At 48.0% G+C, this 57,671-nt stretch carries 54 protein-coding genes and 3 pseudogenes (2 of these 57 running past the window's edge); 23 read left to right on the top strand and 34 right to left on the bottom strand.

What is annotated here, in order from left to right:
• Together ACFQ0N_RS06820 and ACFQ0N_RS06815 are read right to left on the bottom strand one after the other, a co-directional pair.
• A protein-coding gene (locus ACFQ0N_RS06820; RefSeq protein ID WP_379324128.1) for an alkaline phosphatase family protein crosses the window boundary here: on the bottom strand, nt 1-1,095 show its 5' portion. 60 nt of this gene lie to the left of the window's left edge; only the first 1,095 of its 1,155 coding nucleotides appear in the window; its start codon is at nt 1,093-1,095; the stop codon falls past the left edge of the window.
• Nucleotides 1,092-2,180 carry an ABC transporter ATP-binding protein gene (locus ACFQ0N_RS06815; RefSeq protein WP_379324126.1) on the bottom strand — a complete coding sequence of 363 codons (1,089 nt, stop codon included), beginning with the start codon at nt 2,178-2,180 and terminating at the stop codon, nt 1,092-1,094. Before ACFQ0N_RS06815 ends, ACFQ0N_RS06820 begins: the two co-directional genes overlap by 4 nt.
• Nucleotides 2,181-2,354: 174 nt before the next feature.
• On the opposite strand from ACFQ0N_RS06815, the gene ACFQ0N_RS06810 reads away from it, so the two are divergent.
• The gene (locus tag ACFQ0N_RS06810; RefSeq protein WP_379324124.1) at nt 2,355-2,930 is read left to right on the top strand and encodes a GbsR/MarR family transcriptional regulator; all 576 of its coding nucleotides are present in this window, start codon (nt 2,355-2,357) and stop codon (nt 2,928-2,930) included.
• Nucleotides 2,931-2,945: 15 nt separating this feature from the next.
• Here ACFQ0N_RS06810 and ACFQ0N_RS06805 read toward each other — a convergent pair whose 3' ends face one another.
• A complete protein-coding gene (locus ACFQ0N_RS06805; RefSeq protein ID WP_379324122.1) occupies nt 2,946-3,632 on the bottom strand; it encodes a YqjF family protein in 687 nt (228 codons plus the stop codon).
• Nucleotides 3,633-3,818: 186 nt separating this feature from the next.
• On the opposite strand from ACFQ0N_RS06805, the gene ACFQ0N_RS06800 reads away from it, so the two are divergent.
• Nucleotides 3,819-4,709 (top strand): helix-turn-helix domain-containing protein, encoded by an 891-nt coding sequence (locus ACFQ0N_RS06800; RefSeq protein WP_379324120.1) that lies wholly within the window; start codon nt 3,819-3,821, stop codon nt 4,707-4,709.
• Nucleotides 4,710-4,712: 3 nt separating this feature from the next.
• Here ACFQ0N_RS06800 and argS read toward each other — a convergent pair whose 3' ends face one another.
• Nucleotides 4,713-6,434: an arginine--tRNA ligase gene (gene argS, locus ACFQ0N_RS06795; protein ID WP_379324118.1), complete on the bottom strand. Its 1,722-nt coding sequence runs from the start codon at nt 6,432-6,434 to the stop codon at nt 4,713-4,715.
• A 207-nt stretch (nt 6,435-6,641) separates the two neighbouring features.
• Here argS and ACFQ0N_RS06790 point away from each other — a divergent pair, with 207 nt between their 5' ends.
• Nucleotides 6,642-8,558 carry a glycosyl hydrolase family 18 protein gene (locus ACFQ0N_RS06790; protein WP_379324116.1) on the top strand — a complete coding sequence of 639 codons (1,917 nt, stop codon included), beginning with the start codon at nt 6,642-6,644 and terminating at the stop codon, nt 8,556-8,558.
• Between the two features lie 170 nt (nt 8,559-8,728).
• Here the strand turns inward: ACFQ0N_RS06790 and ACFQ0N_RS06785 are convergent, their stop codons facing one another.
• From ACFQ0N_RS06785 to ACFQ0N_RS06745, 9 genes and pseudogenes are all read right to left on the bottom strand, one after another.
• Entirely contained in the window at nt 8,729-9,346 is a 618-nt protein-coding gene (locus ACFQ0N_RS06785) for a CAP domain-containing protein (protein ID WP_379324114.1), read from the bottom strand.
• 117 nt (nt 9,347-9,463) lie between these two features.
• Nucleotides 9,464-9,718, bottom strand: a complete 255-nt coding sequence (locus tag ACFQ0N_RS06780; protein ID WP_379324112.1) for a YolD-like family protein — start codon at nt 9,716-9,718, stop codon at nt 9,464-9,466.
• Nucleotides 9,719-9,819: 101 nt separating this feature from the next.
• Nucleotides 9,820-10,224, bottom strand: a complete 405-nt coding sequence (locus ACFQ0N_RS06775; RefSeq protein WP_379324110.1) for a CBS domain-containing protein — start codon at nt 10,222-10,224, stop codon at nt 9,820-9,822.
• Nucleotides 10,225-10,485: 261 nt separating this feature from the next.
• Complete coding sequence (locus ACFQ0N_RS06770) at nt 10,486-11,457, bottom strand: Ldh family oxidoreductase (RefSeq protein ID WP_379324108.1); 972 nt, start codon at nt 11,455-11,457, stop codon at nt 10,486-10,488.
• A 984-nt stretch (nt 11,458-12,441) separates the two neighbouring features.
• Nucleotides 12,442-13,251 (bottom strand): Rpn family recombination-promoting nuclease/putative transposase, encoded by an 810-nt coding sequence (locus ACFQ0N_RS06765; protein ID WP_379324106.1) that lies wholly within the window; start codon nt 13,249-13,251, stop codon nt 12,442-12,444.
• Nucleotides 13,206-13,415 carry a hypothetical protein gene (locus tag ACFQ0N_RS06760; protein ID WP_379324103.1) on the bottom strand — a complete coding sequence of 70 codons (210 nt, stop codon included), beginning with the start codon at nt 13,413-13,415 and terminating at the stop codon, nt 13,206-13,208. Before ACFQ0N_RS06760 ends, ACFQ0N_RS06765 begins: the two co-directional genes overlap by 46 nt.
• A 261-nt stretch (nt 13,416-13,676) precedes the next feature.
• Entirely contained in the window at nt 13,677-14,948 is a 1,272-nt protein-coding gene (locus ACFQ0N_RS06755) for an RNA-guided endonuclease InsQ/TnpB family protein (RefSeq protein WP_379324101.1), read from the bottom strand.
• Between the two features lie 17 nt (nt 14,949-14,965).
• Nucleotides 14,966-15,052: pseudogene (locus tag ACFQ0N_RS06750) on the bottom strand (transposase); the annotation flags it as partial.
• A gap of 538 nt (nt 15,053-15,590) precedes the next feature.
• Entirely contained in the window at nt 15,591-15,791 is a 201-nt protein-coding gene (locus ACFQ0N_RS06745; protein WP_379324307.1) for a zinc ribbon domain-containing protein, read from the bottom strand.
• A gap of 748 nt (nt 15,792-16,539) precedes the next feature.
• Between ACFQ0N_RS06745 and ACFQ0N_RS06740 the strand changes: the two are divergent.
• From ACFQ0N_RS06740 to ACFQ0N_RS06725, 4 genes and pseudogenes are all read left to right on the top strand, one after another.
• Nucleotides 16,540-16,952: pseudogene (locus ACFQ0N_RS06740) on the top strand (IS1595 family transposase); the annotation flags it as partial.
• Between the two features lie 2 nt (nt 16,953-16,954).
• Nucleotides 16,955-17,353, top strand: a complete 399-nt coding sequence (locus ACFQ0N_RS06735; RefSeq protein WP_379324099.1) for a VOC family protein — start codon at nt 16,955-16,957, stop codon at nt 17,351-17,353.
• A 121-nt stretch (nt 17,354-17,474) separates the two neighbouring features.
• On the top strand, nt 17,475-17,903 hold the full coding sequence (locus tag ACFQ0N_RS06730; RefSeq protein ID WP_379324097.1) for a GNAT family N-acetyltransferase: 429 nt from the start codon (nt 17,475-17,477) through the stop codon (nt 17,901-17,903).
• A 2-nt stretch (nt 17,904-17,905) separates the two neighbouring features.
• On the top strand, nt 17,906-18,733 hold the full coding sequence (locus ACFQ0N_RS06725; protein WP_379324095.1) for an aminoglycoside adenylyltransferase domain-containing protein: 828 nt from the start codon (nt 17,906-17,908) through the stop codon (nt 18,731-18,733).
• 69 nt (nt 18,734-18,802) lie between these two features.
• Here the strand turns inward: ACFQ0N_RS06725 and ACFQ0N_RS06720 are convergent, their stop codons facing one another.
• Nucleotides 18,803-20,041: a PucR family transcriptional regulator gene (locus ACFQ0N_RS06720; protein ID WP_379324093.1), complete on the bottom strand. Its 1,239-nt coding sequence runs from the start codon at nt 20,039-20,041 to the stop codon at nt 18,803-18,805.
• Between the two features lie 235 nt (nt 20,042-20,276).
• Between ACFQ0N_RS06720 and ACFQ0N_RS06715 the strand changes: the two genes are divergently transcribed.
• The 5 genes from ACFQ0N_RS06715 (at nt 20,277) to ACFQ0N_RS06695 (ending at nt 25,960) form a co-directional block, all read left to right on the top strand.
• Entirely contained in the window at nt 20,277-21,740 is a 1,464-nt protein-coding gene (locus tag ACFQ0N_RS06715) for an amino acid permease (protein ID WP_379324091.1), read from the top strand.
• A gap of 112 nt (nt 21,741-21,852) precedes the next feature.
• Complete coding sequence (locus tag ACFQ0N_RS06710; RefSeq protein ID WP_379324089.1) at nt 21,853-23,424, top strand: spore germination protein; 1,572 nt, start codon at nt 21,853-21,855, stop codon at nt 23,422-23,424.
• 21 nt (nt 23,425-23,445) lie between these two features.
• On the top strand, nt 23,446-24,552 hold the full coding sequence (locus ACFQ0N_RS06705) for a GerAB/ArcD/ProY family transporter (protein ID WP_379324087.1): 1,107 nt from the start codon (nt 23,446-23,448) through the stop codon (nt 24,550-24,552).
• Nucleotides 24,549-25,745: a Ger(x)C family spore germination protein gene (locus ACFQ0N_RS06700; protein ID WP_379324085.1), complete on the top strand. Its 1,197-nt coding sequence runs from the start codon at nt 24,549-24,551 to the stop codon at nt 25,743-25,745. The genes ACFQ0N_RS06705 and ACFQ0N_RS06700 overlap by 4 nt, the downstream gene beginning before the upstream one ends.
• A complete protein-coding gene (locus ACFQ0N_RS06695; RefSeq protein WP_379324083.1) occupies nt 25,742-25,960 on the top strand; it encodes a hypothetical protein in 219 nt (72 codons plus the stop codon). Before ACFQ0N_RS06700 ends, ACFQ0N_RS06695 begins: the two co-directional genes overlap by 4 nt.
• Nucleotides 25,961-25,982: 22 nt before the next feature.
• On the opposite strand, the gene ACFQ0N_RS06690 is transcribed toward ACFQ0N_RS06695, so the two are convergent.
• A complete protein-coding gene (locus tag ACFQ0N_RS06690; protein ID WP_379324081.1) occupies nt 25,983-26,156 on the bottom strand; it encodes a hypothetical protein in 174 nt (57 codons plus the stop codon).
• A 557-nt stretch (nt 26,157-26,713) separates the two neighbouring features.
• Here ACFQ0N_RS06690 and pdxR point away from each other — a divergent pair.
• Nucleotides 26,714-28,144 carry a MocR-like pyridoxine biosynthesis transcription factor PdxR gene (pdxR, locus tag ACFQ0N_RS06685; protein ID WP_379324079.1) on the top strand — a complete coding sequence of 477 codons (1,431 nt, stop codon included), beginning with the start codon at nt 26,714-26,716 and terminating at the stop codon, nt 28,142-28,144.
• 72 nt (nt 28,145-28,216) lie between these two features.
• Here the strand turns inward: pdxR and pdxS are convergent, their stop codons facing one another.
• The 3 genes from pdxS to ACFQ0N_RS06670 form a co-directional block, all read right to left on the bottom strand.
• Nucleotides 28,217-29,098: a pyridoxal 5'-phosphate synthase lyase subunit PdxS gene (gene pdxS / locus ACFQ0N_RS06680; protein WP_379324077.1), complete on the bottom strand. Its 882-nt coding sequence runs from the start codon at nt 29,096-29,098 to the stop codon at nt 28,217-28,219.
• 275 nt (nt 29,099-29,373) lie between these two features.
• Nucleotides 29,374-29,874, bottom strand: a complete 501-nt coding sequence (locus ACFQ0N_RS06675; protein ID WP_379324075.1) for a DUF1854 domain-containing protein — start codon at nt 29,872-29,874, stop codon at nt 29,374-29,376.
• The gene (locus ACFQ0N_RS06670) at nt 29,874-32,066 is read right to left on the bottom strand and encodes an ABC transporter ATP-binding protein (protein WP_379324073.1); all 2,193 of its coding nucleotides are present in this window, start codon (nt 32,064-32,066) and stop codon (nt 29,874-29,876) included. The genes ACFQ0N_RS06675 and ACFQ0N_RS06670 overlap by 1 nt, the downstream gene beginning before the upstream one ends.
• Before the next feature lie 600 nt (nt 32,067-32,666).
• On the opposite strand from ACFQ0N_RS06670, the gene ACFQ0N_RS06665 reads away from it, so the two are divergent.
• Nucleotides 32,667-33,230 carry a PadR family transcriptional regulator gene (locus ACFQ0N_RS06665; RefSeq protein WP_379324071.1) on the top strand — a complete coding sequence of 188 codons (564 nt, stop codon included), beginning with the start codon at nt 32,667-32,669 and terminating at the stop codon, nt 33,228-33,230.
• The gene (locus tag ACFQ0N_RS06660; RefSeq protein ID WP_379324069.1) at nt 33,223-34,092 is read left to right on the top strand and encodes an alpha/beta fold hydrolase; all 870 of its coding nucleotides are present in this window, start codon (nt 33,223-33,225) and stop codon (nt 34,090-34,092) included. Before ACFQ0N_RS06665 ends, ACFQ0N_RS06660 begins: the two co-directional genes overlap by 8 nt.
• 3 nt (nt 34,093-34,095) lie before the next feature.
• Here the strand turns inward: ACFQ0N_RS06660 and ACFQ0N_RS06655 are convergent, their stop codons facing one another.
• The 3 genes from ACFQ0N_RS06655 to ACFQ0N_RS06645 form a co-directional block, all read right to left on the bottom strand.
• On the bottom strand, nt 34,096-34,470 hold the full coding sequence (locus ACFQ0N_RS06655) for a hypothetical protein (protein WP_379324067.1): 375 nt from the start codon (nt 34,468-34,470) through the stop codon (nt 34,096-34,098).
• Nucleotides 34,471-34,569: 99 nt separating this feature from the next.
• The gene (locus ACFQ0N_RS06650) at nt 34,570-35,367 is read right to left on the bottom strand and encodes a TatD family hydrolase (RefSeq protein WP_379324065.1); all 798 of its coding nucleotides are present in this window, start codon (nt 35,365-35,367) and stop codon (nt 34,570-34,572) included.
• A 126-nt stretch (nt 35,368-35,493) separates the two neighbouring features.
• Complete coding sequence (locus ACFQ0N_RS06645) at nt 35,494-36,168, bottom strand: HAD family hydrolase (RefSeq protein WP_379324063.1); 675 nt, start codon at nt 36,166-36,168, stop codon at nt 35,494-35,496.
• Between the two features lie 171 nt (nt 36,169-36,339).
• Here ACFQ0N_RS06645 and ACFQ0N_RS06640 point away from each other — a divergent pair, with 171 nt between their 5' ends.
• A complete protein-coding gene (locus ACFQ0N_RS06640) occupies nt 36,340-37,056 on the top strand; it encodes an AraC family transcriptional regulator (RefSeq protein ID WP_379324061.1) in 717 nt (238 codons plus the stop codon).
• 142 nt (nt 37,057-37,198) lie between these two features.
• The gene (locus ACFQ0N_RS06635) at nt 37,199-38,086 is read left to right on the top strand and encodes a DMT family transporter (RefSeq protein WP_379324059.1); all 888 of its coding nucleotides are present in this window, start codon (nt 37,199-37,201) and stop codon (nt 38,084-38,086) included.
• Here ACFQ0N_RS06635 and ACFQ0N_RS06630 read toward each other — a convergent pair.
• From ACFQ0N_RS06630 to ACFQ0N_RS06600, 7 genes are all read right to left on the bottom strand, one after another.
• Entirely contained in the window at nt 38,069-38,875 is an 807-nt protein-coding gene (locus tag ACFQ0N_RS06630) for a PP2C family serine/threonine-protein phosphatase (RefSeq protein ID WP_379324057.1), read from the bottom strand. The two genes, ACFQ0N_RS06635 and ACFQ0N_RS06630, sit on opposite strands and share 18 nt — an antisense overlap.
• Before the next feature lie 167 nt (nt 38,876-39,042).
• Nucleotides 39,043-42,075 carry an alpha-mannosidase gene (locus ACFQ0N_RS06625; protein WP_379324055.1) on the bottom strand — a complete coding sequence of 1,011 codons (3,033 nt, stop codon included), beginning with the start codon at nt 42,073-42,075 and terminating at the stop codon, nt 39,043-39,045.
• A 503-nt stretch (nt 42,076-42,578) separates the two neighbouring features.
• A complete protein-coding gene (locus tag ACFQ0N_RS06620; protein WP_379324053.1) occupies nt 42,579-44,219 on the bottom strand; it encodes an extracellular solute-binding protein in 1,641 nt (546 codons plus the stop codon).
• A gap of 65 nt (nt 44,220-44,284) precedes the next feature.
• Nucleotides 44,285-45,184, bottom strand: coding sequence for a carbohydrate ABC transporter permease (locus ACFQ0N_RS06615; protein ID WP_379324051.1), 900 nt, complete (start codon nt 45,182-45,184; stop codon nt 44,285-44,287).
• Between the two features lie 6 nt (nt 45,185-45,190).
• A complete protein-coding gene (locus ACFQ0N_RS06610; RefSeq protein ID WP_379324049.1) occupies nt 45,191-46,102 on the bottom strand; it encodes an ABC transporter permease in 912 nt (303 codons plus the stop codon).
• Nucleotides 46,103-46,370: 268 nt separating this feature from the next.
• Nucleotides 46,371-47,555 (bottom strand): GntR family transcriptional regulator, encoded by a 1,185-nt coding sequence (locus tag ACFQ0N_RS06605; RefSeq protein WP_379324047.1) that lies wholly within the window; start codon nt 47,553-47,555, stop codon nt 46,371-46,373.
• A 176-nt stretch (nt 47,556-47,731) separates the two neighbouring features.
• Nucleotides 47,732-48,292, bottom strand: coding sequence for a TetR/AcrR family transcriptional regulator (locus tag ACFQ0N_RS06600; RefSeq protein ID WP_379324045.1), 561 nt, complete (start codon nt 48,290-48,292; stop codon nt 47,732-47,734).
• Between the two features lie 117 nt (nt 48,293-48,409).
• Between ACFQ0N_RS06600 and ACFQ0N_RS06595 the strand changes: the two genes are divergently transcribed.
• From ACFQ0N_RS06595 to ACFQ0N_RS06580, 4 genes and pseudogenes are all read left to right on the top strand, one after another.
• Nucleotides 48,410-49,957, top strand: coding sequence for an MFS transporter (locus tag ACFQ0N_RS06595; protein ID WP_379324043.1), 1,548 nt, complete (start codon nt 48,410-48,412; stop codon nt 49,955-49,957).
• Between the two features lie 27 nt (nt 49,958-49,984).
• Entirely contained in the window at nt 49,985-50,425 is a 441-nt protein-coding gene (locus tag ACFQ0N_RS06590) for a hypothetical protein (RefSeq protein ID WP_379324041.1), read from the top strand.
• A gap of 42 nt (nt 50,426-50,467) precedes the next feature.
• Nucleotides 50,468-50,601, top strand: a pseudogene (locus ACFQ0N_RS06585) (IS1595 family transposase); the annotation flags it as partial.
• Between the two features lie 54 nt (nt 50,602-50,655).
• The gene (locus ACFQ0N_RS06580) at nt 50,656-51,081 is read left to right on the top strand and encodes a hypothetical protein (RefSeq protein WP_379324039.1); all 426 of its coding nucleotides are present in this window, start codon (nt 50,656-50,658) and stop codon (nt 51,079-51,081) included.
• Between the two features lie 176 nt (nt 51,082-51,257).
• Here the strand turns inward: ACFQ0N_RS06580 and ACFQ0N_RS06575 are convergent, their stop codons facing one another.
• Complete coding sequence (locus tag ACFQ0N_RS06575; RefSeq protein WP_379324037.1) at nt 51,258-52,340, bottom strand: DUF3626 domain-containing protein; 1,083 nt, start codon at nt 52,338-52,340, stop codon at nt 51,258-51,260.
• 155 nt (nt 52,341-52,495) lie between these two features.
• On the opposite strand from ACFQ0N_RS06575, the gene ACFQ0N_RS06570 reads away from it, so the two are divergent.
• Nucleotides 52,496-52,954 carry a RidA family protein gene (locus ACFQ0N_RS06570; RefSeq protein WP_379324035.1) on the top strand — a complete coding sequence of 153 codons (459 nt, stop codon included), beginning with the start codon at nt 52,496-52,498 and terminating at the stop codon, nt 52,952-52,954.
• Nucleotides 52,955-53,210: 256 nt separating this feature from the next.
• On the opposite strand, the gene ACFQ0N_RS06565 is transcribed toward ACFQ0N_RS06570, so the two are convergent.
• The 4 genes from ACFQ0N_RS06565 to ACFQ0N_RS06550 all read right to left on the bottom strand — a co-directional run bounded on the left by ACFQ0N_RS06565 (nt 53,211) and on the right by ACFQ0N_RS06550 (nt 56,134).
• Entirely contained in the window at nt 53,211-53,903 is a 693-nt protein-coding gene (locus tag ACFQ0N_RS06565; protein WP_379324033.1) for an HAD family hydrolase, read from the bottom strand.
• Between the two features lie 108 nt (nt 53,904-54,011).
• Nucleotides 54,012-54,476 carry an Imm63 family immunity protein gene (locus ACFQ0N_RS06560; RefSeq protein WP_379324031.1) on the bottom strand — a complete coding sequence of 155 codons (465 nt, stop codon included), beginning with the start codon at nt 54,474-54,476 and terminating at the stop codon, nt 54,012-54,014.
• Between the two features lie 3 nt (nt 54,477-54,479).
• Complete coding sequence (locus ACFQ0N_RS06555) at nt 54,480-55,547, bottom strand: alpha/beta fold hydrolase (RefSeq protein ID WP_379324029.1); 1,068 nt, start codon at nt 55,545-55,547, stop codon at nt 54,480-54,482.
• Nucleotides 55,544-56,134: a TetR/AcrR family transcriptional regulator gene (locus ACFQ0N_RS06550; protein ID WP_379324027.1), complete on the bottom strand. Its 591-nt coding sequence runs from the start codon at nt 56,132-56,134 to the stop codon at nt 55,544-55,546. Before ACFQ0N_RS06550 ends, ACFQ0N_RS06555 begins: the two co-directional genes overlap by 4 nt.
• Before the next feature lie 219 nt (nt 56,135-56,353).
• On the opposite strand from ACFQ0N_RS06550, the gene ACFQ0N_RS06545 reads away from it, so the two are divergent.
• Nucleotides 56,354-57,358, top strand: coding sequence for a YheC/YheD family protein (locus ACFQ0N_RS06545; protein WP_379324025.1), 1,005 nt, complete (start codon nt 56,354-56,356; stop codon nt 57,356-57,358).
• 43 nt (nt 57,359-57,401) lie between these two features.
• Here ACFQ0N_RS06545 and ACFQ0N_RS06540 read toward each other — a convergent pair whose 3' ends face one another.
• A protein-coding gene (locus tag ACFQ0N_RS06540) for an aminoglycoside phosphotransferase family protein (RefSeq protein WP_379324023.1) crosses the window boundary here: on the bottom strand, nt 57,402-57,671 show its end. It continues 705 nt past the right edge of the window; only the last 270 of its 975 coding nucleotides appear in the window; its start codon lies off the right edge, out of view; its stop codon occupies nt 57,402-57,404.

The raw sequence follows: 57,671 nt of genomic DNA, 5'->3' as shown, positions 1-57,671 counted from the left end.
AAACAGTTTTGCTAAAGTAGGCGCAATGTTTTGCAGATGTTCCTGCTCCATTACTTTGCCTGGCTTTATTTGCCGGCCTATCCCTACCATAAATCCATTCATTTCATCCACATTGTCAGGATGGTATCCGTGCAAGCTTTTCATCTCCTCATATTGGGGCTGCTCCGGAGCAAGAATATCTTCGCCGCACACCGTGTGATTCAAATCCAGAATGCCCGCAGGTATAAATTCTGAGGCCGCATCTCCTTCTACTACATAAAAACGATTCACCTCAGCCAAACCATTAAAATAGTCCATAATTTCGGCGTTCTCCCACGGCTCCAACGAACTGTAAAACAAGAGCGCGCCGCTCCCGTCGCCAACAAACCGGATTTGATTGGCTAGTAGATGCTGCCGCCAGCGGCTGCGGGCCAAAACTTCATTCGGGTAAAAAAACGTTCGGACATCGCTTTGGCCGTGGTCTGAGAAGACAATCAAATTATACGCGGCTTGGGACTTCTCCAGCTCGTTATGAATCTTAGCGATATAGCCCAGCAGCGTGTGAAGACAGCGGAGTGCCTCGGGCGACTCCTTCCCGTGTTTGTGCGACAAGGCATCATAACCGACAAACCTTGCAGCGATAAAATCAAACGCGCCGGACGCAATCGCCTGAATCGCCTCCTGCAGCGCCAACTGGTCCATCTTGTCTATTGGCTCAGCATCGGAAATCTTTTTTTTGCTGCTTGATTCTGTCACCAAATGATCAATATAGATATTGCCTGATGTTAACGGCCAATGGATGCAGCAGCTCTTCAGACCCTTGTTCGCCAGCGAATAAAATAGCGTTTGCCGGTGCAGCGCTTCATTGCAAATGAGCTCATGATCACCGTAGAGCAAAACTTTATCCCTTGAACCGGTACGGGACAAAACATTATCAACGACAAGATGTTTGTCAAACTGGTTCCCGGTAATCGCCGTCGCATGTGCATTGAAGGTTACTGAAGGGAACGTCGTGATCAATTTTTTACAATAGAAAAAGCCGTTTTTGATAAAGGTTGAAGCGTAATGTTCAAACAGTTGATAACTTAATCCGTCTAATGATAGCAGTACATTCATTGGCCGCACCTTAAATTTGTTTGCGTTTGTTTGTCAAAAAGATTCACATGGTTAGCTGACATGCCCACCCTCACCTCTTCACCCTTTGTGTAAGTCCGATCAAAGCTTTTCTTTACGATGAAATTGAACGTCTTAAACTGTAAATGCAATAATACATCCGTGCCGATAATTTCCGTAAATAAAATTTTCATAGCTAATGAATGGTTTGGATCTTCTGTGATAAAACAATGCTCCGGTCTAATCCCCGCTATAACTTCGGTGTTGTCAGGAATCCTTTCGGCCGGCAGCTGTGTTTCCATCAGCACGCCCTCTATATCCACATAAATTTGTCCCTGCCGTTTAACCAGCACTGCGTTTAAATAATTGATGGGAGGCGAACTTATGAAATTCGCCACAAACATGTCGACAGGGCGATTCATAATTTCCAGCGGCGTCCCGATTTGTCTGAACTTTCCGTCTGCCATGATCGCGATCCGGTCGCCTAAAGTAACGGCCTCCACTTGATCGTGAGTGACATAAATAAAGGTCGAATTTAAGCGCTCATGCAATTTTTTTATTTCAATTCTCATTTCATTTCTTAATTTGGCATCCAGGTTAGATAGCGGCTCGTCCATCAAAAATACGTTTGGTTCTTTGACAATGGCTCTGCCGATGGCGACCCGCTGCTTTTGGCCGCCCGACAATTGGCTGGGATGACGTTTCAGCAATGGATTGATTTGCAGGATGTCGGCAGCCGCTTTAATTCGTCGTTCCCTTTCGGATTTTTTCACTTTTTTTATTTTCAGACCGTAAGCCATATTCTCATATACGGTCATATGCGGATAGAGGGCATAGTTTTGAAATACCATGGCTACCCCGCGATCTTTCGGTTCCACATCGTTCACACAAACGTCCCCGATATTCACTTCGCCTTGCGAAATGTCCTCAATGCCGGCAATCATTCTGAGCAAAGTGGATTTTCCGCATCCGGACGGGCCGAGCAGTACTAGAAATTCTTTATCTTGAATGTGGAGATTAATATTATCCAATATTTTTACTTCATTGCTGTATTGTTTTGACAGTGACTTTAATGTAATACTTGACATATTGAAACTCCCTTCTTCACATTTCTATACAAATTTTGTTTTACATTTGCTAGAATTATCGTATAAACTGATGATAATCATCATCTGTACAAAAAATATTGTACATTCAATGTAGTCTTCTATTGTTATCTGTACGTCAAACAGAATTGAATTTCTTGTAAAGGAAGTGAAGGAATGCATCAGCTGAATACACCGGCAGAAGTTCAAGAAGCAACGCGCCGCAGCGAATTGCGTGCGCAAATCATCGACGCGATCGCACAAACGATGGACTTATACGGTGCCAATTACTCGTTTGGCAAGCTGTACGGCATTATGTTTTTCGAGGATAAGCCGATGACGCTGGAGGACATGAAGGACTATATGAATATGAGCAAGAGCAATATGAGCTATGCCATCCGGTCATTGCTGGATTCCAGAATGGTCACTAAGCTGGAGGAAAAAAGGGATCGGAAAGATCAATATGTGGCGCAAACGAACTTCTTTCAAGCATTCCAAAACTTTTTTATAACCAAACTGCAGCGGGAAATTGATGTTATGCTCGGTGCGATCAATGAAGTGCTGCCCGAGCTTTCGGAGATTGTCCTTGCGGAAGAAACCAGCGATGGTGAGAGGCAGGAATGCTTGCGCGACTTACATAAACTGCGCCACGGAGTGAGCTACTACGCCTGGCTTCAGCAGTTTGTGAACGGTCTGCAGAACGGGGATTTTATGAAGCATACGAATGACCGGCAGCAAGATAATAAGATATAGATGTTGATCATGCTTTCAGTCACATGACTCTAACAGCCATGCGTGAACGTTGTGCTTTTTGGAAAAATGAAGAAGCGGTTGTATGGCTGGCAATTGCAGTCCAAATGAAGCCGGCAAAGAAAGCATGGAAATGTCGGCTTCCGCCCGTTGAAGAGGCCATGGGCTATGGTCGATCTCGCCTCGATAGATTCGTCCTTTTTCGTCTATGGTGTACAAGCAATATCTCTCGGTCAGCCAATGCTCCAGCGATCCCTTTTTGCTTTGAAAAATATCAGACACTGAACGATAAACAGCCGCGAATTGCCCGGGATTTGTTCTGTGATCTGTGCGAATACTGTGATAATGCACCAGATTATTATCTTTCACAGCATATTGAATATTGGCGCGAAAATAAGGAAGATGCAGGCCCCAACGGGCAATTTCAACAATGATTCGTTGATCTGCATCCAAGCTGAAAAAATAGACACCTGGTTTGCCGTTCAGCGTCACATAAGTCCTTAAATTGATTTCTGGAAATTGGGACAAAAAAGGCAGTGACGGCCCCCAACGCAGCCGCGCCCGATTTGTCCAGAAAGGAACTACACTAATCCAAGCCTGTTTTTCGAATGTATCAATTTGTAAAGAGGAAGGGACGAGAGCTTGAATCTCTTTCAAAGAAATCGGCCAATGGGCAAACAATAAATCGTTCAACGTTTGACTCATCATCCAAGGCTTTTCAGGTACCGGCCAAGGCCGATGATCGCTTTTTTGTATAATAAAGCACCCCCTCTCTTATCATCATTCATTTTTAGTGTTTCCCAAATCTATATCTAAAAATCCAATGGCTTTCCGAAGACCTTTATATTATGATTGACTTGACTACTTACGTTTATATACGGGGGTACAAAGATGGCAAATTGGGGGGACTTGCTGGAAGTACCGATCCGGCTTGAGCATTTGGATGTCGGTTATGGGGAAGGTCCGCATGGGGTAGTTCATAAGAAGACGGTACCGTTCGGCATCATTGCCCAAGCTGTGGAAGGTACTTACATCGTCCATACCCCCGTGGGAACACAAACGGCATCGGACGGACATGTATTCATCACACCGCCCAACATGCCGCTTGAAATTACGCACTTGGCCCGCGAAGGGGATAAAACGATGCGTATACGTTTTGTTCACTTCCGCTTCACATTCATGGGGACGATCGACTTATTCGATCTATACGACCTTCCATCAACTACAGATCTGGAGACAAGCATACTGTACGGGGAGCTTATTCAGCAACTTGTGGACATAAAAACACGGGAGAACGGTCTCTCCTTTACTTATTGGGCGAAAAAAAACGAGCTAGCCTACCGGCTGCTCGATGTTCTTCTGCGCACCTCCGTCCAAAAGGAAACATACGAATCCAGAATTGCCGTGTTACAGGAACTGCAGCCGCTGCTACTCTTTATAAGGGATCATCTGCATGAGCCGCTCGACATCGATAAGCTGCTGCGCGTGTTCCCCTTCTCCCGCTCCTCGATGTTCACCCTGTTCCGTGAGCAGTTCGGTCAAACGCCGATGGAATATGTCAAGACCGTTAGGCTCAACGAAGCGCTTCGCCAAATCTGCTCCACTTCGCTAAACATAGCCGAAATCGCAGATCGAACGGGCTTCGCAAACAGCTTCCACTTCAGCCGGGAATTCAAGGCGCGTTTCGGTATGCCGCCTACTGTAGCACGCAAGGAGCATTTGATATGGGAAAAATGGAGTACGTTAGGGGGCAAAAACTCAGCCCCCACTAACCTGAGTTGACGCTTACAGTCTTTCCGGCGATTGTAAACCAATGAGACGCAGGCCGTTCCGCAGCGTGATTTGTACAGCCTTTACAAGCGAAAGCCTTGCATTTCTCACTGCAGCGTCCTCAACGAGTATAGGGTGATCATGGTAAAACCGGTTGAACGCTTGAGCCAGATCGACCAAATAACGGCTAACAATCGAAGGCTCCAATTTCATCATCGCCAGCTCTATTTTGTCGGTAAAGTGATACAGCTGCCAAATGACCTCCAGCGCTTCCCGCTCCCGCAGCAGAGCAGGCTCAATCGCCATTTCTTGACCGGACCAGGGGACAGCTTGTCCTTGATTGGCTTTCCTAAGTACGCTGCTAGCACGGGCGTGCGTATATTGAACGTATGGCCCGGTCTCGCCTTCGAAATTGAGCGCCGTCTCCCAGGAAAACACCACATCTTTGATGCGGTTGCCGCTTAAATCATTAAAAATAACGGCACCAACGCCTACTTGTCTGGCGATTTCAGCCTTGTTTTCCAAATTGGCATTTTTCTCTTCAATAATAGCCTGGATTTTATCAATTGCCTGCTGAAGCAATTCCTCAAGCTTCACTACATTTCCTTTGCGAGTCGAGAGACTCATGCCTTCCAGGCTGACGCGGCCAAAAGGCACGTGGATAAGTTCAGACGCCCACTCGCAGCCCATCAGTTCGATGATTTTAAACCATTGCTGGAAATGTAAATTTTGCGCATAATCTGTGACGTAAAGCGCTTTTTCGAAATGGAAGGTCTCTTTCCTGTAGATCGCGGCAGCGACATCGCGCGTATGATAAAGCGAGCTGCCATCCTTTTTTATCATTAATGCCGGCGGCATATTGAATTCGTCCAGTTTGACAATCCGGGCGCCATCGTCCTCAACAAGCAGATTTTTATGCTGAAGCTCCTTGATTACCTTGTCCATCTTATCATTATAAAAGCTTTCTCCGGTGAAATAGTCGAACGTAATTCCGAGAAGCTCATAAATGCGCTTGAACTCCCCAAGACTGATGTCAACAAACCACCTCCACAGCGTGAGCGCCTGCTCATCTCCCTGCTCCAGCTTCACAAACCAAGCTCTTGCCTGTTCTTCCAATTCAGGATTCTGTTCAGCTTCTTCATGAAATTTCACATAAAGACGAAGCAACTCATCAATAGCGCCTTGCATGACCTGCTCTTTATCTCCCCAGTTCTGGTACGCTACGATCAGTTTGCCGAACTGTGTTCCCCAATCGCCGAGATGATTGATCCCAATGCACTTATATCCCTGAAAGGAGTGAATTTGGTAGAGTGCATTGCCGATAACCGTCGATCTCAAATGGCCCACATGAAAAGGCTTGGCAATATTGGGTGACGAAAAGTCAATGACGACCGTGCGTCCTTGTCCGATATTTTGTGCGCCGAAGCGTTCGTCAGCCTCTAGCACATGATGTATAACCCCGCTGGCAAACTGCCCTTTATCCAAGAAAATATTAAGATAGCCGGATACTGCCTCCACACGTTCGATGAAAGTGTCGCATGATAGATTTCTTTGCAGGTTCTCGGCAATTGCTTGGGGAGACATTTTCATTTTTTTACTTAACTTGAAGCAGGGCAAAGAAATATCCCCCATCTGCCGGTTCACCGGATATTCGAGCAGCGATAATATTTCCCCTTCTTCCGTTCCTTCGGTCAGCTTATTGATTTGCCGGACGACTAGCAGCTTATAATTTTGCATGTTTCGACCTTCTTTCCCTTGTTTAATCATAGCTCATTTCAACCCTTCCCAAATATACCCATGATTATAGCTCCACTCGCCAATGGAAGCAATACACCCGCCGCTAGGAACGGTAAGTTATGGGAACGGCATTTTTACCGTAACCTCCAGCTCCTTTTATAGTCTAATTAAAGGTACGCTGAAGAAAGAAGAGGTGATTGCACGCACATGAAAGCAAGATGGAGTTTGCTCTTGATACTCGTCCTGGCCTTGCAAGCCGGCGCGGGGACATTCACTGCGGCATCGGCAAATGCCGCCGGCAATGAATATCGCGTTTATCAGTACGACCGTGCATTAAAGGAATTTTCATCGGAGAGCGCAGCGGTCGCCTATGCTAAAGGATTCGCCTACAGCCACGTGGAAAAAACTGCTGGGCGCGTGTGGGTATGGGATAACTTCCCCCGCTACAAAGTTTATCAAGGCGGTTACTCGACGGCTGTTCGGGAATTCAGCTCACTAGCAGATGCCAAAACTTTTGCAGCGAAGCTGGATTTCGCGCAAATTCGCGATTTGCAGCAGCCTGGCTGGATTTATGGCACTTATCCTAAATATCGGCTTTATCAAGGCGATGATACACGCGCTGATTGGGTTTTTGCCACTTTGGCTGAAGCGAAGCAGGCCGCAAAAAACTATACCGGCGTACATATTATTGAGCTAGCCTCCAATCAATGGGTATGGGACAATATGACCGCTGAGCAAAAAACGGCAAAACGGGCCGGCACGCCAATCTATCGTGTACTGGCAGACGGAAAGCCAAGCGGCGAAACGCAATATGCATTCTTGTTGGATGCGATCCGCGCAGCCGCCAAAGTACCGGACAAATCCGGCACCGTAGTGAACACTGTGACTGGAGCTACTGTCTACTCCAATGTCCCTCCGTTTACCGTCAAGCAGGACGGTAAAGTTGTCCGCTCCTTTTACGGCATCGGCAATGCTGTCGTTTGGGCGAAAACGGTTGCCAATGCCACAGTTAATGAAGGCAATGCAGTGTGGTGGACAAATCTGCCCTTTTATATCGTTGCCAAAGGAAACAAGACGACCAGCCGCCATCATACGTTCAAAGAGGCGATCTCGTTGGCTTCCAAAACAAAGGGTTCAGTCGTAACTACAGCCGATGGGCGTAAAATATGGACAGACCGCAGCGACTTCCTCTATCTTGGATGGAACGGAATCTGGCATACAGATACGATACTGTCCCAAGTCGCCCAGACAAACGGACTGGACATCGATTCCCCGACCTGGTTCGAGCTTGCCGCAGCTGACGGAACGCTGACAGACAACTCCGATCCGGCACTCGTTGCATCAATGAAGAAATTGGGGATCCGGCTCACTCCCCTCGTTCATAATCAATTCGATGCCAAAATGACAAGCGCCTTCCTGCGGGATTCTGCTGCGAAGAAGAACTTTATTGCTTCCCTTACGGCACGTCTGGCTGAGCTTGGCGTTGAAGGCATGAATCTTGATTTCGAATTGCTAGCAGGCGGCGACCGCTCGTTATATACAGCTTTCGTACGCGAGCTCACAGATGCCGCTCATCAAAAAGGATTAACTGTCTCGATCGATCTGCCGCGCGGCGAGAAAAGCTGGGATCAGTATACCGCTTACGATCACGCCGCATTGGCGAAAATTGTCGATATGGTCATGCTGATGGCCTACGACCAGCACTGGGAAGGCGGAGATACAATCGGCTCTGTCGGCGAGCTTGGCTGGGTAGAGGAAGGCGTACGCCAATTTCTCGATTATGGCATCTCGCAAGACAAGCTGATGCTAGGCGTTCCATTCTATGTACGGGAATGGAGAATCGGCAGCAATGGGGCGCTAATTGACAGCCGGGCTGTACTGATGAAGGATGTTCCGGGCTTGATTTCAGCCACCGGTGCAAAAGGCAGCTATGATGCTGCTGCCGGACAAATGAAATACAGCTATTATAAAAATGGTTATACGTATATATTTTGGGCAGAAACCGCCGAAACGCTCCAAGCTCGAGTAGCGATTGCGAAAAAGTATAATCTCGCCGGAGTGGCTGCATGGAGACTTGGCTTTGAAGATGCTTCACTATGGCAGATAATGGCGGAGCAAAAGTAAATTTGCAGTTGTCTGCAGCGTAAGCTGGAACGCTTGTTGATGCACATTGGAGGGCGCAAGCCCTCCTTTTGTTGTATAAAAAACCAGCCGCGCGGACCTACGGTTCGGCATTGATATAGATAAAGCCGTTTCCTCTTGCCGGCGGCATGAAAAAACGGCTGCTTTATTGGTTAATCCGTAAAAATTTGAACCCATTCATCATTATAATGAGCGATGCCGATCTGCTTGTAACTGCTGTTCATTATGTTTTTGCTATGACCCGGACTGTTCATCCACTGCCCCATCACTTCGGGAGCGCTCATCTGCCCTTTTGCAATATTTTCAGCGGCCGCATTGTAGGTAATGCCAAGGGAATTCAGCAGATCGAACGGCGAGCCATAGGTCGGAGATTGATGATCGAAGTAGTTGTTATTGTACATATCCTGCGCCTTGGCCATCGCTGCCTGCGAAAGACCGCTATTCAGGCTTAAAGGCTGTAGTCCGGCTTTCGCTCTGGCTTGGTTAACCAGCTGCAGCACCTGCTGCTCATCCCCCGCAGAATGGGCTCTCTGGCCAGTTGAAGCAGCATTGTTATTCCCATTAAAACGGTTTGGTGAGTTTTCTAAAATTTGGTTCATCTTCAATTTGGGCTTAGTCGTTACGGATTTGCCGGTACCGTCAGTAGAAATTGAGGATGCGTGTGTAAAGCCAGTCGGGGCATTGTTCTTTGTCATGTTGTTATGGCCTATCCAGGAACAGCCGGCGGCAAGAAAAAGCGCTACTATTGCAATAATGGATTTAATAACCATTACCTCCTCGACATAAGTGTTCTGACATTACGTCGAGCAAAGTTTTTGCAATATGTGACTGCTTTATGCAAAAAATATGAGACCCCTGGGCAGGCATTACAAATATTTAGTTTCGATCTATTCTCTAGGGTAATCCAGACTCATGATGTCCATAAAAGGAACTTTAACGATCTGCTCATCAGGCTGTCGAACATGAACCTTGCCCGTTCTGGAATCTAAATGCACAATTTGTCCGCGCAACGGTTCCTCCCATCCCCAAATCGTCAGCATGACATTTGATTTCTCATGAAACGCTTCTGTCACCTGATTGCCGAGCTCCTCCATTACAAATTCATCTCGTGTAGGTCGTTTCGGTACTTTAGCTTTTGCCATGATTAATATTACTTCCTCCAAACGAATCCATTCTTTTTTATATGAGCCTTGAAATCCATTATACTCCCGGTACCCTGACAACAGGCTGGCAGCAATCTATATCAATCCGTAATATTGCTGGTGTAGTAGGCGATAATATCCTTTCGGCGGATAAGTCCGATAAAAATTTGATACTCATCTACAACAGGAACGAAATTCTGATCGGCGGCCAAATGAAGCATATCCTCCAAAAACGCATGAACTTCAACGCACTCATGATGGATGCGCCGCTTTATTTCTCGTACCGTAATGGTATTTAGATTGTGGAAGTTCAATCCGTCTGTATTTTTCAGCTTCCATAAAAGATCTCCTTCCGAGAGCGTACCGAAGTATTTCCCCTCCTCATCAATAACAGGAATGGCCGAGTATTGGGTTTGCTCCAGTTTTTCCATCGCCTCCTGCATACTGGCTGCAGCAGAAATGTAGGATACTTTTTCTTTTGGATACAAAAAATCTGAAATTTGCATCGGTCAAAACTCCCTTCTTGTGAACTAAGCGCCTTAAGCGCCCGCCGCGGTTCACCTCCTCTTGATTTGTTCCAGTTGAAGCTATTATACCAAAATATGCACTTTCCCCGTTGCAAGCAGCTTTTCCCAAAACTTCTCTTCTCTTTAAGTTTAATGAAGTCATGCGTGAGAAACAAGTGTTCTGGGTAACATTTCTCCTTTCCAAATATGGAAAATGCTTTATCGCCAGATGAGCTGCGAATTATCGTCCATGATGACGGTCTATTCTTGCTGACAATACGCCTCAAGGGTTGCAACAAGGGAAGATGAAAGCTCTATTTCATCCTTAAAACAACTGCCGCCGGGGATGTGAATCCCTTTGGAGGACAATCGTTCGAGTTGAGAGGCCATTCGGGCCGAGAAATCTGGAGCGAGCAATTCAGGGTTTAGGGCAACCAAGAACAGCCCTACACCAGGCGAACGATTCCCTTGCTCAAAAGATGGAGCATCAAGCGACCAATTGGCGCCCGTCATACCAGCGGCAAGAATTTCAACCATAAGTGCGATATTGGCTCCACGCATACCGCCGAAAGCAAGTAAAGCACCTTTGATCGCTTTCCGTGCATCAATTGTACCTTGCCCTTTCTCATCAATGGCCCAGCCTTCCGGTATCATCTCTCCGCGTTCTGCTGCCTGCCGTAAATTGACAAACGCCGTGGCGCTGGACGCCTGATCGATAACCAAAGGGGCCCTATTGTCGACAGGTGTTGCAAATGCTAGCGGATTGGTGCCATAGACAGCCTCGCTGCTTCGGCCTGCAGCCATTAAGGCAGGTCCATTGGTCGCAGCAAGTGCAACCAATCCCTTATGGGCAAGACGCCTTACATAATAGCCTAATTCTCCGGCTGTATAACTGTTATTTAACGACAATACGGTTACGCCAAATGTACTTGCCCGTTTTTGCAATTCCTCAATTGCGCGATCAAAACCAAGTTGGGCGATACCACCCCTGGCATCAACCTGAATGAGTGCGGGGGCTGGAAAACAAATTTCTGGCTCTTCTTTAGTAGTGATGCGGCCGTATACAAAGCCTTCCAGATAGTCAGGAAGATGAGCGAAGCCAACTGAACTCCTACCGGAACATTCCGCAGCGACAGTGGCTTCGGCTAGAGAGATTGCCGCCGCTTTACTTGCGCCAGCAGCAACGCATACGCGAATAGCCAGCTCTCTTGCGCTCTTAAGATCGTATCGCATGGGCTATTATCCTGAAATTCGGCTGAATTTGTGGCTCTATTATGGCGGGGAATACAGATACCGACTTATTTATGGTTTTCCTGTATCTTCTCAGCATTTCATCACACTCCCGATTGAATTTTATATCATGGAAATAGATTAGCCCAGGCAAGCCACCGCGAGCCAATCTCGTTCGGTCATTTTCATGATACATGGATCAGCCTGCTGCCGCTCGGTCTGCCCATCGGGTAACTAGCGGCTTTTTCTTGGCAAGCTCGTTAACACTAACAAAAAATCCACTTAAAAAAAAGAAACAGCCCCTTAACGAAAGGAACTGCTTTCCTTCACAATCTGCTTCTCAGTTGGTTAAAAGCACACAGGCCCAATCGAGCCTCTTATAGGACGACTAAAGGGATTTTTTGCATTTAGTTTCCCTGTCTTTCAGGAATCACGAGGAACTACATGCATTTTCTCCCTTTAGTTTGCTGCAAAATCACAAATCCCGTTCAAATCGGCTAAACTAAATACAGGTTTTGCATTTAGATCGCGAATTGTCTGCTAATCCCCAGCAACTAACTACCTAAAACGCAGTTAGTTGCTACCCCATGCTACTATGCGGCATCATCAGGGGGGATTGCGATCTGGACGCCCTTCATTTCATACTCCCTAAGCTGACGATTAGGGCTAACGAACCGGAGACACGCTATTGGCCGAAAAATCGGCTTGCTATGCGTGTAACGAACCGGAGACACGCTATTACTGAAAAAAAGGTCGGGAACCGGCCGATTTTCGGTGAATAACGATCGGTAGATTCGTTACAGCCCACAAGGTCCCATTTTGAGCCGAATAAGGTTTGTCAGGTTCGTTAGCGGCCCTTCAAATCAAATCCGCCAAAAAAAAAGTAAAAACACAAGATTAATAAAGCAGCAACTCCAACACTGGTTCTCGGGTTTACCTAGCTACATCAAGGGATACCTGTCTTTTTCATCCTGAATGAAAGTTGAGTTATAAAATTTGTTTGCTCAACGCTTTAACCTTTTCTTTTGGCAAACCTGTTACTTCCATTACTAATTCTACATCCATTCCTTTGCGCAGCATATTGAGCGCAGCTTGCTCTAATCCTTTCTCGAGGCCTTGCTCCAGCCCTTTCAAGATTGCCTGCTCCTGAATCCATTCCAGATTCCTCTCCAAGTTCGAGATCACGATACTCATCCCTTTCTCTTGAATTTTGGCCACCATCTGTTTCACTTCATCTTCTTGTTCCTTTTCTTTCATCAATCGCCGTAGTATAGGCTCAAACCAGACCGCAAAAACCTGGCGCTCCTCCACTGGCGTCCCGTCAATAGTTGGGGCCAATTTCTTGAACATGTTCACCAGTTCATTCACCTTCAGATGCGTATGCTGCTCAATTAGAAAGACTGTCCCAATCAAGTTCGACAGCTTCTCCAAATCCTCCGGTGTGTAACGGCATACATCCAGCAAAAAATATGAAAAGTTCATCAATTCCTCGCCTGCGAAAAGCCCATCATCAGCCAAAATGTCCCGAAAATCCAGCGGCACGTTCCACAGATCGCTGCCATTATACAAAACAAGCGGTACGATAACGGGCAGTTTGAAATCTTTGCGTTCCCGCTCGGCCTGAGGGGTGTCGCGCATAACCTGCCGCCATATTTCCACCTGATAGAGCAGCAGCCGCCAAGGCATAAGCGAATCAACCGTGGATTGCAGTTCAATCAAAATATAAAAAATAACTTCTCGGCCTTTTATTTTCACCCGGTAGACCAGATCAGCTTCTTTCCCGCTGAAATCCGGCAAGATATACGTTTATCCACTTTTATGATATGCGCTTCATCGATTTGATCGACCCATCCGCGTTTGATAAAAGAGCGTAACAGCTCAAGAAAATTTTTTTTGCTGGACAGGAGATGTTTATAGCCGCGATCATGCGGATGGCGAACTTTGTTATTATTTTTACCCATTTCATCGCTCCTTCCGCATAACCCCGTTCATATTCCTCATTATAGCATAAATCGATTATCCCCAACCGCGAATTAAAGATCGTCAACAACTCATGACTAAAGTCGCGAGCTTGTAAGGCTCTAGCGAGCCTTCGGTATCGACAGCCTTAGCTCAACTTTCGTTGGCTTACACGTCCTCCGACATGCCAATTTAACCTATCAACGTTTCGGGATAGGACTGTCTGGAGAGGAATACCGAGCGAACCCCTATGAGTATGTTAGCTACGCCACAGGCGCAGGTTGAAATTTCTTTTCACCATACTGTTTCAAGTTTAACGCGGCATTGATGTCGCGGTCATGGCATGACCCGCAATTCGGACACGTCCATCCCCTGACGTCAATGTTTTCAATGCCTTTAAGGGCCGTATTTTTCTTTCCGCAATCCGAACAGATTTGTGTGGATGCAAATGTCTTCGGTGTTTTCAAGAGGATTTTCCCCTGTTCTTCCAGTTTGTATTGGAGATACAGACGGAAATGCCCGAAGTCGTTATCCTGTTGTTTTTTCGCAAAGTTGGGATTACGGCTTAACTTCCGCAAGTCGAGGTCTTCAAGCACCACCATGTCATAGTGTTTCGCTAGTGCATGGGCTTTCTTATGTAACCAGTCTTTCCGTTGATTGGCTACCTTCACGTGCAGATTTGCAATAACGCCACGCTGTTTCGACCAACGGTTGGACCCTTTCACCATACGTGAGAGCTTACGCTGTTCCTGTGCCAGTTTCTTTTCCATCTTCCGCATATACAGTGGGTAATTGGCTTTCTTACCTTCACTGTCTACAAAGAAAGCGGATTGCGAATAATCCAGTCCAAGAACGCGAGTTGGAGAAACCATGTCCGGTATTTCGATCCCATATGCGACACACAACGACACATGGAACTGACCTTTTGCGTTCATGGAAATCGTGACATGTTTAATCACGCTGTCTTCCGGCAGAGGCCTGTGCATGCTCAGCTCAACCGATACATGCTTGATTTGGGCTTTCTGTGCCGTTGGCAAAGTCAGAACGCCATTTTCAAGCGTGATGTTGCCATTCTGATTGAATGTCGTGTAGCTGAAATCATGATTCTTCTTGGAATGGAATTTCGGCAGACCTTTCAAATCACGGAATGTCAATTCCTTGCCTGTGGTTCCCTGACGTTTCAGTGCAGACTTCTTGTACTGTTTCATAGAGGCAATCTCGTTAAAGTTGGAAAGTGCCTTGAAAAAGTGCTGTTTCGCTTCATTTGATGCAAAAGCATCCACTTCATACAAATACATTTCATTTTCGTCGCTTAGACATTGCTTTTTAAGTTGGGATACCGTCGGGATTCCGATCGCCTTTTTGTCGATTTTGTCGCCAATCTGATATCCGATTCGTTCCATGTACCGATAGAGATAATCGACATGGAGATTGTAGATTTTTCGGTCAGCGCCAAAGCATTGAAGAAAGTATTTCTTGACTTCGTCTTTCGGATAAGCCCGATACACAAAGCCGCGATGAACGGTTGCGAGCATTATTTTCACCTCGCTCTCTACTTGATTTGTTGGTTTTGGATATATCTATGAACCTGTTCTTGTGTGTTCTCGCTAACTGTTGCGATAAAGTAACTCGGATTCCATTATAGCACAAAATATTTAAGTCATAGGGATGTCGTCTTTCGTGGTGGCAGAAGCCACCCCTCATGCCGAACGGCGATTCATCTCATGACTAAAGCCACGAGGGTTCTCGCCTATCTCCTAAATTTGTGTTGACAACAAAACGCAGAATCCCTCGATAACGAAATCGTTTTGCCCAGGCCTTATACAGATAACTCCCCAAATACCTTTAGCATATATTTTGTAGATGCGCAATGTTTTGTCTTGTCTATAAGCATGCTTAAAGCATGTTATATTGACATCCTCCCCTGCCTTCCCCTTATTCGCCTCATAAGCATGAAGCAGGTTCAGTTACCGTTACCTTAGGAATTTGTTCCATGATCATAGAAGAGGTTCGTACGCTCGCTTCTGTACCCGAACAAACTCCGGGGTTCAGTTCCGTCCCTGTTGAACGTCTTTGGTGCTACGGATAGAACTTCTCTGTTAGGTATTCAGCACAGTCAGGTGCCTTATGCAAGGCATCTAGCCCTGCACAACGGCTTTTTAGGCCGTCGTTTTGTCTTATATGACAAGAGATGGTCTGCGGGAGATGACGAAGGCGGCATTGACGTCCGCATTCTCGTGATAGCCGCAAGAGCATTGAAATTGATCTTTCCTGCGATGGTTCTTCCGAATGAGTCCGCATGGACTGCTTTCCTGAGAGGTTTTATAGGGATTCACCTTTTCCAGAGTTAGCTCGGCTAAAGCGGCTTTATAGGTGATCTTTCATTCCAAATCATAGAACGCCCAAGCATGAATATTGCCTCCAGTTCTGATTGTCAAACAGGATCAAGATGTTTGCTCGAAAGGAAGGAAAACCCTTGGTATTTGCATGCTTCCGCCAATCCTGATACCGGCTTACAGCTAGTTTTCTTGCTTCTTGAAGAAGCGTTGATGGTAGTGGTATGGAACGAAGCAGGCGATCCAGTTCTGTTGCCGTACGTACTGGGACTTCCTGTAGGTATAGAAGGGCTTGATTGCTAGCTTGTGAAAAGTGGGCTCGCATGGTTCTATACATGGCTTGTTTCACCAATGTGGGCCGATACAAAGGAAGTTCGATCGTAATTGTATTCAGACTCATTTCCAATCCAACATATCTATCATTATATCAGAACACCAGTTCGATTTCAAATCGGGAAGGGACTGCTTGAAAATCATGTCGGACAATTGAGATAGTAAAGTTGCCACCCTTGTCCGAAGACGATTCATCTCCTACCTAAGCTCGCGCTTTGAGCGAAGGAGTCTTCTCGTCTGTATTTGATAAAAAGAAACGGAGTTGATTGTTAAATGGCGGATTAAAATTCGCCCTGCCCGATTAATAAGGGCAAGGGCGAATATTTTTATTGGCGGTTTTCTAAAAGATCGTTGCTAAATGCGGAACTTGTCCATAATTTGTTATAATATATGGTAGAAACGTTCAAATGGGCGCTGTTCCGCATCTGAGAAAGACAAAAGGCAGTTGTTTGAAGCGACATTAGGTCATACGGCTTTAAGTGGCATCGTAGAGAGTGGTGAAACGTATATCTTGGAAATTGAAAAAGGCAAAAAAGGCGGCATTGCCCATCGTAAACCCCGCAAAAGCGGCGGTAAAGCCCAAAAACGCGGAATAAGTAATGAACAAATTTCTGTCGTGGTTGCTCTTGACCGTAACGGTGCAATTTTCTCTATAATGGCAGGACGTGGACGAATTCTTAAATCAATGATGTAATGGGAGAGCTTCTTCGTGATGATGTTGTTTTGTGTACGGATTCCGCAACCAACTAAAAAGCGTTTGTCAAGGAGCATATGATTAACCATGAAGTGATCAACATTCGCAAAGATGGCTACGTGAAAAAAGGGATCTACCACATCCAACATGTGAATCATTATCATGGCGAGTTGAAAGGGTGAATCATTTGGGATTACTACATCATATCGAGATTTACGTATCAGACCTCAAACGTTCGGCTGAGTTCTGGGGGTGGTTTCTGTCAGAGCTTGGTTATACGCCATACCAGCAATGGGAAGAAGGTCGTAGTTGGAAATTAGGAGACACCTACCTTGTGTTTGTTCAAGTAAAAGAAAAACACTTGGACGTGCCATACAATCGTTGTCGGGTAGGACTGAACCATTTGGCATTCCATGCGATTTCGAGAGAACAAGTGGATGAGTTGACTGTAAAGGTTCGTTCCAAGGGAATGAACGTGCTTTACAAAGATAAGCATCCTTTCGCGGGCGGAGAAAATTATTATGCTCTGTTTTTCGAAGACCCTGACCGAATAAAAGTCGAATTAGTTGCTCCTTAAAGTGTCTCTACGCACTTCTCATATATCAGATAGCAACAATTTTATCGAAAACATCCTTTTTAATAGAGGGAACATCTTACATGGGCGCGATCGCCAACCTGTTAATTCTGAGGTGAATAATATGAGTGAATTATCGATACGAATATGTTCTCACGTAGATTTGGCCCTTCTGGCTACTCTCAACAAGCAGCTTATTGAGGATGAGCGACATGATAATACAATGAATATTGAGCAGCTAAAAGAAAGAATGAGGAGTTTCATTGATACAGATTATAAGGCTTACATATTTGGACGAGATTGTGAAATTATAGGCTATGCTTTAGTAGATCACACTAGACACCCCTTATATTTAAGGCACTTCTTCGTCTGTAGAAACTTTAGAAGGAACGGCTATGGGAAATTAGCTTTTGAAAAGTTAATTGAACGATTGAACACAAAAGAAATTGATATTGAAGTGATGCACTGGAATCATATTGGATATGAATTTTGGAAATCACTTGGTTTTATTGAAAGAAGTATTTACATGAGACTTGAAGGAGGAAATGATTGAACATGCAAAAACCACAAAAATGGCCTGAATGCGATCCTGGCGTCAAGCGATTCATTCACTCTTTTGTCGAACTGCTTCAAAACCACCTTGCTGATCATTTAGTTGGCGTATATCTTCACAGTTCACTTGCGACGGGGAGCTATTATCCTCCTAAAAGCGACATGGATCTAATTGCAGTAACAGCTGACAAACTCAGTGCCAAAACAGCCAAAGAGATCGCTATCAGCATTGCCCGCTTCTCAGATACGCGGCCGACAACAGGCAATATCGAGTTCAGTATCGTTACAGCATCAGCAGCCAAGACGATCCCTTCCCCTATGCCCTACGAATTGCATTACAGCTCATCATGGCATGACCGTATACTGGGTGATGAGGTTGAATATGGGGGCGAACAATTTGATTCCGATTTATTTGTGCACTTGTTGTATGTAAAAAAACGCGGATGCTGCTTATATGGTGAACCTGTACATGTTGTATTTGGCGATGTGAACTGGGATGACTTTATGTTTGCAGTACTGGATGATTTGGACTGGATTCTGGCAGACGAAAACATCGTTGAATCCCCTTACTATGGCATCCTGAATATATGCCACACTCTTCAGATGCTGGCTGATAAAAAGCAAGTTGCATATAGCAAAGATGAAGGCGGCGAATGGGGTCTTGTTCATCTTTCAGAAAGATTTATACCATTAATCAATATGGCTCTTTCGGTCTATCGCTGCAATGATCCTATTGACGAAGAAAACAGACGGACCGGCGGTGTTAGCTGGAACTCCGCTGAATTGCTGGCCTTCAGGGACTATGCACGCGAGTTATTAAATACGTACTAGTCGGATTGATTGCCTCTCGGCGAGGTGCTCACAAGGCATTTTTTTTTGCTGAAGCACCTTTTTTGTTTTTCATTTTTGCTCGCCGCCGCTCAATTGCCGCATCCGTAAATCAAGAAAAACCGTTACCTTCTGATCCATATCGTCGAGATCGATTTCTCCGATTTCCGCTATTCGCTTCAACCGGTAGCTAAGAGTATTGATGTGAACATGCAGCGCTTCTGCTGTTTTCTTAACATTGCTGTCGGAAGCAAGAAACACCTCCAGCGTATGCTGCAATTCGCCATTATGCTCTTGATCATACTGGCTCAGCTTCTGCAAGCATCGATTTTCGACCGCGTGTATACTGCTTTCCACAAGCATAGCCGGGAGCAGACGATAATAGCCTAGATCCGGATAATAGTAGACGTCCCGGATTTCGCACGGAAATCGCCGCTTGATCTTCAGTACCGACAGCGCCTCCTGGTAACTGCGCTCTGCCATGATGTACTCGGCATAGACGGAACCGCTCCCCCCGCCGGAAGGGGAAAAACCGAAACGCTGCTGCATTTGCTCAAACACATATTGAAAGTGGGCGAAATATTCTTTGTTTCCATCATGCTTCGTTAAGCCCGACAGCAGAATGAGCCGATTATGGTGCAACGTATGAAAGACGATACGCAGCCGCGGCGCAGTGGTCAGCATGTATTCGATCTGCTGCTGCTTCTCGCCGATGTCGGATTCGAATTCCAGCACGACGATCTGGTACCGGGAAGGCAGTTCCAGCCCGAACGCGGCGCTTTTTTCTGCGATATCGCTTTCCTTTTTCAAATGTCCGGTAAGAAGCTGCCAGAAAAAGTCTTCATGCCCCTTAGTCTCCTTGTGCCGCTTTAATTGCAGCTGCAGCAGTTTGGCCGATGCCGCACGCGCCGCTTTCTTCAACATATCGGCAGCGTCGCCGCCAAGCGGCCTGTTCTCCTCCAATACCCAGATGAAACCAAGTATTGTGCGCTGCTTGCGAATCGCGATGACCAGACGATCGCCCAGTCCGATCGAAGGGATGGCAGACAGCGACACCGGTTCTTCACTTTCAAGAACACGCTGCATGACGCCTTCTTCCCAAAGGGTGCTGATCACTTTTTCGGGAACGCGCCGACCGATAATCGTTGCCACGCGAACCTCATCAGCCTGCGAATCGTGGGAGCTGTACGCAATCAGACGATGCTTGTCATCTTCGATCGTAACGGGATTATGCAACACTTCGCTGACCATGTCGGCCAAAGCCTCCACGCTCTCGAAGCTGCGGTCAAAAGGATTATGCTCATGGACCATCCTAGAATAACTCCTTCTATGAGACACGATAATTGTCGATTTTCACAAAAGAACCGTCATCTTTTCTGAATTCTCTACAAAACCAGTGAACACAAATTATGATAGTATGTTGCCATAAGTTTTTGATTGTTCTAGCCTTTGCTACATTCGGAAGTTTATGCATCTGCCGGATCTGGCAAAAGCTCATGTTGGCACTATTTTTGACAACGCTTTCACAAAAGTTGGGAGGAACAACATGAAAAAACAAGACGCACCTCAACTGCATCGTGGACTTGAACAAAGGCATATTACGCTGATGTCACTAGGGGCAGCAATAGGTGTAGGACTTTTTCTCGGATCGGCATCCGCCATCAAGCTTGCCGGTCCGGGCATTCTGCTCGCCTATGCGCTTGGCGGCGCGGCCATGTTTTTTATTATGAGAGCGCTGGGCGAAATGGCGATTCACAACCCGGTCGCCGGCTCCTTCAGCCGTTATGCGAGAGACTACATCAAACCGGTCTTCGGGTATTTAACAGGCTGGAATTACTGGTTTCTCTGGGTCATCACTTGTATGGCGGAAATTACGGCGGTCGGCATCTATATGGAATTCTGGTTTCCCGACATGCCGCGCTGGATTTGGGCATTGGCCGCCCTGCTCGTCATGACCGCGGTCAACCTGATTGCCGTCAAGCTGTACGGCGAATTGGAATTTTGGTTCGCGCTTATTAAGATCGTGACGATTATTTTAATGATCGGGCTCGGCATTGCCATGATTGTGTTCGGTCTGGGCAACGGCGGTGAGCCGCTCGGCATCAGCAATTTATGGCAGCACGGCGGAATTTTTGCAAACGGTTTCTATGGGCTGCTGATGGCGATGCCGATGGTCTTGTTCGCTTACCTTGGCATCGAAATGATCGGCGTCACTGCCGGCGAAGTGCAAAATCCGAAGAAGTCGCTCTCCAAAGCGATCGATACGGTATTTTGGCGCATTCTTCTTTTCTACGTCGGCGCGTTGTTCGTCATTATGTCCATTTATCCATGGGATGAAATCGGCAAGGCGGGAAGTCCTTTCGTGATGACTTTCGACAAAATCGGGATTCCATATGCGGCCGGCATCATTAATTTCGTTGTCATTACCGCCGCGCTTTCTTCCTGCAACAGCGGGATATTCAGCACGGCGCGGATGCTCTTCAATCTCGGCCAGCAGGGTGAAGCGCCGTCCCGCTTTAGCCGCGTGACGAAAAAAGGCGTGCCCGGCCTTGCGACATTGGCCTCTGCCGGAGCGTTGCTGATCGGGGTTGCGCTAAATTATCTCGTTCCGGAGAAGGTCTTTACGTGGCTGACCAGCATCGCCACCTTCGGCGCCATCTGGACCTGGTCCATCATACTGATCGCCCAGCTTCGGTTTCGCCGCGGCCTGCGCTCAGCGGAACGTAATCGGTTAAGCTACAAGATGCCATGGTATCCTTACAGCTCGTACCTTACGCTTGGTTTTCTGGCTGGCGTCATCGGTCTGATGGCCTTCAATCCGGATACGCGGGTTTCGTTGATTGTCGGTCCGCTCTGGTATGGGATACTTGTCGCTTTTTATTACGGAAAGGGTCTTCATAAGCGCAAGCGCAGCGCGCATGAAACTTATAGCTTGTCCTCGCTGGAGACGGCCGGTTATCCAGAAAACAAAGATGCCAATAACGTTCTTGAAAAGCAGACAAGTTTCTAATATCGAATCATGAAAAATCGTCGTACCTTCAACTTTGGTTCGTCCATGGATGAATTACCTGCAATTAGGAAAAAATAGGGTATCATGGGCGAACTAAAGGAGCTGGAAACGTTTGATTCGGAATATCCGGAAGCTGCTGCAAAAAAAACAGAATAACATTCGGCAAAATCAAGAACAGCCCGTTGCCAAGCCGCAGCAAGAGCTTTACATCGATTTGGACAGCAATATTGAGACGATTCGTACGATTTATACAAACTGTTCGGATGTTGTGTTTCGTTCTTTCCTGATCGGCGAGAGAACGAAAGCCGTTTTAATCTATATTGAAGGACTTTCCGATGCCAAGGTGATCGACGATCATGTACTTGCTCCGTTGATGCAGGCAGCCCCTGTGGAGCTCACGGACCTCCATGTACTTTTCGAACGAAAAATATCTGTTTCCCAGGCAAAACAAATCGCAAGCTTTGCAGCGTGTATCGAGTACATGTCGGCCGGGCTCCCGATTCTGCTGTGTGAGGGGGAAAACCGCGGTCTTGCGCTCGGTCTTTCTCAATGGGAAAAAAGGAGCATCGAAGAGCCTTCGGCCGAGGCAAGCATCAGGGGCCCGCGCGAGGGCTTCACCGAAACGCTGCAGGTGAATATCTCGCAAATTCGGCGTATTATCAAGAGTCCCGCTCTGAAAATGGAATCGCTCAAGATCGGCGACTATACCCAAACCAAGGTCGCCATCGCTTTTATCGACGGAATCGCCGATAAGTCGTTGGTCGAGGAAGTCAGAAACCGGCTCGGGCGCATTCAGATCGATGGCATCCTGGAAAGCGGATATATCGAGGAAATGATTGAAGACAATCCCTATTCTCCATTCCCTCAATTGTTGAGCACGGAAAGACCCGACGTAGCCTGCTCCGGCTTGCTCGAAGGACGCGTGGTGATTCTGATGGAAGGCACTCCCTTTGTCTTGATCGCCCCAACGACGTTCTTCTCCTTGATTCAGGCAGCCGAAGACTACTACCAGCGTTTCCTGGTCGGGACGATTATCCGTTGGCTGCGGTACATCTTTCTAGCGGCCTCCCTTTTGCTGCCATCGTTCTATGTGGCTCTCCTTACCTTTCATCAGGAGATGGTCCCGAGCTCCCTGCTTTTTAGCATGGCCTCATCCCGGGAACCGGTCCCCTTTCCCGCCCTGGTGGAGGCGCTCCTTATGGAAGTGGCCTTTGAAGCGCTGCGCGAGGCCGGAGTCCGGCTGCCCAAACAGGTAGGCGCCGCCGTCAGCATTGTCGGAGCGCTCGTTATCGGCCAAGCTGCGGTTCAGGCGGGTATCGTCTCTGCGCCGATGGTCATGGTAGTCGCCTTAACAGGCATCGCTTCTTTTATGATACCGCGCTATATTGCCGGAATCGCGATTCGCATGCTGCGTTTTCCGATGATTTTTCTCGCTGGATCTTTAGGCCTTTTAGGAATCATGATGGGCATTATTGCGATTGTGCTCCATCTGTGCAGCCTGCGTTCCTTCGGCGTCCCCTATCTGGCCCCGCTGGATACGCAAAAGATACGCGATATGAAAGATGTCCTCCTCAGAGCACCCCATTGGAGTATGGACACCCGCCCTCACTTTACTGGGGATTACAACGAATACCGTCAGGCTCCGGAGCAGAAGCCCGGACCCGGGCGAGGAACAGATACATAATACGGAAAGTGATGAAATGAGATGCTGGAAAAAGGAAAAATATCCGCCGTTCAATTAGCAGTTCTGATGTATCCAACCATACTTGCTACGGGCTTCCTGCTGCTGCCGTCCATCACGGCCAAATATGCCGGTAATGACCTGTGGATCGCGACGCTTCTCGCCTCCGTGAGCGGCTTTGTGGCTATTTTTGCAGCATACAGGCTGCACAAGCTTTATCCTGAGTACACAGTCATTGAATATGGCGAGCAAATTTTAGGAAGAGTCCTTGGCAAAATCGTCGGTTTCGTCTTCGTCATCTTTTACTTGCATACAACCGGGGTCATTGCACGGGAGTATGCCCAGTTTGTTGTCGGCAGCTTTTTTTTTCGTACTCCGATGATCTTTGTCATCTGCTCAATGATTTTGCTGTGCGCAGTTGCGGTCCGCGGCGGGGTTGAGCTTGTGGCGAGGAGTGCGCAAATTCTGACACCTGTTTTTATTTTGCCTCTCGCCATGCTCTTGCTGCTCATTCCCGATCTGGATGTGAGAAACATCTTTCCAGTTCTGGAGCATGGCTTCGTCCCCGTACTCCAAGGAGCGGCCACGCCTCAGGCATGGTTTTCCGAATATTTTCTTATTTCGTTCTTCTTGCCTTTCCTGGCAAAGGGCCAGAAAGGAGCGAAATGGAGTACCATTTCGTTGTCTGCCGCCGTGGCAAGCCTGCTGTTTACCAACTTGATCGTCTACTTTCTCTTTGGCGAGGACACAGCGACCAAGAACTATCCCGTATTAATCGCATTCCGGTACATCAGCCTTGCTGAATTTATCGAAAATCTGGAGGCGGTGCTCCTGGCGGCGTGGGTGATCGGCAGCTTTATCAAAATCGCCGTGTTTTACTATGCGGCCGCTTTATCTGCCGGGCAATGGCTGAATCTCTCCGATTACCGTCCTGTCGTCCTTCCGCTCGGTATCCTGATTGTGGCGTTCAGTTATTGGGATCTGCCAAACTTCCCCCAACTGGCGAAGTTCCTTAGTACGACCGGTCCTTTTTACATTTTGACCACCCAAGCGGCGATCCCGCTGCTGCTGTTGCTTGTAGCTGTTTTGCGTAAAAGGAAGCGGCGTCCGAAGGGAGCATCGGCACCATGAGAAAAATGATCGCAACGGCAATCGTGTTCGCACCGGTCTTGCTCCTTGCCGGCTGCTGGGACCGGACAGAACTGAACGATTTGGCACTTGTTACGGCGGTTGCAATCGATAAACCGGAAGGCCAAGGGGTAGAGTTGTCCGTACAAATTATGATTCCGCGGAAAATAGGCGGGGGAACGATGGGAGGAGGCACCTCCTCCTCAGAGGGTAAACAAACCTTGGTGAGAAGCGAAACGGGAACCAATATCGCTGATGCTTTATCGAAACTGCAGCGCATTGTGCCAAGGAAGCTTTTCTGGGGACAATGCAAAGTGTTTATATTTGGCGAATCCATGGCGAAGGAAGGCATTCAGGAAAGTATGGACTTCCTCGTTCGCCACCCGCAACCTCGGGAAAGAGCCTATATGTATGTCAGCAAAGGCAAAGCGGCAGCCGCGCTCGAAGTATCGCCGCCACTTGAACGATCCTCCGGGGAAGTATTGCGGGAGTTATCCGACCTGCAAATTGGGATACAAGTGACAATGAAGGAATTGAATAAAATGTTAACCGGAGAATCTCAGGCGGCTACCCTTCCGTATGTACACATCCTTCCCCCTGAGAAAGGATCCAAAGAAACGCAAACGATTCCCTATATATACGGATCGGCTATTTTCAAAAAAGATAAAATGATCCAACGGATCACGGAAAAAACAACGCGCGGCGTTATGTGGCTCCGCAATGAAATTAAAGAATATACCGTTACTTTTCAACATGAAAACGAAAAAGGCGAAAAAGGCGCTATTTCTTTAAAACCGATCAAGGCCAAAGTGAAATTGATCCCCCGTATTGACAAAGAAAAATGGAAGATGGTCGTCAAGGTATGGACCGAAGGGGATATGGTGCAAAACGGAACGAAAATGAATCCTCTCCATCCAGAATTAATCAGTAAGTTGGAGCAATCGTTTCAAAAGGATGTAAAGGAGCGGATCGAGCTGGCTCTTCGCGTCGTTCAGCAGGAACTGAAAGTGGATATTTTTAACTTTGGCAGGGAATTTCATCGCAAATATCCCGCGCAATGGCGAAAAACGAAAGAGCGATGGGAAGAGTTGTTCCCGCAAGTAGAAGTAACTACCATTATTGACGCACATATTCGACGGCCGGGTTTGATCGGTCCGCCGGGAGGGCTGCCCAAAGAAGAGGTGGAAAAACAATGAATTGGAGGATCTGGATTAGCGCGACTATCATCATCCTCCTTATATTCTGGTTTGAATGGCCGAGAATCAAACAGAATCCCCCAAAAGACAAGGCAGCCTTTGTGGTGCTGCTGCTAATCGGATGGGTGCTGTCTATGTTTGATCTTCTGCATCTTCCGGGGCCGACCACCTTGCTAAATGCCATCTTCAAACCGTTGGCGAGAATGCTCGAATAATGAGATTTAGCAAACACAAATTTCAATAATGATTCATCGCTTCGTAGTTGAGGCGGCCGACAAGACGTTCAACGGCTTTCGATCGCCCTCTTACTTCTTCATCGGAGAGCACCGGACCGTATTCCTGCGTCCGCTCGTTGAGTGCAAGAAACTCAATAACGGCTACTGTGCTCAGATACTTGCAGCTCGTTTCCAAATGCGCGCCTTAACTATTGGCATAATCGAGCTTTTGCGTTATAATTAAGTTTATTTTTAAAACAATATCCTCGCTTCATTAATTTGTCAATTCTATTTATTGTTCAGTTTAGCGGCTCATGCAGATGTGCAAGAGCCCTTTTTTATTCAATCATTTCGCTACGACACGTGCAGCAAGGAGGATTACGAGCCATTAGAAAGCAGGGCGATGCGGACCGTAGGAGGCTGTCTATTCATTGTGGACATCTGTAAGCGCGGGCGAAGTGGGCCGTCGCGGACAATGGATCCGTTATCTGTGAACAAACATGTCAAATGACGGCGAAGGGGACCGTGGTTCCGTTATTTGCCTTAAATCGCCGCGAAAACCCGGCAAAACCAGCAAATAACGGATCGTGTGTCCGCGGAACCTCGGAATGAGCTGGTTTCGACCAAATAACGGATCGTAGGTCCGCATACCTTTTTTTGGCCGCTCAAAGCTACGACCGCCCACTCGTCAGCTGCCAGCGGTCTTATGACGAAATTGACTCATCCATATTTTTATATTTAGAGGTGAATGGAATGCTTAGCGTCAATCGCGACGACGAACGTCCGATCTGGCAGCAGCTGCTTGATCAAGCGATCCACAACATTACCACCGGCAAATGGCCGCCTGGCGAATTGCTGCTTCCATCGCGCGAGCTCGCGCAGCTGCTAGGGGTTTCACGCTCAACGATACAGATTGTGTATGAGGAATTATTCAGCCGTGGCTATACTGAGACTTCCACGCGCAGCGGCACACGGGTAGTTGAATGGAGCTATGTACCTGTCCCTGCGGAGAATGTCGCTTCACGCGGTCCTGTCCCCCCGGAGCTGCCGCTGCTGAATGTTGCAGTCAGTCAAATGAATAGTTGGTTTAGAGGAAAAGAATATCGAAATGTCGAGATCGATTTCAGTCCGCATGAGCCGTACTTGGACGAGCATTTTCAAAAAAAATGGCGGCAATCCTTTTTACAAGCCTCGGCAGAAACCGATCTGGCCAGCTGGACTTACGGCAACGCCTACGGCTACGTGCCGCTGCGCGAAGAGATTCAACGTTATTTGTCCCTTGAACGGGGCATTCATGTGCATATTGATCAAATCCTTATTACATCAGGCGCACAGCATAGCATCGATTTGATCGCCCAAGCGCTGCTGCATGAGGGCGAAACGGTATCTGTCGAGGATCCCGGCTTCCCTGCTGCCTGGCTGACGATGAAATATCGGGGGATGAATGTCGTTCCGGTGCCTGTCGATCAGTATGGACTGCAAGTAGAACGCCTCCCTTCACAATGCAAACTGGCTTTTGTTACGCCTTCACATCAATGTGCGGTTGGCGTCATTATGTCGGAGCCCCGCAGACAACAGCTGCTCCATCTGTCTACACAACAGCAATTTTGGATTGTCGAGGATGACTATGATAGTGAATTCCGGTATCGCGGTGCGCCGCTGCCCACGTTGTTCAGCCAGCAGCCGCAAAACACACTATATATGATGAGCTTTTCTAAAATGGTTGCGCCGGCGATTCGTATATCTGCGATCATCGGCCCGATGGAGGCCATTCACCAGCTTGCCCGCGTCCAAGAACTAACCTATCGTCATCTGCCAATTATGGAGCAATTGACGCTGGCTCATTTTATTGAGCATGGGCATTTTATGCGGCATATGCGGCGAGTAAGAAATGTATACCGGCGGAGGCATGAAGCGATGACAAAAGCCATCAGCGCGACCGGTCTCGGTGAACGCTTTACACTGGGCGGCGTGGAAACGGGGCTGCATGTGCTGCTCGAAGCCGAGAAAACGTTCGATGAGGAAGCATTAACGAATCAGGCGCTCGAAAACGGAATACGCGTCTATCCGCTGAGCACATATTGTTTGGAAAGCGACCGGAAAGGCTGGGTACTTGGCTTTGCCAAAGTCGAGGAGTCGCAAATCGAGGAAGGCATTCATCGTCTTGCAGAGCTGCTTTTATGATAAAAGCAACTCTGCATGCAAACAAATAACAGCCGCCTCTGTTCAGAGACGGCTGTCCGGTTCGAAACTTTATTATATACCGCGTTCCTGCATCCGCTCGTGCTCCCGCAGGCTGGAAATTTCAATGCCTTTCATAGGTGTGCCCAGATTTTTGGACACTCTGGCAATCAATTCATAATCTTCATAATGTGTGGTCGCTTCAACAATGGCGCGGGCAAACTTTTCAGGGCTGTCGGATTTGAAGATGCCTGATCCTACAAACACGCCGTCTGCGCCAAGATGCATCATCAACGCTGCATCCGAAGGCGTAGCTACGCCGCCCGCAGCAAAGTTGACGACCGGGAGCTTGCCGGATTCATGAACCTGCAGCAGCAGTTCGTACGGCACACCAAGCTGCTTCGCTTCATTATAAAGCTCATCCTTCGATAGGCTCTGTACTTTGCGGATTTGGCCGTTAATCAGACGAAGGTGGCGTACGGCTTCAACAATGTTGCCTGTACCCGGCTCGCCCTTCGTGCGCAGCATCGCAGCGCCTTCCTGAATGCGGCGAAGCGCCTCGCCAAGATCCTTTGCTCCGCAAACGAAAGGAACGGTAAATTCATTTTTGCTAATATGGAAAATCTCGTCTGCCGGTGTCAAAACTTCACTTTCATCAATGTAGTCTACTCCAAGCGACTCGAGCACTTTTGCTTCAACATAGTGGCCGATGCGGGCTTTCGCCATTACCGGGATCGTTACAACCTTCATGACCTCTTCGACAATCGTCGGATCAGCCATGCGAGCTACGCCGCCGGCTGCACGAATATCGGACGGTACGCGCTCCAGCGCCATGACAGCAGTTGCGCCGGCAGCTTCTGCTACTTTAGCTTGCTCAGCATTCATGACGTCCATAATGACGCCGCCTTTTTGCATTTCGGCCATTCCTCTTTTGACTCGTTCTGTACCTGTTTTCATGGTTTACACCCTCCTGATAGCTTGGCTCTAGCTCAAGCGATTATGAATCAATGACGATTGTCATGATTGGCTGGTTAGGCAACAAAATTGCCAAGTTGTTCCCATATAAGAAGCGCTTGTTTGAGTATAACAGCTAATGGATAGTTATAAACCATCCAAATATGCTATTTTGATCAGTCCAAATGAAACTTTATTTTGGCGATCATAGCTGTATGTGACGTCCGACTGCCAAAAAAATAAACCCTGGATCATCACCAGGGTTCAGGGTTATAGGTTTACACCACATCTGTCAGCTGCATCCGGCTGCGGCTGTCGAGTGCCTGCCAATCTTGAATCTCGCAGCGTTTGCCGTTAATATCGGTCAAAATAATGCGTGAGCCGCCTGGAAATTGCATATATTCATGCAAATTCCTCATCGCCAGCCGCGTTGGCCCGAGATTGGTCTGCAGCTCCCAAATCCATAAATCAGACTTTTGCTTCACGCTGTCCACACGCGTTACCCGCGGCAGGAAATACCGGAACTGCAGCTCCCTCTCCAGCTCCTGCTCGCTTTCCTTATCCAATTCGCGAATATCGCGGATGATGCCGAGCTCTTCCCCTTTGGCATCGCGGATTGAGATGTATTGCGTTGTATATAGAAACGGGAAGGTGCGGTAGACGACCAGCTCCGGATAGGTATTGTTGTCGATTACGCCCTGAAAAACGCCCCCAGGCCCGCGGCTGAAGCAAACCTCCTCCGGTTCAAACATCCGGATATCATAACAATCGCTGCTCATCAGCCTTCCACTCCCTTAATCTTCGATAGTTCCTTTTGCGCATCCACCAGCTTGCGGTAGGCGCCGCCCTCGATAGCGAGCAGCTCGTCGTGGGTGCCAACTTCAACAATCTTGCCTTTGTCCAGAACAACCAACCGGTCTGCATTGCGCAGCGTCGACAGCCGATGGGCAATAGCAAAGGTCGTCCTGCCCTTTACCAGACGCGAGATCGCCTCTTGGATCTGCCGCTCGGTTTCCGTATCCACTGAAGCGGTCGCTTCATCCAAAATTAAAATTCGCGGGTCGTGGATGATGGCGCGGGCGATGGAAACCCGCTGCTTTTCGCCGCCCGAAAGCCGGTGACCGCGCTCCCCTACTCGAGTATCGTAACCGTCCGGAAGGCGGACGATGAAATCATGCGCATTGGCAATCTTGGCCGCCCGCATAATCTCCTCTGGCGTCGCATCCGGCTTCGAGTACCCGATATTTTCAGCGATTGTGCCGTCAAACAGAAACGTCTCCTGCAAAACGACGCCGATTTGCTTGCGCAAGTCGGTTTGACTGATGCTGCGCAGATCGGTTCCGTCAATGTTGATCCGCCCTTCATCCGTATCGTAAAAACGGCAGATCAGGTTGATAAAGGTTGATTTGCCGGCGCCGGAATGGCCGACCAGCCCGATCATCTCTCCCGCCTTGACCTGCAGGTTCACATCCTTGAGGACGGGATGATGCTTCTCATAGCCGTATGTGACGCCTTCGAATACGACATCGCCGCGGATCGTACCGATATTGACCGGATCGCGGGCATCCGGCACCTCGGACGGCGTATCCATAATCTCGAAGACGCGATCCGCCGAAGCCAGCGCATGACTCGCCCAGTTGATCATCTGACTGACCCATTGCAGCGGGCCAAAGAGCATTCCAAGGTAGGCAATTAGCGCCATAAGCACCCCGAGCTGCAGTTCCCCGCGAATGACGGAGGAGCCCCCGTTGTACCAGATGAGCAGCGTTCCGATCCCTGCAACGAATGAAAATAGCGGAAACATCCCCTGCCACAAGCCTTCAATCCGGATATTGTTGCGCACAAGCTCGCGATTGGCTTCAGAATAACGGGACATCTCCGTTTTTTCCTGACCGAACGCCTTGACGACGCGGATCCCCTGCAGCGAATCGCCTACGAGCACATTGAGCCGGAAGATCGAGCGCCACTGCTGGTACCACCGCCGTCCAATCTTGGGCCATAAGGTCAAGGACACAAGCAGCATAAACGGCACTGGGATAAGCGCGAATAAAGTCAGCTTCCAATCGAGCCCGAACATGATGGCAAAGATTGCAATGATACGCAGCGTCTCTCCGCTGACCCAGATGACGCCGTCTGTCATAAACTGCCGCATCGCCTCCGAATCGCTGTTGATTCGGCCGACGAATTGGGACGTTTGCCGGCGGTCAAAAAACGCCAATGAAAGCCTCATGAGTGCTTTATAGATGTCTCCGCGTAAATCGCCCATCAGCTTGGAGCCGACCCAGACGCCGATAAGGCCGCGAACCGTCTGCATGCCGGACATTACAAGCGATGTAACGCCAAGCCCCAGCACAACCCAGAGCAAGGCTGAGCCTGTATTTTGCGGCTGCAGCACGTCGTCGATCATAATCTTCGTTAAAAATGGCGGTATCAGCTCAATAACCGCTGTCAGCATAAGCAGAACTACCGCAACCGCCATTTGCTTCCTGTATGGCATCGCATAGCGCAGCATGCGAAGGAGCACCTTGCCATTGCTTTTACACATCGGGCAAGATTGCGTACCCTCGGAAAGCGGATTGCTGCAGGTCGGACAGTAGCGGGGAAATTCCTTTTCCGATACGACCGGCAGTTCCTCCTGCTTCGCCATTGCGGTTAATAGCTTCGCGGCGAAGCCGAATACCGGCGATAGAGCAGCTGTGTAACGGGCGACGACAACCGGTCCTCCCTTCGTATCAGCAAGCAATGTGCCGCCGCCAATGCCATTGACTGCCCGGGCTTCGGTCAGTTCGTCAACGTCCAGTCTGAACGCCTGAGCGCCGTCCGCGCTCCATAACGTAACCTCCCGCTCCGTAATGGCCAGCCACATCTCCCCGAAGCGCCCATTCGGCATTAAATCTGTCTTTACTTGAAATACCGGATCGCAGTTCAATTGCGTGCGAATAAAATCCGGAAGCGTATTTTGAATTGACATAAATCCCCCCACCGATTATCAGCGATATGCGCCATATTTGACGCGGGTAACCCTTTTATTTGTAAACGCTTTCGACAAGTACGGGTAATGCTTCAATTTTACCCGTACTTTTTGCGGATCGAAAGTCTCCCGACCAGAAGCGCTTCCTGCCTCAGAATTTATAGATACCATAATTTCCAAAAATAAACAAGCATTATTTTGAGAAAAACTTCTATCGAAGTCCTTCAAGGATGTGCGACCGCGTTTAAAGGTAGTTTTTATCGCCAATAAGAATTTGTTTTCCCGCACAGCTTGGAAACTTATAAATTTTTATGTGGTAAAAAAGGAGGCCGTAGAGGCCTCCCCCAAAGCGAGTGCTCCTCAATTAAGAGGAAATCACCTCAGTATGGTAGATCAACGCGATCAGCTCCTTTCCTGGAGATTTGTCGGGCTCGACACTTCCTATTGTACGATCAGCAAGCACAAGAGAGAAGCGATTAAACAACTATAATTAAACTTTATCATCCACTCTATTCAAATTTGACTAGTTGAGCAACGTCTGTTATGATAAGAACCAACACTTCACTATTCAAATTTGATTAGATATGGGAGACTGCAGCAATGTCAACAGTTCGACTACTTGTATTAGGTTCCATCCTGCGCAAAGGAATCAGTCATGGATACGGCGTCTACAGCGACATCACCTCATGGCGGGCGGACACTTGGACGAATGTAAAGCCGGGATCGATCTACCATGCCCTTGAGAAGCTTGAGGCGCAAGGAATGACACAGTCCGTAGAGTCTGAAGAAGCGGTAAAACTCGGTCCATCCCGCACAGAGTATTCAGTCACTGCAGCTGGCCAAGCAGAATTCGAAGCCCTGCTCGAATCTGCATTGAAGAGTAGCGATATTCAGCATTTTGCCGTTGGAATTGCTTTTATGGAAATGCTGCCCCGATCAAAAGCAATTGCCATCTTACAGGAACGGATTGCTTCCTTGAACGACTCGGCCGAATTTCTGCAAACATTGCCTACCGAAGAGCAGCCCTCTGATCCGTCCAAGCACCCTGAGCTCGTGGGACTTTGGGTCAGCTATGTAGAGAACCAAGCAGCATATACGCAAACGATTTTACAAAATCTATTGGCAGGAAAATATAACTTCAAAAAGGAGCGATCTCATGATTAAGGTTATACTGCATGATGGGAATACGATTGATGTAGAAATTCGCGGGGAAGGCCCGGCCATTTTGCTGCCTGTTAATCCTGTCCCTGTAGAAGGAGCTCAAGCGGACGAGTTGAAAAAATGGGGCGTCGATCCTGCGCTTGGCAAGTCGTTGATCGATGGGCTTTGCGACCACTACCGGGTCATCGCTTTTGATTACGAAGGACATGTCATGCAGCAGCCAAAGCCTGATTCATTAACACCCGATAATGTGGCACGCGACTTTATTGCCGTTGCAGATGCGGCGGGCGCGCCAAAATTCGCCTACTACGGCTACTCATGGCTAGCGCTAAGCGGCTTGCAGCTGGCGATTCGGACGAATCGTCTCTCTACCCTTATCATGGGGGGCTTCCCTCCTATTGGCGGGCCTTACCAAGAAATGCTGCAGGTCACTAAAGCTACTCATGAAATGTCGATTGCCGGCCAGAGTGAACCGACCGCTCAGGAGCAATTAGCTATGAATGAAGTACCAGAAGCAGCCGAAGATTACGACTGGTCCAATGTGCAAGTAACAATGAACGAAGGGCAAACGAAACAGTTTGTAACCTTGTATGAGCATTTGCAGCATTTCGATGATAGCATGGCGCAAGCACAGCTGACTTGTCCGCGGCTCTGCTTCGCAGGAAGTATAGATCGCATTGAATACGGAGAGCAATGGGGAAACGTAACCGTAGATATTGCCGGCTCGATGATAAAGCATCATTCGGAAATCAGTAATGCTGGCTGGGATGTGCAAATTGTTCCCGGACTCGATCACACTGGAGCTATGCAGCCCGCGAATGTACTGCCTGTCCTGCGTCCTTGGCTCGATTCTGTTCTTCAATAAGGCTTATTCATCAGCAATATTGACCACATTATCTTTAACATTATATTTAATATAGTAGTGATTCCATATTTGCGAAGTAATCACCATTTTTTCGCCTGCTTTCTCAAATAAATATCCAGAACCCAACTGCTCCGTGAACGCCCAGCCTTCTTTAGCCATGCGCTCTTTAAGAAGCTTATGACCAGACAGCCTCTTCCCCATGCCTAGATAGTGACCCTCATCGTCCATTTGAATAATAAGCTGATCTGACGTCTTCAAAGTATACATAAGCTTCAAGTTATCGAGTCCGATATTATTGATATAGTTAACCGCATAGATAACAACAAGAGCAAAGATGCTAGTGAGGCCAATTATAACTGTTTTAAAAGGTTTTCTCATGTTGAACCCTTTCCCCATAATAGTAAAAAACAGCGGATCGAACCATCATTTCTCTGTTAGGTTCAAGCCGCCGCGCCTTCTATATATGTATCAGCCTTTCTATACTCCGAAAAAACGTTTCGCCGTTGCCGTCGTTTCCTCTGCAACTTTTTCGATCGGCATCTTCAAGCATTGTGCCACTGCCTGCAGCACATGCGGCAGGTATGCCGGCTCATTCCGCCCATCCTTCGGCTTTACCGGCAAATCACGCGGGGTCAGGAAGGGCGCATCCGTCTCGATCATTAACCGGTCCAGTGGAATGCTGCGCACCAGTTCTCGCAAATGTTTGCCTCTGCGCTCATCGCAAATCCAGCCGGTTATGCCAATATACATGCCCATTTCCAAATAGGTCCGCAGTTCGCCGGCGCTCCCTGTAAAACAATGCACCACTGCCCGCTCGATTCCCTGCTTATGCTCCTTCATAATGGAGACAAAATCGTGGTGCGCATCACGCTCATGAAGGAATAACGGCATGTTCAGCTCTACCGCCAAGCCGACCTGCTCTATAAACCATTTGCGCTGCACATCGCGAGGCGAGAAATCCCGGTTGTAATCCAAACCGCATTCCCCGATCGCTACGACTTGCGGCAGCGCTGCCAGCTCCCTAAGCTTGCTGATCGTCTCGGCATTGCAGCTTTTTGCATCATGCGGATGAATGCCTGCAGTCGAATACAGCTTGCCCGCAAATCTTCCGGCATATCGGGCGGCATCCACACTATTTCTCACACTCGTTCCTGTAAGTACAAGCGGCGTTACGCCCGCTTCTGCCGCCCGCTGCACCACTTCATCCCGATCATGATGAAACGAACGGTGCATTAGATTTACACCAATATCAATCAATTGTATCGTCATTGCCATCACCTTTCATACCTAATTATACCGCGTTCACCCCGCTTCTCTAGGGAAAAATCAATTAAAACCAATTTTGACAGCCAAATGAATAAGACAGCAAGCAGCGTAAACTGATCGCTGTCCTATCTTCTTTTAGTCCGCCACCTTCTGTGACAATTCCGCCAGTACATCGGCAAGCGGCCGATCCGCCATCGACGCTAGCCGCAGGTCATAATCAGGAAATGTAAGGCTGGCCGTAAGCGCATTTGGTACAATGACACATTTTAGCCCGGCTGCTATTGCCGCATTAGCGCCATGCGCAGAATCCTCGAATGCCACCGCTTGGTTAGCAGCAACGCCGAGACAAGCAAGCGCCTGGACATAAAGCTCGGGGTCAGGCTTCACCTTACTGACATCGTCCGCTGTACGGATGCAGGAAAAATATTGCAGTAAGCCATAACGCTCCAAAAAGCCAGTCACCCAGCTGCGTGTCGAGCTGGACGCGAGGCCGATTTTCAATCCCAGCGACTGGGCAGAACGCAAGTAATCTTCAACGCCCGGACGTATATCCCGATCCTGCATGACCAAGGCATGCTGCTCTTCGGTAAATTTCTGAGTTGCTTCACGATCGATCGGCTTCTGTATCTTTTCCTCCAAATAAGTGAACGGATTAAACTCATCGAAGCTGGTGCCGACACAGCGCATCCATACCTCTTGCGGCAATTCCAGCCCATAATTCCGGTAAACGGCCACCCAGGCGTCGTACCAGGCACTCTCTGTATCTACAATTAGTCCGTCAAAATCAAAAACGACTGCTTCTATTGTCATATCGCATTCCTTTCATTACGTTGGGTTGTTCCCCTATCATATCACTTTTCCTCTGATAACGCATATCGGCGGACGATTGATCCGCTGCTATCAAAAGCGCTGACAATCCATACCGTCACTTTATCCATCCTTACGCCTTTGTTATGATGAGATAGGAAAGGAAGATGGATCATGAAGTTCTGCCATGAAATCACAGTCTCTCGAAGACGCTATTCTGCCGACCGGCATACACATTCTCATACCTTTGCGCAGTTGATTCTCCCATTGCAAGGAGAGCTGTCGATACAATCCGGAGAAGCCGATCTTACAGTGGACCAGCGCATGCTGTTTTTCATTCCGCCTCATTCGGATCATACCTTTTGCTCGGCTGCAAGCAACGAGTTTCTTGTCATCGATATCCCGGCTGTAATGATCGCTCCTGGCATTCTTCAACAAAAAGCGGCAGCTTACACCTTCGATAACAAATGGCATGGCATCCGCACACTTATTTTGCATGAATTGGATCAGTACGGTGCGCATAGCAAATCATTGCAGCAGCTCTATCCGTATATATCACATTACCTGCTGCAAACGAGGCAGCCTGCTTCAATCGCCTATATTCATGAGCACTATGATCAACCGTTGAACGTGCAGCGCTTAGCCGAACTCGAACATTACAATCGCTCCTACTACTATGACTGGTTTCAAAAAATGACCGGGCATACGCCAGCTTCCTACATTCAGGAAGTCCGGCTCGCAAAAGCAAAAGAGCTGCTGCAGAGCACCAGCTTGTCCGTTATGCAAATCGCGATTCAAGTCGGACTGGAGCACCAATCCTCCTTAACGCGAATTTTTCGCCAAAAGGAAAAAGTTACGCCAAGTCAATATCGGCAGCAGTATCGCTTGTAAACTTGACGACATGCGGTCAAATGCACCTGATTATTGGTCAAATAAACCGCTGAGGAATCGGTACAATGGGATAGACAAAGGGCGGGTTCGGCGACGGGAGAATGCCGTCCTCGCCTGTTGAGTCTTCCCAAGGAGTATTGATATGAAAACAGCATTAGGGTTATTTTTCGCACTGCTATGGTCATCTGCGGCCATTGCGACCAAATACGGCTTGCTCTCTACGACCCCGCTGGCATTGGCAACCAGTCGTTTTCTCATCGCCGGTACGCTGTTATTTTGTTATGTTTATCTGTTCCGCCGACATTACCGCTGGCCGCGGGCCGGCGAGTGGCGTCCGTTATTCGTGCTTGGCTTGCTGAATACAACCTTATATTTGGGAGCAACATTTTGGGCGTTAAACAAAGTGTCGGCTGGCTTGTTCAATTTATTTGTAACCGCCAATCCTTTTTTGGTCGCATGTTTGTCTTATGTATGGCTGAAACGAGCCTTATCGATCAAAGAATGGTGCGGCATGGGGATCGCCGGGGTCGGTTTATTCATCGCTGCCTGGCCATCGATAGCAGAGAGCGAGGCAAGCATCAGCGGTTTAATTGTGTTATCACTTGGCATGATATCCATGGCGGTCGGCAGTGTATATTTCAAAAAAGTACAATTGGATTTGCTGGGAGTTGTCATTAATACTTGGCAGATCATCATCGGCGGTACCGTATTAATTCCGTTCACTTATTTTCTCGAACAGGATACTTTTTTCTTAAAAATGGACGCCAATTTATTCGGTTCGCTGTTCTGGCTCATTTTCATTATTTCCATCGGCACGATGGTGCTGTGGTTTTATTTATTGAAGCAAGATGCAGTGAAAGCGAACAACTGGCTGTTCATGACGCCCATTTTCGGCTATATTTTCGCCGCTATATTTTTAGATGAACAGATTGCATCTACAGATATAGCGGCGACGGCCTTAGTCATATTCGGTTTATTTTTATCAGGCAATATTGTAAGCAGCAAACAAAGTTTACGGAAACTCCAGTAAAACTGCCGTCTTGTCGTCCGGGTGAACATCATGTGCTTTCTCCCAGTTTTCCATCTCCAGCATATAGCGTTCAATTCCGATGGACAGCACCTGCTCAAGCACAGCTTCAAAGCTCTGGTCAGGATAGACCATCCCGTCAGATATGAGAAGCAAATAATGAAGCCCCGCTACATCCAGCACGCCGCGTTGTATATAGTCCGCCATTTCATCCATCCCGTTGGCAACGCTGTACCCTTCCGGCGTATTGGCCATCCAGCGGGCATAGGCTTGCCGGTGCAGCGGCACTTCAAAATAGTCCTCATCCGGCACAAAAATGCCGCGCGCACGGTCGGCCGCCTGCTTTTTGCGGATCCGTTCCGCATTGCCTTTGACGGAATCGCGGGTTACGACAACATTTTCACCCGCTTTCGTCCGGGCGATGATCATACAATCGCCGACTTGGGCAAACGCCGCTTCATGCCCGTTCACGGCAACGACCGCAGCACAGGTCGACCACAAACGATGCTTGCGCGTCAAGTCCTGCTCTGCGGCGATCATCGCCTTTTTCAGCAGACGATTAGCCTGTACAAGCTGTTCTGCAGGATCGGCTGGATGCTGCAAGGCATTAAAATGATCCTTGAACAGATTAGAAGCAATGAATGCGCCATTATGTCCTTTTTCATCCTTGTACTCATACAGTGGCGTTACACCGTCAAACACGCCAAAAACGCCTGCCGCAAGATTGACACAATGCGCGTCCTCAGCCTCTTTTTTGAGGAAGCTTTTGCGTGCAGCCTCATATACCTTCATGCCTGTCATCCCCTCTTCTCTGGCAAGATCTGCAACATAGCAAAAAGACTAAGTCTTCAATATACCAAACTATCAGAGGGTTGACTAGGCCAATAAAAAAGAAGGACACACTGCCTGAAGCAGCTGCCCTCCCCTGCCAAACCTCTACCGACTCTACCCATCAGCAATTAAACTATATCTTTAAGCGTTAATCGGATCGAGCGAATTTCGAATGGCCCAAAGGTCAACTTGATCTCATCATCCTTAGCCGCCGCGATGCGCTCAAGCGGATTTTCCAGCAAATCCACCGCCCACGCTTCACCGAAAGGAAGCCCTACTTTCAGCGCCGTGGTCGCCTGTCCTCCGGCTGTCTCATACAACCGCACGATCACATCATCGCTGTCCTCCGCCTTCTTCACCGCTTCGATCATGACATGCGGATGGGTCAATTCCAGAAAAGAGCGTCCCTCCACAGCAGCAGCTGCAGTTTCAGCCGTGCGCAGCGGTACATTCAGCTCATATCCCTGCTTGTATACCTCAGCCTGTACATGATCCCCCTGATGCGGATAGAGCGAGTAAGTGAACGCATGCTCCGCCCGATCTGCCTCCGGATCAGGGAATGTCGCCGACCGCAGCAAATTCAGATCAAGCACATTGCCCTCTGCACGATGGCCGTACTTGCTGTCATTGAGCAAGGCTACGCCATAATTGGGCTCAGAGAGATCGATCCAGTGATGCGCACAAATTTCGTCCTTCGCATAATCCCACATCGTGTTGCGGTGCGTCGGGCGCTTAATATGACCAAACTGAATTTCGCAGCTGGCGGCATCTGCCCGGACAGCGACCGGGAACGAGGTGCGCAGCATTTTCTCCGATTCCTGCCAGTCCACTTGGGTCACGAAGTCAATTCTGCGGCTTCCTTGTGTAAGTACGACTTTTTGGATCAGCAGTGATTGGCCGAAACGATACTGCTGCACCAAGCCGACTATAGGGCCGTCGGCCATTTCCGATGTCTCAACGAGCGCCGGTTTGCTGCTCTCGATTTGTCTGTAATCTTGACGGAAATCCCAGGCATCGCCCTTGTCATGATACACGCGCAAATCGTTGGCGGCCGCTCCCGGCTGAATCACTTCGCGTCCGAGCTCTTTATCGAAGATGGAGGCGATTGTGCCTTCGGCATTAAACGCGACCTTAAGCAGGTCATTTTCAAGCAGCCGCTCTGCCGCAGATGCCCGCAATGCCGGGAACGAAGCGCTCGGCGCAGCCTCATCATTGACAACCGCATACCCCATCGGCGGCACTTGAACGCGCAGCCATCGTCCTTCTACATTCAGCCATTCCTCACGCTTCCAGGATAAAGAGTTGAATACCATGACAGCATGCTTCCTGTCTTCCGTATCTGCAGCGGAAGCAGAAGTGCCAGCTTTCTCCAGCGCTTCATACCGCTCGACAATCATTTCCTCTACCTGTGCCAGCATGATCGCATAACGTTCCAGCGATTCGTCATATACCCGCTTGATCGACGAACCAGGCAAAATATCATGGAACTGATAGAGCAGCATTTCTTTCCAGATTGTCTCCAACTGCTCGGCCGGATACGGAATTCCGGCAGAGGCGGCCGCCAAAACGGCAGCAAATTCAAGTTCACGCAGCGCTTTTTCCAGCTTGCGGTTATACCATTTATTGCGCGCTTGGCTCGTCAGCGTTCCCTGATGCTTCTCCAGGTACAGCTCTCCGCGCCATGTCTGATAGCGCTCGGTCCCTTGATTCAGCTTTGCAAAAAAGGCCGAGGAATGTTCCTGCACAACCGGGCTCAAGCCAAGCAGATTTTTCTCACGGGCCAGCCGCTCGAGATGCTCCTCTCCCGGGCCTCCGCCCCCGTCCCCGATACCGAACAGCATCAGGCAATGTTCGGATACACTTTTGTCCAGGTATTCCTGCTCCGCTTTCACGATCGAACGCGGCGCCGCCGGACTGTTGTACGTATCCTCAGGCGGCATATGAGTCAGCACCTGCGAACCGTCGATGCCCTCCCACATGAAAGTGTGGTGAGGATGCTTGTTGTATACACTCCATGACAGCTTCTGTGTCATCATATAATCGACGCCTGACAGCCTCAGGATTTGCGGCAGGCTGGCTGTGTAGCCAAAAACATCCGGCATCCATAGCGATTTCATCTCCATGCCGAACTCTTGCTGGAAAAATCGTTTCCCGTGCAGCACCTGTCTGACTAACGCTTCGCCGCCAGGCACATTTGTGTCCGATTCGACCCACATCGCGCCTTGCGGCTCCCAGCGCCCTTCGCGCACCCGCTCCTTCACCTGCTCATACAGCTTCGGATAGCGCTGCTTCATCCAATCGTACAGCTGCGGCTGACTGGCTCCAAAAATATAATCCGGGTACTGCTCCATCATTCTAAGCGCAGTGGCAAATGTTCTTGCCCCTTTGCGGATCGTCTCGCGCAGCGGCCACAGCCAGGCCAGGTCGAGGTGGGCGTGGCCGACAGCGCTGATCGTCAGTACCGGATCTCCGCCCTGCTTGCTTAGCTGTTCGCCAAGAATGCGCCGCGCCTCTGCCACTTTCCCGTCGCTCATATCAGTCAGCAGCAGGGATACATCATACAAAGCTTTGGCAATGCGCGCTCTGCGCGCGCTTTTTTCCGGCAGCTTCTCTGCCGTTTCCAGCAGCACCTCGAAATCGAAATACAGCTGCCGCACTTCCTCCCGGCAAATGGCGATGACCGCCTCCTTCAGCGTCCCGCTGCGATAACGGCCGAATAAATCGTTACAGCCGGCATCGCCCCATAGTTCGATCGTCTCCTCGCCAGTCGAAGCGCCGCTAATATGTACAACACGCTTTCCCGGAAGACCAAGCGAATAATCGAACTCGGAGTTAATGTTGGTGAGCCCCTGCCGCGGTGTTCCTTCTTCGTCAACCAGGCACAGCTCGCCATTGACATCGATCAGCAGCACGACCTTCTTGCCTTTGCCCTGTGCCGGCACTTTGCCTGTAAAGCAAAACCATGCGCAATCCCACAGTTCGCCCCAGCGGTCACCGGCGGCCAATGCAATTTTGTTGCCAGACATCCGCTCAGCATAAGGAACAGGCTCCTTCGTTACCCACGCCGTTACATTTAAATCCGCGATCGGCACATAAATATGCTTATCAATATCATTCAGCAGCGATTTCATCGATTCTGGCTTATACGTTTCGTATGGCATAATTCAAGTCTCCCTTTATTACAGTGATAAACGGCAAGAAGAAACGGCTGACGCCGTCCTTAGTGCGAGGCAAGTTTCTTCCCCTTAAAAAGGAACAAAACACACTATGTCAATTTAATATAGCATATAGAACATGTCAATAATAAATATAATATTAGTATAGAATAAATATATATTATTTAATTTTGTCATAGTTTTATTCAGGAGGACCTTTGACGCAAATCAATAAAATTCGCTCGCCGTCATTGCTAAACCGCTCTATTTGCCGCAGTGAGGAAACGCTGTTTGTTGCGGGGAAGAAAGATCGAAGAAAAAAGTGGCGGAGAGAAGAATGAAAAATGCTGCCTGTCTACGATTTCTATACAAAGGGAAGAGCCGCAGCCCCTCCCTGCCAAGTAAGAAGAAACGGCTGACGCAATCCTTGGCGCGAGGCAAGTTTCTTCACTTAGAAATATAAGCCATGTATAAGGTGAAACTTATACTTTCTTATATTTTTAAAAAATTTAGTTCGGCATACCGAATTTCATAACTTCCTTCCCTTTCAGCTGCTCATCGACAAATTGCATCGCTTCAGGGTAACCCGTTTTATTGATTTGCTCCCGCAAATCGTTCAAAATTTTCAACGCCGCCTCGTCAGATTTGGCATATACCGCTTCCTTCCAAGCATCGCCCATTTTGTCCATCGACGGCTTCAGCATCTCCCATTGCGATGACTTCGTTATTACATCGCCAGGGCTGAAAGCGGAAATAATTTGCGTACCATTCGGACGAAGAATTTTGCGGGCGTTATCCATTGCCGCATTTCGCTCCTGGTCTGCCCAAATATCACCATTGCCTAGCGAATTAAGCTGGTCGCGCCCCGAAATCGATTCAAAGCCGATGCCGATCCCTTCATTTTTCCGCACTTTATTCGTCGTATCCTGGGTGAACTTATCGAACCATTCCTGTTTGGCAATCGGCTTGCCGTCCTTCATCTCCCAATGCGTGCCTTCTATACCGTAGCGCGTGAGCAGGAAGCCTTCGTCGGAGGCGAGAAAATCAAGCAGACGCAAAGCCGCATCGACATTTTTCGATTTTTTCGGAATGACCGTGACATTATTGCCCTGAATATTCAGATCTGCCGGACGGTTCGGCTCGGCGCCGGCGCGCTCAAGCGGGCCAAGCGGCACAAAATCGCTGCCCGGGTTCGCTTTGACAAAATCTTTGGAAGCATCGAGAATGGCCGGATAATGGGCAGCCAAAATCGCGATTCGCCCTTGCTTAATTTTTTCCTGCGCAATCGGATCGGTTTGGGTAAAGGCTTCATTGTCGAGCAGCCCTTCGGAAACCAGCTTCCGGTAGTATAACGTATAATCGTCATACGTTTTTGTCATAAACACATGTTCCAGCGTACCGTCGCCTTTGTCGTTGTAATCGGTAGGATAAAACATCGTATTGCCTATACCGACAGCCCAGCCGTTATGGAAACCGCCGAACGGGATGACAGGCAGACCATTGGCTTTCAGATCGACATCCTTGATTTTTTTCATCAGCTGATACAGATCCTCTTTTGTCTTGACGGACTGCGGGTCAACACCCACCTTCTCGGCAATATCCTTGCGCACATAAAAGCCGTATAGCCAGTCCATGCCGTCTTTATCGGTCGCCGGCTGATTTTGCAGCAGCAAATATTTTTTGCCGCCATAAGCATCAATCGCTTTTTCATTGAGCGCCGGCGGGACATTTTCTTTAGCTACGAGCTTCGCCAGGTTCGGGTATTTATCGAGCTTATCGCTCAAATCAACCAATTGATCCTCCTTCGCCGCTTTAATAATACTATCCAGCTCGCCGCCCCACGCCGGCCCCGTATAAATATCCGGCAAATCCTGTGTCGTAAAAATCTGGTTGACCTTCTCAACCTCGCTGCCCTTTGTGTACTCCCATTCTACTCTGACCCCGGTTTTTTCCTCGATGACCTTTTCGATCGGCGTCATATCGACATCCGCGCCGGTGGAGCCATTCCAGTTATGAAGCACCTTAAGCGTAACCACTTTGCCGTCGCCATCCCCTCCGGAAGACGACCCGCTGCTACAGCCGTACAGCGAACCGCTGGCTAGTGTGGCGGCGAGGAGAATAGAAGCGAATTTAAGCCGTTTCTTTGTCATCCAAAACCCTCCAATGATATGAAAAATGGTATATGATAAAGCCTTCTTTCGTGAGAAGAAGACCGTTATCCTTTGACTGAACCAATCATTACACCTTTGACGAAATAACGCTGCAGGAACGGATAAACGCATAGTATCGGAAATACGGTAATAACAAGCAGCGCCATGCGCAGCGACTCCGGTGTCGCGCCCGCCGTATTGACACTGATCGTTTGCCCGCCCTGCTGCGCTGCACGCTGCATGGAGGAGGACAAAGCTTCCGCTTCTGTGAGCATTTGCTGCAGCAGCGTCTGGACCGGGATCAAATCTTTATTCGACACATAATAAACTCCGGCAAACCAGTCGTTCCAATGCGCAACCCCGATAAACAGCGAAATCGTTGCCAGTACCGGCCCGGACAAAGGCAAAATGATTTTCATGAAAATTTGAAAATCGCCATAACCGTCGATTTTGGCCGATTCCTCCAGCTCTTCCGGTATACCTTGCAGGAACGTGCGTATAATGACGATATGCATAAAATTAAACAGCATCGGTATGACGTAAACCCAGAAGCTGTTGATGAGGCCAAGCTTCTGCAGTGTAATAAAGAACGGAATAAATCCGGCGCTGAAAATCGTCGGCAAAAAAATGTAAAAGGTAAAAAACGTTCTGCCTGGCAGCGTCTTTTTCGCCAGTGCATAAGCCATTAATGTACAAAGCAATACATGAAGAAACGTACCGATCAGCGTGCGCAGCAGCGTAATTTTATAGGCCTGCCATATTTTCGCATTCTCGAACACCTGCCCATAGTTGTCCAGCGTAAATTTGCGTGGCAGGAAGTAGATCGCGCCCAGCATGGAGTCTTTGCCGTCATTAAGCGAGTATGCCAAAATATAAATAAATGGATAAATCATCGAAAACCCGACCAGGGCCAGAAAAATCGTATTAAACAGCGAAAATAGAGAGAATGAACGTCTCAAATGCACCACTCCTTAAAAAAGAGATACATCACTTACTTTGCGGGCAATCCTGTTCACAGTCACAATCAAAATCAAGGCAATCAGGCTCTGGAACAGACCGACAGCAGCCGCATAACTCAATCGCCCTTGACTGATCCCCGAGGTGATAACATGAACGTCGAGCACACTGCCGATCGCAGCCGTTGCCGGGCCATTCAACAGCAGCAACTGCTCGTATCCTGCACTCATCAGGCTGCCGGCAGATAATATGAACAAAATGACAGCGATATTGCGGATTCCCGGCATCGTCACATGCCATATTTGCCGGAAACGGCCCGCCCCGTCGATTTTGGCAGCTTCATAGAGCTGCTGGTCAATGCCGGCAATAGCAGCCATATAAATAATCGAGTTCCAGCCAATGTTTTTCCATATATCTGAGCCAATAATAATTTGATAAAACCATGACGTATTGTTGAGAAATTGAATCGGCTCAATGCCGAATCCGCCTAGCAGATCGTTGACCGGACCGCCATACGGCGTCAATAAACGCTGCATCAGCGTAACGACTACAATCCAGGACACAAAATACGGGAGATAGGAAAGCGTTTGCACAGTTTTCTTAAATTTCACCATTCTCACTTCATTGAGCAGAATCGCAAGAATAATCGGCATCGGAAAGCCGATAATCAGCTTCAGCAAACTAATAATAATGGTGTTGCGAATAATATCAGCAGATTGATAATAATCAAAAAATTGATTGAAATATTTGAGGCCGGCCCAAGGACTTCCGGTAAAGCCGCCTGTAAAATTAAAATCCCGAAAAGCGACCTGTACACCATACAATGGTACGTATGAGAAAATGAAAAACCAAATAATGCCGGGAAGCATAAACAAATAAAAGACTTTATGCTTCCAAATCCGCTTCCATAGCGGGGATGCCGTCATAGACCCAACCTCCTGACAAAGTGAATCCCTTATAGGAATCGCTTACATGATGATTCTTATCGAATTTCGTTCGTATACTGCCACATTCCCCCTCTTGCAAAGACAAGACACTTGGCAAATTCAACTAACATGCTCCCACTTTAATACAATATATACAATATGTCAATATTGAATATATTTTTTATTTCGACATTTATGCTAAAATGAGAAAAAACGATTTCCTAAGTATGCTATTTAACGCCTACTTGGAAATCGCCTAATCTCCGCATTATTGAGGCACCGGACCAGTCGTCTTGCGAACGACAAGCTTAGGCTCAAGTAATACTTTTTTATATTTGTCCGCGCTATTCTCATCCTGCCAATCACTGCGGATCATTTCGACCAGCCTCGCGGCAGCACGGTTGCCGATTGTTTGCTCATATTGATTAATATGTGTGAAGATACTGAACTCCTCTACGATCGATGTAGGATCGTCAAAGGAAATAATCGATATGTCGTCCGGAACATTCAGCCCGGCCCGCTCCGCCATTTGATAAATATGAACGGCCAGCTCGCTGTTGAGCGTTATATATGCTGTAGCCATACGATTGCGAATATAGCGGTAAAGCGGATGGTTGTCCGAATCGCCTGCATGATCGAGCCGGAAGCCGGTAATCATATGAGCCGGATTTATGAGCGCCTCTCTTCTTTTCAAAGCGTTCATATAACCTTCCAGCCTCTCCTGTACCGTCACGGTTTGCAGAGGAGAGTCCGAGCAAATGGCAATGTCGCGGTGTCCCAGCTGCCATAAATGCTCTACAGCGAGCTCAATGCCAAGTCTTCCATCAGCGGCGAAGTAATTGGTCTCAATCCCCGGCAAATAACGGTCGATAAGCACGAAAGGAAAGTCATCAAGCTTCATGCTCAAAATTTCGTCGTTATACTGCTGGTCGTCAATCGGGAAAATCAAAAGCCCTTCCACCCCGACCGCCTTTAACATCTGAATCGCTTCTTTTTCTTGCTCCAGCTGCCCCTCGGAAAGCATGATCATACTTTTGTAGCCCGCATCTCTTAAAGCATGCTGAATGCCGTAGTTCAGCCTGATAGCAAAGTAATCGTGAATAAATGGCAAAATAATGCCGATAACTCCTTTGCCTTGATCATCTTCACTTTTTCCTGCAGCTGGCGCGCTGCCCGCTACGGCTTCTACTTCAGGCTTATCCGCGAGCCACTCCTCCGCCGCAACCGGGGCTCCCCCCACAAAGCTTCCCCTGCCGGGCACGCGGGTTATGACATTTTCATTCGCCAGGCCTGCCATTGCATTCACGACCGTTATTTTACTTACCTGAAACCGTTCCATCAGCTCTTTCTCTGTCGGGATTCGATCGCCAGCCACTAGATTCTCGGTATGAATCAGCTCGCGAATATAATCTTGTACTTTTTTGTATAATGGAGTTCGGTTAGCTGAATTCATAGTGTCACCATTTCCCCTGAATTATTATATATATTATATATATACTATACACGTTGAGGGTAGAGGACACAAGTGGACATCATGCAATTATGGAACAGAGATCGAGTAAATACATACGCTATGCTGTAAAATCACTTCTGAAGAGTCCGATACGGGAATTCCGCATGCCGTCCCCTCTACATCTGTCTTTCGATAAGAAGCCGTGCGGCACTGAGAAAATGCTCCCGGTTAAAAGCTGATTTGTCTACATAAGAGACCATAATGGCACCACTGCAAAGCATCCTCAACTGCGCGGCCAATTCTTCGGGATTCTGGGCCCGGCCCTTCCGCATGACTTCCTCCACTTTTCCCCATAGCTCCCGGCGGTTTTCAACCGCTCTTTGATGGGCGGGATGATTCGAATCCGGAAACTCCACCACCGTATTCATAAATGGACATCCACGATAATCGGATTGATTTATCCTTTCGACAAGTCCGTCGACCATTGCAAAAAGTTGCATTTTGGGTGAATCGGGATGGAGCCGCTCCGCTTCTTCCAACCGCTCCAAGGTAAGGTCTCCTCGATATTCCAAATAATTTACGATTAAATCATCTTTGCTGGCGAAATTACGGTAAAAGCTCGCTTTAGCTACTCCGGATTCATCGATGACTCGGTCGATTCCGACAGCCCGTACACCTTCCTTATAAAACAGATCGGAGGCTGCTTGCAAAATTCTTTCTCTTGCCGACTTTTTCATCACAATCACCCGCTCTAAAATTTGGTAATATTGCATTTGACATGAGACAGATCTGTCTGTATCATAATAACAAAAGAGACAGATCTGTCTCTTCAATTTTAAAAAAACTGCCGGCTGTTGTCAAACAGTTCAGGATGTCAAGGAAGGATGTTAACCATGCCCCCTGTTTTCAAAACTGCCGCTCTCCCACTCTCTCGACAGCCAGGTGGTAATACGGACCGTGCAAGACCGCATTTGACACTCACTGTCTTGCTTCTCTCCACATTTTTGACAGTTGCGAACATTTTTATTGTCAATGTCGCGACTCCCTCGATTCAACTCGCTCTAAACGCAAGCTTTTCAGACGTCCAGTTTATCATCACAAGTTACACTTTAGCTTTTGCCGTTACCCTTATTATTGGCGGGCGGCTTGGCGACAGATTCGGGCGGAAAAGAATTCTGTTGTTGGGAGTAGCCGGCTTTACGCTCGCTTCTTTGTTTTGCGGCTTGTCACCCAATATCTTCATACTGACAGTGGCTAGAATCCTCCAAGGGATAAGCGCCTCATTGATATCACCGCAAGTATTATCGCTAATTCAAGTGAACTATCCGCCTGAAAAGCGCGGTGCGATTTTCGGATGGTATGGCGCCACACAAGGGCTAGCCGCATCGACTGGCCAAATCATTGGCGGACTGCTGTTGCAGGTTAATCCCTGGGGCTTGGATTGGAAAACCATTTTCTTCTTTAACGTACCGGTCGGTTTGTTCATCTTGTGCTTGATACCGTTCATTCATGAGTCCCACACTTCAGAAAACACCAAGTTCGATTGGGCAGGTGCTGCCCTTCTCACCGTAAGTCTACTGTTGCTTGTGTATCCGCTCGTGCAGGGGCAAAAGGAAGGTTGGCCGCCTGCGCTCATTTTTGGCTTGATCTTATCATTCCCTGTCCTGGCAACGTTTGTGTGGTATGAAAAACGAGTCCAACGAAATAAGCGTGTTCCGTTCATGCAAATGGATCTTTTCCGGCAACGAGTATTCACTGTCGGCATGCTCGTCGCATTTGTGCTGATGTCCTCGCAAGCTGCATTTTTTCTCATTACTGCTTACCTGCTTCAAATTGGGTTAAGTTTTTCAGCTTTGAAAGCAGGCGTTGTCATTTTGCCGATGGGAATAGGTTATTTTCTCGCATCTCTGTTATCATCCAAAACAACCGGCAAGATTGGTCCTCATGTACTAGCGATAGGCTCCATCCTGACGGCAAGCGGTTATCTGCTTCTCTCTTATTCCGTTTCCATGACGGGAACCTCGCCGGCCATTCCCCAGTGGATTCCCGCTCTGCTCGTTCTCGGTTTCGGTCAAGGTTTTATTGCTGCTCCGCTGACGAATATTGTTCTTGCTAAAATACGAAAGAGTGATGTTGGTTCCGCGTCAGGGATATTCATTACAGGTTTCCAGATTGCTTATGCGATCGGGATTAGTTTGATCGGCATCATATGGTTGAACGGGCTTAGTTACCATACAAATAAGATCGGTATCCAGCATGCAAACGCGCAAAATTATATCGATACTTTCAGCCTCTGTCTCTACTTGCTTGCTGTATATACCGCATTTCTTCTTCCGCTTTCGCTTGTTCTAATCAAAAACACCAGGTCGAAAACAGCTACGCAATCGGTATCAGATCTTTAATCCTTACGAAAATCGAGGTGTTTATCCATGAATCAAACCCATCGTGTGGAGAAAAGCGTGAGAGGCGACAAATTTATTCGTTATACTTTGTGGGCGAATGGTCTTTCTACCGGAGTGTTTGGGGTAATATTAATATTATTTCCGCATTTTGTAGCGAACTTGACGGGCCTGGATCGTTCGTCCGCGCTAGCCGAAACGGGGATTTTCCTGGTGATTTTCGTCGCTTTTGTTTTTGGGACGGTAAAAATGAAACTTATTCCGCCTTTGTATGTGCTGATTCTTTCTGTGGTGGACTTTCTCTGGGTTATTGGGAGCATTTTTCTGATTGCCAAGGATGGAACTTGGTTTACGATGACGCTTCTGGGGATATGGCTTGTCGGTCTTGTGGCATTCGTAGTTGGCGTGTTCGCCGTATGTGAGCTTTCTTATTGGTGGATAAACAGGTCACTTAAGAGAGCATCGGATTGATGGAGTTTCGAAGTACTGGATCCACTTGAAGAAAAGACTTGTTATACCTCCTATGCGAGCACTAATGGCTTGGCTCATTACCGTTTCAAGTCCGACGGGAAACAGCGTGTGAAGGCATGCACCACATCCAGAACGTCAACAGTTACCATAGCCGTATGAAAGGCGGGATAGCAACAATATAAAGAATGTTTCGTCTGTATAAGTAAATTCAGTGAAGGGGGATACAGAAGGTGCGAAAAGCGATATTTTTAGGGATAGCACTGCTTCTCTCGGCATGTTCCGATGGGAAAGAAGCGTCGCTAAATACCAATTTCTCTGGTAATGATGCAATTGCTAAAGTCCTTGATCGCGAAAGGGATGTGCGTTTTTCTTCAGATGTAAGTTTTCCTGCTGAAGCGAAAAAAGTCAAAGGTATTATACACGGCGGTGGGCCAGCTCCTGGAATAACGATTCCTGGGGAATTTGAGTCTTCTGCAAAAGAAGTGAGAGGGGATACGTTTATCGTTACTCTAACGGAGTATTGGGATGCAAACGATTTTAAAAATTCAGAGGAAAAAGAGGGTATATTGAGCGCGTATTGGAAATATGAAGTTACGCCTACATCAGTAAAATTTATTGAGCAGGGTGGCGATTCATCACCTGAACTTATCGAATAGCCATTTTTGAGGGAATGCACTTGAATAAACCGCCCTTCTGAGGCGGTTTTTCTTTATACAGATTATCAACATTGAGATTTAACAATAGCCTTTATATTGGGAAAGTGCATAAACGCTTATGTAGTAAAAAAAGCACCGGTTCGTGTGCTATATTTGCCTCTGCCCGTCTCAGCTCATTATCCATATCGGACCAACACATGCCAGAGCAGCTTTAATTCCTGCAGCACCTCTGCCTCGGTTCCCCTGTCGCTCCACTGAGCCGGATTTTGCTTGAGCGCTTGGGCCGCTTCACCAATTAAACGGGCGTCAATATATCCTTCCTGTGCAATTCTCTTCGCCAGAGACGGCATAGTTGCGCCGCGGAAATCAGCAGGAACCTGATCGACTGCCAGCCTGAAGCCGCGATGCCAATAAAGCTCAATCGCATATTTGGCGCACAGCCTCTTAAACGTCTCTTCCATCGGAGTTCCGCGGAAGGAAGGATCGGCGACAAGCACCTCTACATCGTCCTGAAGGCGAATATCTCCATGAACCTGTGCTTCGATGTAATGATTCAAATTCCGCGCCGGAGTGTCATGAACAGGATCAGCGATCGGTTCCCTTAATCTATATCGCAAATGCTCTATGAAGGAGGGCGGATATAAGCGTTGTTGCCCCAATGCGGAATCTCTTAAAAAAATCTCCTCAAGCAGCGCTGCCATAATATCATCCAGCTCTGAATACGTCCCTTTTTCGACGGGGTTTTGGTGAGAATCCATATAAGTGAAAGTGCTGCGCCGGGAAACGCGGGGGGCAAGCAGAAAGTAACACGACCCGAACCTGGGAGCAGGGCCATCAGGATGAAGCATTAGCTGAAGCGCTCCATATTTGGGCCGTTCGCGATTGGTAACCTCCGGCCGCTGATAAGCTCCGCCGAACAGCCCCTTCTCCCACAGATCACGCTGGCCGCCGGGATATGCGGATACGCTGCCGCTGGAAAGCAGCGTCTCGAATTGACTTTTATAGACGCCTTGTTCAAGCATAGCCTCGGCAACGCATTTATGATCGGGGTCCAGACGGTCGGGGTGAAAATGCAGGCCGATTCGCGCATAGTTTTTTATGCTTGCTACTGCATCCTCATATGCCGCCAGTCCGATGTTGGACATCCGGATAATTTCGGCAATCAGCTCTTTTGCCCTTTCCTTGCGCTGCCTGGCATAATCTCTGACGAACGCTATTGCCGCTTGCTGGGCAGCTGTCAGCTTGCAGTTCTCCTCCATTTACCGTTTCAGCTCCCTCTCCTATTAATTTCTTATCATCATATAGTATAGGCTCCAGATCGTTCAACCGTAAAAACAGAAAAATTGGTATTGACTTCCACAGTTTGAAGCCATATACTCTTAAAAATCCCTTTCTGTAACAGGAGGAGTGCAGGATGTCCGGACAAACGATCACAAGTCGAATGGCTGCTCTGGGGATCGTTCTGCCGCAGGCGAGCGAACCGGCAGCAAAGTATGTAAATATCGTGCAAGTGAACGATTTGCTTTTTGTATCTGGCAAAGGACCATCGGGCAGCCCGAAAGGCAAGCTCGGAAAAGATTTTACGACAGAGGAAGGCTATCAGTTTGCGCGGCAAACCGGGATCGAAATCCTGGCTGTGCTGGAAGCTGATTTAGGCTCGCTCGACCGAGTGAAACGAGTTGTTAAGCTGCAGGGATTTGTAAATGCTACACCGGAATTCGAGAAGCATCATAAAGTGTTGAATGGCTGCTCTGATTTAATGATAGATGTATTTGCAGAGCGCGGCGTTCATGCACGCTCGGTTTTCGGGGCTGTCTCCGTCCGCGATCAGCTGCCGATTATTGTAGATTCAATTTTTCAAATTGAAGTTTAGACACCTTTGACGGACCGTAGCAACCTTATCTGTGAACAAAATAGCTAAAACGGCAGGTCCGCGGACACTCTTCCAATCGCCGCAAAAATCAAGCAAAATCGGCAAATAAGGGATTCTATGTCCGCGTAAACTTGGATTGGCCTATTTTTCGGAAAAATAACGGATCGTCGGTCCGCGTGGGTCGCTGGGATGCACTTCCACAACTGCTCGCTCGAAGATTTGATTTCGTTCAATTTTGGGGAGGCATAACGCTCCCCTATCGAACAGATAGCTCCAGCAATATTCGCCCTGCTTCCCCCAAGTCACGACAGATGTAATCCGGCTCGATCCCTTCCGGCTTCGGCTTACCTTGCCGATTGAGCCACATCGTTTTCAGCCCCACTCCCTGTGCGCCAGCAACATCGCTCGTCATAGAGTCGCCGATGTGAAGGACTTCTTCCGCCATTAGTCCACAGCGGCGAAGCGCTTCAAGAAACAGCTCGGGACGCGGCTTGTACGACAGCACATCCTCACTTGTCAATATTCCGGTCACGGGAAACTGATGATGTGCGGCGGCAGCCAACATATCCGTTTTGTCTATATTCGATACAATATAGGTCGGGTAATGCCGAATCGCTTGCAGAAATGGCAGCGTGTCAGCGTAAAGCCTTGGCTGTACCCAGTAATCAAATTGCGGCTGAATCACCTCTTCCGCAATGCAAGCTGAGCGATAATGGGCGATCGTCTCAGCCAACGAGGCTAGACTGAGTGCTCTTTGGCGTTGAAAGGAATCGCCGTAACTATTTTGGAACATCGCCGTATAGCTTTTCCACCAATATTCGCCAACCTCGGAAGCTCTGCATTCCTTGGTCGCATTTTGCTGTATGTGCACGCAAATTCCCGGTAAAATCTCATCAGCCTCATGGACTAATGTGCCGTAAAAATCCAGAAAAACCGCTTTGATTGCCAACTTGCTCCAGCCCCTTATCCGTTTCATCTCGTATACAATCGAAAATCTCTTGTTCTATCATACCACTCTCGCTATATCATCTACAAAGTTCATAATATATGTAGCGCATTATAGTCGCTGCCTGCTCTCGAATGTCCGTCGTCTTCCCGATTCATGCCATTGCTCGTAAACCCCGCCAATTTGACGGAAACATTCATTAATACCAGCAGTCAATTCCATACGGATACTTTCTGTATTCTTCAGGTAGCTGCTTGCATCGTCAACCTTATATTTCTGCAGCAGTTTGCGGTGAGTCAGATCGTGAATGACATCTTCTAAAACCAAGTAAATGACATCCTCCGCTCGCTTGGTGCGATATTCCGCTTCCAGCCTGCCACGTTCATATTGACGCAGCAAATAATGCTTCTCGCCGATCTCGACATAATAACGGAAATCATCGTAAAAATCCGATTGAAACGCTGTTGCAACATATGGTGCGCACTCTTCAGCATGGAGTGTTGTACGCTGCAGCAATTGGAGAATCGTGTCCATTAAGTGCTGAGAAGCTGCCATTCGAGATGATGCATCCGGCATACGTCAAACCTCCAAAATATGAAATAATGCTTCATTAAACCGCTCTGTCTGATCAAGCATAACGGCATGGCCCGCATTTGGAATGGAATAGAAGTGCTTCATCGGTGCTTCGATCGTTGTGAAGAACGTTTTGACCAGCGGATAAGGCGTTTGCCAGTCATTCTCCCCATGTATATGAAAGACAGGCATTTCGTATTTGGTTCCGAGTGCCGGCAAATCAAATGTTTGCAGCAAATAGTCCCATATATGACGCTGTCCGTCAGCAAAAGCCCCGGAAATGATAAAATAGCCCATATCCTTGATTGAATAAAATGGTGAGCAAAACGCATCGCGGACTAAGGCCATCGTCGGGCCGGCGGCCAGTTTGTATTTCCGCTGATATTTTCGCACCGCCGCCAGCTTGCTAATCATCATTTTACTATATGCGGGCAGTGGATAGGGCTCTAACTGCAGCAGCTTCTCATAGTCGCTGCTCCCGGCTTCCTTCGCTAATTCCGTCACCTTTTCATATCCCAACCGTTCGTTATCCATCATATTAACGACTTGACCGACACCGATATAGGCTTGAACCTCCCCCGGATATTTTCGGGCGAACAAGCTGCCCAGCACCGATCCCCACGAATGCCCCATTATTATAATTTGATCCTTATTATATTTCTGCTTTAAATGTTGTACAACCTCATACGTATCTTCCACCAGGCGCTCTACAGTGACCGTTGGCGCCACTCGCTTCGTTTCATTGCGAAAATAGGTTTTACCGCAGCCCCGCTGATCCCAGTGCACGACTGTCACCCGCTGCTCCCAAGCCAATTGAAAGCGATAGGCAAACGGCAAGATCGGCTCGCCCGGACCGCCATGCAAAAACAATAGCACAGGGTTATCTACATTTTCCCCGCGATGATGCAAATATTGAGCAATGCCGCCGATTGTAACAAACTCCCGGCAATCGATCCCGTTTGGAGAAATAATGCGGGTTTCTTTGGCAAGCTTCCTTTTTCTCAGCAAAATGTAAAAAGACAGAATAATAATGACGGCGAGCACTGCCGCAAAAATAAGCCCTGCCATTATCATGATCGCTCACCCGCCATATACGCAGCAATCGTTTCAACCATTATATCTATTGCCTGTGCACGTTCCGCAGTTTCAGTTTGCTGTCCGCTCGACAGCATATAATGAAGAGCTTCCATCAGATGAGCCAGCACGGCCGGATTGCAATGAGCCGGATCGATATCGCAAAGCGCGGCTGTTCGAGCAAAATAATCATTAGATTTGCGTGCTTCCCAGTCCTCCACCTCGCTTGGCAGCTTGCGCAATAAATATTCGATATCCTCCGGCGTCACCGCTAAAACGATACTATCTGCTGCCAAGTAGATCTCTTTCAGCGCTTTTAAGATCCTTTGCTTTTTCCCCAGCTGTCCAGCCAAGACCTCCTCTACCCGGGCAAACAACCACTGTTCAGCCTGCTTTATAATGGCATACAAAAAATGCTCCTTCGAACTATAGTAGGCATAGAAGGTACCTTTGCCAATCTGTGCCGCGGCTGCAATATCATCCACAGTAACCCGCTTGACTCCTTTTTGCCGTATCAATTCGATCCCTTTTATATACATCGCCTTGCGCACCATTTCTTTTTCGTGCTCGCTAACAATTTTGGGCATTATGATCCCCCGCTTTTTTATATTGACCAAAATAACAAATTACAGTCAATATAAATAATACACGAATTGTCTCTCTTAAACAAGCATCACCCGTTCTCTATCTAAAGAACTACTCTGTAAATTAGACCAAATAGGAATTGTACAACTTGTACGTATACCTTATACTTGTTTTAAACGACCGTTTCAAAGCAGCGTCGTCAACATCAAGGAGTGACATACATGCTGATTGGTTTTTTAAGAAAATATAAGCAGCCATTGACAAAAGACGAGATTGCCGCACTGGTGGCCAGAGAGTATGGAGCGGAAACGATTTTTTTCAATCCTGATTCAATCGATTTCAAGCAAAAACTGATACATGGGCTTTCCTATCACCAAGGATCTTGGCAGAAGCGCGTATCCTATTTTCCGGATGTTGTCTATAATGATATTCCAACGCGCAAAGAGGAGGGGATATACAAGCAGCTGGAGGAGGAAGGCATTCCGTTCACCACGCACCGGCTTGGCCGCAATAAACTGAGTATTCAGGAAAAAATGAGCCAAGACGCTGTCTTATCCGCTTATGCCATAGAAACGACTCCATATAACGATGCGGAGCAGTTTCTTGCCTTCCTTGATAAGCATAAGAAAGTTTTTCTAAAGCCGAATCGCGGGCATAAAGGGCTTGGCATTTATCGTTTTGATCAAGCCGGAGACAGGGTTATTTATCAAAATTTTGACGGAAAGATCACGAATTTTTCACTCGCAGAGACTAAAATATTCGTGGCTGCCATTCCCGAGGTGATCTATCACCATTTGCAGCCCCAAATTACTTCTGCCACCCAGGATGGCAGACCCTATGTAATCCGCAGCTATGTCGGCCGAACCGGGGACGGGTCATGGAAGACAATGTTTCACTATGCCGCGATCAGCCTGAATGGCAATAATGTGGTAAATGTCAGCAGAGGCTCGTCATTTAGCTATATTGAGATGTTTTTGGAAAATAATTTTGGCGACCAGCACACAATGATGCTGAAAACCTTGAATCGTCTGGGCATGACCGTAGCTGAACGCGTGCAAAGCTTTGTCGAACCGCAAATCGATGCGCTGGGGATCGACCTTGGCATTACACCTGAAGGCAAAATCTATATTTACGAGGTTAATTCGTATCCAGGTACGCGCCCGTTTGAAGCATTCATTGAAAAGCATGCGATCCCATATGCCATCCATTTGGCTTCCAGGAAGTAACAGGAAAAAGCTGACCGCTAGTGAAGGAACAGCCGCCGCTTGGCTATGGCAGCTCTGTTCCTTTCACCTCAGTCAGTTCGCTTAGCTCTCTCTGCAAATGATTCAGGCTGTCCGCTCTGTCCTCTGCCGTTTGCTGGTCAAACAACAGTTGCTCCATAAATTCCCACACATCTTCCAGTTTGCGCCGCCCCCGATAAAATTGCAGCACATCCGGATCGACCGTATACTGCGGATGCCGCTCTCGGTAAATAGCAAGAAAAGTGCGGAAATACGCCTTATCTGTGAATGACATCATATCCGCTTCCGCCGGCGC

The organism is Paenibacillus sp. GCM10027626, assembly GCF_042676285.1.
In the GTDB taxonomy this organism is placed as follows: Bacteria; Bacillota; Bacilli; order Paenibacillales; family Paenibacillaceae; genus Paenibacillus_Z.
This window is presented reverse-complemented; position numbering and strand designations above follow the sequence as displayed.

Coding starts and splice junctions, on each gene's coding strand:
- ACFQ0N_RS06770 (WP_379324108.1), bottom strand. CDS start 11,457: ATGCGATACGATCTTAAGAGCGCAAGAGAGCTGGCTATTCGCGTATGC.
- argS (WP_379324118.1), bottom strand. CDS start 6,434: ATGCAAAATTATAAGCTGCTAGTCGTCCGGCAAATCAATAAGCTGACC.
- ACFQ0N_RS06705 (WP_379324087.1), top strand. CDS start 23,446: ATGCTGGAAAAAGGAAAAATATCCGCCGTTCAATTAGCAGTTCTGATG.
- ACFQ0N_RS06670 (WP_379324073.1), bottom strand. CDS start 32,066: ATGTCAATTCAAAATACGCTTCCGGATTTTATTCGCACGCAATTGAAC.
- ACFQ0N_RS06650 (WP_379324065.1), bottom strand. CDS start 35,367: ATGGCAATGACGATACAATTGATTGATATTGGTGTAAATCTAATGCAC.
- ACFQ0N_RS06625 (WP_379324055.1), bottom strand. CDS start 42,075: ATGCCATACGAAACGTATAAGCCAGAATCGATGAAATCGCTGCTGAAT.
- ACFQ0N_RS06675 (WP_379324075.1), bottom strand. CDS start 29,874: ATGAGCAGCGATTGTTATGATATCCGGATGTTTGAACCGGAGGAGGTT.
- ACFQ0N_RS06640 (WP_379324061.1), top strand. CDS start 36,340: ATGAAGTTCTGCCATGAAATCACAGTCTCTCGAAGACGCTATTCTGCC.
- ACFQ0N_RS06790 (WP_379324116.1), top strand. CDS start 6,642: ATGAAAGCAAGATGGAGTTTGCTCTTGATACTCGTCCTGGCCTTGCAA.
- ACFQ0N_RS06660 (WP_379324069.1), top strand. CDS start 33,223: ATGATTAAGGTTATACTGCATGATGGGAATACGATTGATGTAGAAATT.
- ACFQ0N_RS06550 (WP_379324027.1), bottom strand. CDS start 56,134: ATGCCCAAAATTGTTAGCGAGCACGAAAAAGAAATGGTGCGCAAGGCG.
- ACFQ0N_RS06695 (WP_379324083.1), top strand. CDS start 25,742: ATGAATTGGAGGATCTGGATTAGCGCGACTATCATCATCCTCCTTATA.
- pdxR (WP_379324079.1), top strand. CDS start 26,714: ATGCTTAGCGTCAATCGCGACGACGAACGTCCGATCTGGCAGCAGCTG.
- ACFQ0N_RS06605 (WP_379324047.1), bottom strand. CDS start 47,555: ATGAATTCAGCTAACCGAACTCCATTATACAAAAAAGTACAAGATTAT.
- ACFQ0N_RS06730 (WP_379324097.1), top strand. CDS start 17,475: ATGAGTGAATTATCGATACGAATATGTTCTCACGTAGATTTGGCCCTT.
- ACFQ0N_RS06570 (WP_379324035.1), top strand. CDS start 52,496: ATGTCCGGACAAACGATCACAAGTCGAATGGCTGCTCTGGGGATCGTT.
- ACFQ0N_RS06555 (WP_379324029.1), bottom strand. CDS start 55,547: ATGATAATGGCAGGGCTTATTTTTGCGGCAGTGCTCGCCGTCATTATT.
- ACFQ0N_RS06785 (WP_379324114.1), bottom strand. CDS start 9,346: ATGGTTATTAAATCCATTATTGCAATAGTAGCGCTTTTTCTTGCCGCC.
- pdxS (WP_379324077.1), bottom strand. CDS start 29,098: ATGAAAACAGGTACAGAACGAGTCAAAAGAGGAATGGCCGAAATGCAA.
- ACFQ0N_RS06780 (WP_379324112.1), bottom strand. CDS start 9,718: ATGGCAAAAGCTAAAGTACCGAAACGACCTACACGAGATGAATTTGTA.
- ACFQ0N_RS06560 (WP_379324031.1), bottom strand. CDS start 54,476: ATGCCGGATGCATCATCTCGAATGGCAGCTTCTCAGCACTTAATGGAC.
- ACFQ0N_RS06760 (WP_379324103.1), bottom strand. CDS start 13,415: ATGGGTAAAAATAATAACAAAGTTCGCCATCCGCATGATCGCGGCTAT.
- ACFQ0N_RS06635 (WP_379324059.1), top strand. CDS start 37,199: ATGAAAACAGCATTAGGGTTATTTTTCGCACTGCTATGGTCATCTGCG.
- ACFQ0N_RS06720 (WP_379324093.1), bottom strand. CDS start 20,041: ATGGTCCATGAGCATAATCCTTTTGACCGCAGCTTCGAGAGCGTGGAG.
- ACFQ0N_RS06800 (WP_379324120.1), top strand. CDS start 3,819: ATGGCAAATTGGGGGGACTTGCTGGAAGTACCGATCCGGCTTGAGCAT.
- ACFQ0N_RS06620 (WP_379324053.1), bottom strand. CDS start 44,219: ATGACAAAGAAACGGCTTAAATTCGCTTCTATTCTCCTCGCCGCCACA.
- ACFQ0N_RS06645 (WP_379324063.1), bottom strand. CDS start 36,168: ATGACAATAGAAGCAGTCGTTTTTGATTTTGACGGACTAATTGTAGAT.
- ACFQ0N_RS06610 (WP_379324049.1), bottom strand. CDS start 46,102: ATGACGGCATCCCCGCTATGGAAGCGGATTTGGAAGCATAAAGTCTTT.
- ACFQ0N_RS06655 (WP_379324067.1), bottom strand. CDS start 34,470: ATGAGAAAACCTTTTAAAACAGTTATAATTGGCCTCACTAGCATCTTT.
- ACFQ0N_RS06545 (WP_379324025.1), top strand. CDS start 56,354: ATGCTGATTGGTTTTTTAAGAAAATATAAGCAGCCATTGACAAAAGAC.
- ACFQ0N_RS06575 (WP_379324037.1), bottom strand. CDS start 52,340: ATGGAGGAGAACTGCAAGCTGACAGCTGCCCAGCAAGCGGCAATAGCG.
- ACFQ0N_RS06815 (WP_379324126.1), bottom strand. CDS start 2,180: ATGTCAAGTATTACATTAAAGTCACTGTCAAAACAATACAGCAATGAA.
- ACFQ0N_RS06725 (WP_379324095.1), top strand. CDS start 17,906: ATGCAAAAACCACAAAAATGGCCTGAATGCGATCCTGGCGTCAAGCGA.
- ACFQ0N_RS06590 (WP_379324041.1), top strand. CDS start 49,985: ATGAATCAAACCCATCGTGTGGAGAAAAGCGTGAGAGGCGACAAATTT.
- ACFQ0N_RS06700 (WP_379324085.1), top strand. CDS start 24,549: ATGAGAAAAATGATCGCAACGGCAATCGTGTTCGCACCGGTCTTGCTC.
- ACFQ0N_RS06600 (WP_379324045.1), bottom strand. CDS start 48,292: ATGAAAAAGTCGGCAAGAGAAAGAATTTTGCAAGCAGCCTCCGATCTG.
- ACFQ0N_RS06810 (WP_379324124.1), top strand. CDS start 2,355: ATGCATCAGCTGAATACACCGGCAGAAGTTCAAGAAGCAACGCGCCGC.
- ACFQ0N_RS06665 (WP_379324071.1), top strand. CDS start 32,667: ATGTCAACAGTTCGACTACTTGTATTAGGTTCCATCCTGCGCAAAGGA.
- ACFQ0N_RS06715 (WP_379324091.1), top strand. CDS start 20,277: ATGAAAAAACAAGACGCACCTCAACTGCATCGTGGACTTGAACAAAGG.
- ACFQ0N_RS06630 (WP_379324057.1), bottom strand. CDS start 38,875: ATGAAGGTATATGAGGCTGCACGCAAAAGCTTCCTCAAAAAAGAGGCT.
- ACFQ0N_RS06755 (WP_379324101.1), bottom strand. CDS start 14,948: ATGCTCGCAACCGTTCATCGCGGCTTTGTGTATCGGGCTTATCCGAAA.
- ACFQ0N_RS06775 (WP_379324110.1), bottom strand. CDS start 10,224: ATGCAAATTTCAGATTTTTTGTATCCAAAAGAAAAAGTATCCTACATT.
- ACFQ0N_RS06805 (WP_379324122.1), bottom strand. CDS start 3,632: ATGAGTCAAACGTTGAACGATTTATTGTTTGCCCATTGGCCGATTTCT.